We start from the raw sequence: 57,671 nt of genomic DNA, 5'->3' as shown, positions 1-57,671 counted from the left end.
ACCACACGTTCGCCCCGCGAGACCAGTCGCTCGCGGGCACCGACCCCGCCGCCCGGAAACCCACCGTTTGCACCGCCCCGGCCGTCGGCGCGGCGGTCGCGGCGATCGGCACCACGGAGCCGTTCTTGAGCACCGGCGCCGGCACCCGCGGCGTCGTGGGCGCCAACCCGGTCGGCAACGGCAGCGGGTCCGCGGCTCGGGCGAACGACGCGCCCCACACCACCGTTGCCGTGAGCGCCAGTACCGTAAGCCGCTTCATGACCCCGCCTCCGTGCGGACCGCACCCGTCGCGGGGTGCGTGACGAAAACTCGTTTCGGCCGGGCGGCGCCGGTCGGTCCGGCGGAAGCGGTCGGAAGGGTGGGTGTGGGAGCGGAAAGTGGTGGCAGAACGGGACGAGCCCGCACGACCGGTACAACCGTCACACTACCCCGAAGCCCGGAAGCACGGACGCCGCGGGCTTCGGCCGTGTGGGGAAGGGTGCCGCGGGCGGCGCCCCGGGCCGCGCCGCGAGCCGCACCGCAGCGTCCGGCCGGCGGACCAGGTCGATCGACTTCGCCGGTGCGTCCTGCCTCGCCGTCAGCACCACGGCCGACGGGTTCAGGTCGGCGAGCGCGTTGCGTCCGGCCGCCTCGGCGAGGAACGGATGGTTGCAGTCGCGGCTCAGGTGCAACTGCACGAGGTGCGACGGGAAGCCGGGCCCGGACCGGGCCGCGACGGCGCGCGTGAATTCCGCAGCCTGGCGATTCGAGAGGTGCCCCTGGTCGCCGAGCACCCGCTGAACCAGGAACGCCGGCCGCGTGCTCGCCCGCTCCATCCGCTCGCAGTGGTTGTACTCGACCGCCAGCACGTCCACGCCGGCGAACGCGGCCACCAACTCGGCCGAGGCCACGCCGAGGTCCGAGGCGTACCCGACCGACCACGACAAGCCGTCGGCGTCCGCGTAGTCGAAGCGGAACGCAAACGTCGGCTCGGAATCGTGCGAGACCCAGACCGGCGTTGCCGTCAGCCCGGGGGCGATGCCGAACTGCTCGCCGTCGGCGTAAGCGCGGGTATAGCCCGCGGCCTTCAGCGGGCCGAACGACGGGGCGGTGGTCGCCAGGTGGTTCAGGTGCATCGGGTGTGCGTGAAGCGAGATCTTGCGGCTGCGGAAGTCGGCGAGGCACGTGTCCTTCCAGTGGTCGCCGTGGGTGTGCGTGAGGACGGCGGCGTGGACGTGCTCCCAACTGCGACCGACCGCCGCGAGGCGGGCCGAGATGAAACGCGAGTGCAGGCCGCAGTCGATGAGGAGGCCGAAGCCGTCCACTTCGAGCAGGGCCGCGTTGCCGCTGCTGCCGCTGGCGAGGACCGTGAACCGCGCCGTCATCCCGACGGTACTCCGGGGGGAGGTTGGGGAGGGTGTAACCGTTTTACCGGCCCGCCGGCGGCCGCCGCAAGGACGGTTGCGGTCAGGGTAGAGTCACCTCACGCGGCCTGGCGTTTTGTTGCCCCGCGTCGATCACCGTCAGCCGAACCTCGCGCTGCTCCCGGGCGGCGGCGTAGAACGCCGCGGGTGTCGGTGTCACGACTCCGTTTACGTGCGTCACGACCCAGCGTGCGTTCTCCCCGAGCGTCTTGAACCGCGCCGCGGCCGGCGAGTTGGGCACGAGCTCCCGCACGACCACGCCGGGCGGCACCACCAGCGACCCGAGTCCGCCCTGCGTGATGACGCTCGTCCAGTCCACGCGCAGGCCGAACACCGCGGCCGGCCGGTTCGCGGCGATGACCGGGCTCGTGTGGCTGTACTTCGCCAGCGGCACGTCCACCGGCCGTTCCTTGCCGCGCACGGTCAGCCGCGCCTTGCTGCCGGCCAACGATGAACCGATCTGGTACAGCAGGTCCGGGAAGTTCCGCGTCGGCTGGCCGTTGATGTGGGTGATGACGTCGCCGGGGAACAGCCGCCCGTCGGCAGGGCTCCGCGGGCTCACCTGGCTGATGCCGACGCCGACGTTAGTGCGGCCGAACTTTTCGATCACGACCCCCAGGAACCCGTACTCGACCTCTTCGCCGCGGGCCAGCACGTCCACGACTCGGCGGTTGCACTGGTCGAACGGCACGGCCTGCGTCCGCCCGCCGTCGCCGCCGCCGACGGTGGCGACCGCACTCGTCATTGCCAGCAACTCGCCGTCGAGACTCAGCACCGCCGCCCCGCTCGACGACGGCACCGCACGCGACTCGAACTCCACGAGCGGCGCGTAGCGGTAGACGCTGTTCGGCGTGTCGTTCGAGTTCTGGTTCCACGGCGGGAATTTGACATCGCTGACGACCGGCAGCGCGAACCCGGCCCGGTCAGGGACCGCACCGCCAGCCGTTCGGTAGTCGAACACGGCGACGAGTTTGCCGGGGGAGACGTTCTTCTCCCCCGACGGCAGGTCGAACAGCCGTGCGTCGCCGATCTTGAGCGCCTTCAACCCGGCGGGCGGCGTCAGCAGCTTCAGCACGGCGAAGTCGCTGCGGCCGTCGGCGGCGTGGACGTCGGCGTAGCTCCCCTTGCCTCCGGGGATATGGACGTAGATGCGGGTCGCACCCTCGACCGTGTGGAAGTTGGTCAGCACGAGCCCGGCCGCGTCGATGACGACGCCGGTGCCGGAGTCGTGGTCGGTGACGGCGGCGGGATCGGACAGGTCGAGCTTGCGGGCAAGTGCGACGCGGTCGGGGCCGCCCTTTCGGAAGGCGTCGGCGTCGAACGTGCCGAGCCGCCCGGGGTAGTCGGGGAGGGCGGCCGGCGCGGGGTACTTGTCGCTGCGCGACACGACCACGCACACGACCGCTGGGGCGGCCGCGGCGTGGAGCGCCTTCAGTTGCTGTTCGTAGGCGTTGAGCACGTCGCGCGGGGCGGGCTGGGCGAGCGCCGGCACGACGACGGCGAGAACGGCGAGGAGGCCGGACAGGACGCGCATGGGCGGCCCCGGGGGACGGGCGGTTGGGCTCGTTCTACGCCGCCGCCCGCCCGCGGGCATTACTTCAGGACGCCCTTCGATCGCAGTTGCGGGACGAGCATGAGGAACTCGCCGCGCTCCGTGTCGCCGACCTTGTTCCGCTCCAGCGCGCTCCGGAAGTGCAGCGCCAGCCCGTTCACCTCGCCCGAGGTCAGGTTGAGCTCCGCGGCGAACGAGCCGAGTTCCTTCCCGGTACTCTTGAGTGGCCCGCCCGTCACCTGGCTCAGGGCGTCCACGAGCCAGCCTTCGAGGCGGGCGGTGCTGGCGGCGTCCAGCTTGTACTTGCCGCCGCGGGTCAGGTTCAGCTTCGCGTCGGCCGTGGCGACGGCGACGAAGTCCTTGACCGTGGCCCGCGCGACTTTCTCCCCACCCATGCGGTCCCACAGCGACCCCGCCGTCTTGTCCGGCGTGGGCGGGTCCTTGGGCGTGGGGGTCTTCTCAGGGCCGAAGGCCGAGGCCGTCTGTTCGAGGACGGCGTCGATCGCCTTGCGGAGCTCGAACGCGGCGGCGTCCGGCGACATCTTCGCGGACTTGTCGAGTTGCTCCTTCACGAACACTGCCAGCTTCGGCCGGTGGTCGAGCATCGGCTCGACGGCCAGAAGCGTGCCCTGGAGCAACCGGTAACACTCGGCCTTGCCGCCACGGTTGTACAACTCGCTCCCCTGGGTCGCGGCCTCGTGGACGACGCGGGCCGTGCGCCGGTCCAACTCCGCGCGGTCGAGCGGGGCCGGCTGGGCGACGACCGCCCCGCCCGCCATCACGAACAGCCATCCCGCCACTGCCGCCCGCGTTCGCATGGCCGATCCCCGGAGGTCACGAATGCCGCCAGTTTACCCCGCCGCCGCGGCCGGTGCGAGGGCGCCGCCGGCGGACGGAGGTAGAATGAGAACGGCACCCCCGCCCCCACCCGTCAGGTTCGCCATGCCGCCCCCGTACCCCGACGACGACGCCCCCTACAACCCCCCGCGTCGCCGCCCCCGCCCGCGGGAGGACGGCGATGAGGGCGGGTCGTTCAAGCCGCTCGTGTACCTTTTGATGTTGGCGTTCGGCGTCGCCCTCGGGCTCGGGGCGTTCTACGCCGTCTCCCGCGTCGGGGGTCGCGGCGGGGCGCCGGAGCAACCGGCGGCCGCGGCGCCGGCCACGAACCCGGACGCCCAGCAGCGCGAGGCGACGGCCAACGGCCCGCTCGGCGGCGACGAGGGGGATGCCAACCGCGTGTTCGAGGCGGCCAAGGGCTCCGTCGTGAACGTGGACACGGTGATGCTCAAGCGCGAGCGGTACAGCGACCGCCTCCAGGAGCAGCAGACCGGCACCGGCTCCGGCTTCGTGTGGGACGGTGACGGCCGCATCGTCACCAATTTCCACGTCATCCAGGACGTGCTGCGGCGGCCCGGAATGGCGGTCCGCGTCGTGCTCGCCGACCGCTCCGCGCACGAGGCCCGGCTCGTCGGCACCGCCCCAGACGTGGACCTGGCCGTGGTGAAGATCGACCCCGCTGGCGTGAAGGGGAAACTGGTCCCGCTCGGGCTCGCCACGTCGGCCGACCTGAAGGTCGGGCAGCGCGTCTACGCCATCGGCAACCCGTTCGGCCTGAGCCTGACGCTGACCGACGGCATCGTGAGCGCCCTGGACCGCACCATCGAGGCGCCGACGACGGCGCCGATCAGCGGGGCCGTGCAGCACACGGCGCCGATCAACCCCGGCAACAGCGGCGGCCCGCTCCTGAACCGCGCCGGCAAGCTGGTCGGCGTGAACACGTCGATCGCCACGCCGACCGGCAGCAACGTCGGGATCGGATTCGCCATCCCGTCCGACGCCGTGAACCAGGTGGTGACCGACATCATCCGCACGGGAAGGAGCCAGGCACCCGACCTGGGCGTGCGGTTGTACGAGGAGAAAAAGCTCCGCCGCGCCGGCTACGACACCGGCGTGATGATCGCCGAGGTGGTGCCGAACGGCCCCGCCGCCCGCGCCGGCCTTCGCGCCCTGGGACGCACCGTAACCGGCCGCGTCGTGCCCGGCGACGTGATCGTGGCGATCAACGACGATCGCGTGGATGACACCGCCGCCTTTCAGCGGGCCGTGGCGAAGTTGCGGCCCGGCGACCGAGTGCGGGTGCGCTTCTTGCGCGACGACGAGGAGCAGGAGGTGACGGTGGTGCTGCAAGGCGTCTGAACGACGCGAATGGTTCCTGGGTCGGAGCCCCGAAGGGGCGGCAACCAATCGCCCAGGGCGTAAGCCCTGGGCGATTGGCTTGATGGGCTCGCCTGCCTTTCCCAGTTCGCCCAACCGTCGCAATTCTGACCTCGATTCCGATATTTTCCCCGGACCCGCTTGCCGATGTCCGGGCGGTTCCTAAATCACCCGGCGCCGCCAACACCGGCGGCCCCTCTTCCACCCGCTTGTGGCGGGTCCACCCCCGGCCGAGTCGAGTCATGGGCAGCGGCTTTCTCACCGAACCCGACTTCATCGAAGAGATCCGCATGCGGCGCTGGGCGCGGGAGAATTACGTCCCCTCCGGTGAGCGCGACCGCGCCTGGCATCCGATCATCCTGGAAGAGATGCGCCGCAAGGACGGGGAGGTCAGCGAGGCCGTGCTGGTCGGCTAGCCCCTCCCCCGGGAGGGCAGCATGGGCTTCTACAACGGCCGGGTCACGTTCCTCCGCTTCCAGGTGAGCGGCCCGGCCCCGCGCCTTTTCGACGCGGAACACCTCGACCGGCTCGCCGACCGCGCCGCCGGCCGCCAGCGCCTCGCCGCCGCCGACGGCGTCGAGACCGGCTGGACCGCCGGCGACCACGTCCTCGACACCGATTTTCTCCTCGACAAGAACGTCATCAACGACACGCTCCACTTCGAGCTCCGCGTCGACGTGGACAAGCTCCCCGCCGACCTGATGCGGGCCTACACCGCCGTCGAACTCAAGGCGCTGAGCAAGAACAACCCCAGCGGCACCGCCAGCGCCCGCCAGAAGCGGGAGGCGAAGGAGGCGGCGCGCGACCGCCTCGAGGACGAGGCGAAGGACGGCCGGTACCGCAAGCGGAAGTGCTTCCCCGTGCTGTGGGACCGCCTCTCGAACGAGGTGCTGTTCGGGGCCACGTCGCTGACGCAGGTGGACCGCCTGTGCAGCCTCTTCGAGCAAACCTTTCAGCTGAAGCTCGAAGCCGTCACCGCCGGCCGGCGGGCGTACTTGCTGTCCGAGTTGCACAACCGCACCCGTCAGGTGGACGATAGCGCACCCAGCGCCTTCGTGCCGGGCGGCACAGCCGACGTGGCGTGGATCGCCGACGAGAGCAGCCGCGACTTCCTCGGCAACGAGTTCCTGCTGTGGCTCTGGTACTACACCGACATCGAGTCCGACACGCTGAAGCTGGCCGACGACTCCGACGCGACGGTGATGATTGCCCGCAGCCTGACGCTGGAGTGCCCGCGCGGCCAGACCGGGCACGAGACGATCAGCCACGAGGGGCCGACCCGTCTCGCCGAGGCCCGGCGGGCGATCCAGACGGGCAAGCTGCCGCGGAAGTGTGGCCTGACGCTGGTTCGCCACGACCAGCAGTACGAACTGGCGATCCACGCCGAGACGCTGGCCGTGAGCAGCGCCAAAATCCCGCCGCCGCCCGAGGACGTGACCGACGCCCGCGCCAAGCTCGACGAGCGGGCGACGCAACTGCGGGCGCTGGTGGAGACGCTGGACCTGGTCTACGACGTCTTCTGCTCGCGGCGTTTCGGCAAGGCCTGGGAGGAAGACCTGCCCGGGATGCAGCGGTGGCTGAAGCGCGAGGAGCGGCGGGCGGCGTGACCGCTCACTTCGCGTCGAGCGCCTTCGCCATCCCCGCGGCGAAGCGCTCGCCGAGCACGATCTGACTCGCGGCGTCGAAGTGCGTGCCGCCGTCGCTGGACGTCAGCCCCTCGACCGTCACCAGGAACGCCCCCGGCACCTTCGCGGCGGTCGCCTTCTGGGCCGCCCGCACGGTGTCGCGCTTGCCGTTGTCGATCACCTCGCCGACGCCGAACGGCATCGCCGGTACGCCGAGGTCGGTGCGCACGCGGCCGATGAACGCGGTCAGCTGCTTCTCGTACTCCGCGGCCGGCAGCTCGGCGTCGCTCTCGCCCTGGTGCCAGATCATGCCGCGGACCGTGGCCGTGTCGCCGCCGGCGGTCAGTGCCTTCATCGACGTGCGGGTGAAGGCCAGGAACGGCGGGTACAGGCCGGCCTTGTCGGCGGGGTTCCAGTTCTTGGCGAGGCTGGTGCCGCCTTCGGCGAACTTGATGAGGCGGACGGACTTCCCCTTCAACCGGTCGGCGAGTCCGCGGCCGAACGACACCTCGGGGCCAAACGTGCCGCTCGGCAGCGCCGTCGGCCGCGCCTTCCCGGGGGCCACGCTCCACCCCGGCCGCAACGGTTGAAAGCCGTCGCTCGCCAGCGCCGGCCCGCGGAGCGACGAGCAGGAGTACGCGATGCGCACGTCGTCCTGCGGCCGCGCCCACTTCGCCAGCGGGCCGGTCAGCGCCGCGGCGGCCCCGCGGCCGTCGGCGTTCGACTGGCCCGCGACCACGAACACGTCGAAGTGCTCGGCCCGCGCCGCGGTCGCCAGCAGGAGCCCGCACGCCGCCGCCCCGAGTGCCCGCCTCATGGTGTCGCCCCCGCCGGTCGATGATTGGATGCGGGGACATGATATCCGGCCCGGGCCGCGCTTCCGCTTGACCCGCGGGCGCGGCCGGGGGTATGGTCCCCTCACCGACCGCTGCACCGCCGCCCGGGGAGGGGCGACCGGATGAACGAGACGTCGAGCCCCTGGCCCGCCCGCCGGGTGCTGGTCACCGGTTGCACCGGCTTCCTGGGAACGGCGGTGGTCCGCGAACTGCTGGCCCGCGGGGCGGAGGTCGTGGGGCTGGTCCGCGACCGCGCCGCCGCGGCGGAGTTCACCCGGCACCGCCTCACCGGCAAAGTGCACGTCGTTCACGGCCGGGCCGAAGACCTGTTCCGCGTGCATTCCGCTCTCGCCGTCCACGAGGCGCGGGCCGTCTTCCACATGACCGATGACCCCCGCGCCACCGTGACCGTCCTCGACGCGACGCGCCGCTACGACAGCCGCGTGCCCGTCGTGCTGGCCCGGCCGGACGGGGTGGCGTTCACCGCACCTGCCGGACAGCCGGTGGGGGTGGCGCGCTTCGGGGCGCTGTTCGGCCCCGGCGACCGCGACGCGAGCCGCCTCGTGCCTGGCACCGTCGCGGCGCTGCTGAACGGCGACCGCGCCGGGTTCGCGGTCGAAGGGCCGCCGCGCGACTACGTCGCCGTCCGCGACGCCGCCCGCGCCTGCGTGACTCTCGCCGAACTGCTGCTGGCCGAACCCGGAGCGCGTGTGCTGGAACACGCGTTCCGCAGCGAGTGGGCGCGGACCGACCGCGAAATGGCGGACGCCGTCCGCGACGTGTTCGCCGGTCGAGTGGTTCTCGGCACGGCGACGCCGCCGGACGCGCTCGGCTGGGCGCCGGCGTCGGGCCTGGCCGACGCGCTGGCTGAAACGGTGGCATGGTGCCGCGACGACCTGCGGGTCCGGTCGTTCGGCCCGCGGCAGGTTCAACGCATCGCCGCGTAAGGGGAGGCCCGCACGTGTCACCCGCCGACCTGATCCGCGAGCACGGGCTGCGGCCGAACGACCTCGTCGTTCACGCCGGCGCCGGGGGCGTCGAGCTGCTCTCCGAACTGCGGGGGTACGGCTGCCGCGTGCTGCGGCTCGACCCGGACGCGGTCGGGTGGGACGCCGACGTCGACACCCTCCGGGCGGAGCTGTCGCCGGCCGTCGAGCGGCTCGTACGCGAGCGGTACGGGCCGGCGGCACTGGTACTCGTGGCCGGCGTCGTCGTTGATCGCGCCACTCGCCCGACGAGCCGCGCGGCGTGAGTCACCGCCACCGGAACAGCCGGAACGCCAGCGCGTAGCACACCACGCCCCACGCCGCCAGGATCGCCGCCGGGCCGGCCGCCGCCGCCCACCCGGCCCCGTCGTTCATCACCGCCCGTAATCCGTCGTTGAGTGCCGTCAGCGGGAGCAGCCGGATCACCGGCTGCATCGCCTCGGGGAACCGGTCCGACGAGAAGAACACGCCCGAGAACAGGTACATCGGCAGCATCACCGCGTTCATCAGGCCGGACACCGTCTCGACCGTCTCGGCCCGCGACGCCACCAGCAGCCCGACGCCGGCGAAGGCCGCGCCGCCGAGCAGCACCAGCCCCGCGAACGCCGTCAGGTCGCCGCGGACGCGGACGTCGAACACGACGTACGAGAACGTCAGCAGCAGCACGATTTCGATCAGCGTGAAGATCAGCCGGCTGAAAATGAGCGCGAGCAGGAAGTCGGTCCGGCGCATCGGCGTGGCGAGGAACCGCTTCAGCAGCTTGCGGACGCGCATGTCCACGACGACGAACCCGACGCCCCACAGGCCGCCGCCCATCAGGTTGATGCCGAGCAGGCCGGGGATCAGGAAGTCGATGTACCGCCCGCCCGGCTCCGTCAGCTTCGCCTCCGCCGGCGCCTGGTAGCCCGGCACACGCCGAAGCAGCAACTCGCGGTCCACGAGCGTTCGCGCCTGCGCCGCCTCGGGCCGGTTCGGCTCCAGGAAGTATTCGGCCGCGGCCGCCGGGGTCGCGGCCGGGGTCACCACCAGGTCCGTCTTCGCGGTGCGGAGTCGGGCGCGCGTCGCCGCCTCGTCGCCGGTCGTCACGTCGATGTGGTCGGTGCGGAGGACCGCGGCGAGTGCGTCGGCAGCTGTGGCCCCGGCCGGCCCGTCGGTGCGCACGTCGACGCGCACCTTGTCCGGCGGGCGGTCGCGGAACGCGGCCCCGAGGATGAGCGCCATCCCGAGCGGGAAGCCGTACACCCAGAAGACCGCCGCCGGCCGACGGAAGAACTCGCGCAGCCGGGCCAGCGTCAATTGCCAGAGCGGGGACATGAAACTCCTTCCGGTCACGCCGCGTCGCGGAGGTGGCGGCCGGTGAGCGTGACGAACACGTCTTCGAGCGTGGCCGTCCGCGTGGTCAGCCCGGCGAGGCGGACGCCGTTGCCGCGCAGTAAGTCCATCAGAGGCGGGATCGCGGCTGCCGGGTCGCCGACGGTCAGCCGGTAACCGCCGGCCTCGGCACGGACGGCCTGCACGGCCGGCAGCCGGCCGCACTCGGTGTGAACCGTCGCGGGGAGCTCGCCGTCCACGCTGAACTCGACGACGTGCTCGCCGCCCAGGTCGGCGATCAGCGTGCGCGGCGTGCCCAGGGCGATGACCTTGCCGTGGTCGACGACGGCGACGCGGTCGCACAGCCGCTCCGCCTCGTCCATGTAGTGCGTCGTCAGCACGACGGTTCGGCCGCGGCCGCGGAAGTCGCGGATGACGTCCCACAACTGACGCCGCGACTGCGGGTCGAGGCCCGTCGTCGGCTCGTCGAGGAACAGCAACTCGGGGTCGCCGACGAGCGCGGCCGCGACCGCCAGCCGCTGCTTCTGGCCGCCGGAGAGTTTCTCCACCTGTGCGGCCGCCTTCTCCTCCAGCGACACGCGACCGATGGCGTCGTCGACGGCGATCCCGGCGGGGTAGAAGGAGCGGAACAGGGTGACCGTCTCGCGGACGGTGAGCTTGTCGGCGAGCCGCGTTTCCTGGAGCGAGATGCCGATGCGGCGGCGGATGGCGGCCCCGTCGCGGTCCCACGTCAGGCCGAGGACTTCGACCTCGCCGGCGGTCGGTTCGAGGAGCCCTTCAACGATTTCGAGCGTGGTCGTCTTTCCGGCCCCGTTCGGGCCGAGGAGGCCGAAGCACTCGCCGGCCGGCACGTCCAGATCGAGCCCGCGCACGGCTTCGACCGGCGGCTTGCCGGGGTACGTCTTCACGAGGCCGCGGCAGCGGATGGCGGGTGGCATCCGGGGATTGTACAGGGCACCCGTGCCGGCTGATGGCCGATCGGGCTGGCGCTGCACGATTACGCCGGCAACAACAGCGAGAGCTTCCCGGGCAGCCGGATCACCGTCGGCGGCGTGCTGAAGTTCCGGTCACGGACGCCGGTCGCGTTGGGCCACGTCGAACAGGAACGACCGTGGCGACCAACCTCAGTAGTTCGTCTGCCCGTCGGTGCCGAGCCGCGCCGCTGCGCCCAGCGGTATCGTCCCCGGCAACTCCGGCTTGGTGAACGCCAGCCGCCGCCGGTTCGACACGGCCAACGGGGTGCCCAACGTCCTGGTCTCCGGGTCGAGCTCCGGCGACGATGCCGTCGGCGCGCTGAGGTAGGAACTGAAGCCGCCGACCCTCGGCATTACAGACGAGCAGTCGAAGACGATGCTGATTGCCCAGGGCGCCGTCCTCAGGTCACGACTCGGCCGGCGGCTCGGGCTTCTCGCGGAGTTTCGGCTCGATCAGCACCTTGACCACCAGACTCACCAGCGCCAGCATCGTCAGTACCGACGCCAGGGCGAAGGCGTCCGAGATGCCGCTGCGGCCCGGGGTGTCGAACAGCTTCTGGATCTGCAGCGGGATCGTGTCCGTCTCGCCGCCGATGCGGCCGGACACCACGTACACGGCGCCGAACTCGCCCATCGCGCGGGCGTTGCACAGGATCACGCCGTAGAGCAGCCCCCACTTCACGTTCGGCAGCGTCACCCGCCAGAACAGCTGCCACCCGCTCGCGCCGAGGCTACGGCCGGCCAACTCCTCCTCGGGGCCGGCCGCCTCCATCACCGGGATCAGCTCGCGGGCCACGAACGGGAACGTCACGAACGCCGTCGCCAGTACGATCCCCGGCGGGGCGAAGATGACGCGGTAGCCGTGCTCCTGGAGCCACGCCCCGAGCGGCGCCTGCGCCCCAAAGATCATCACGAAGATGAGCCCCGCCACCACCGGCGACACCGAGAACGGCAAGTCGATGAGCGTGGTCAGGACGGTGCGGCCGGGGAAGCGGAAGCGGGCGATCAGCCACGCCGCGGCGACGCCGAACACGACGTTCATCGCCACCGCGACCGGGGCCACGACGAGCGTGAGGAACACGGCGTGCCGGGTGTCGCGGTTCGTCGTCAGGTTCGTCCAGTATTCGCCGATGCCGTTCCGCAGCGCGAAGTGGAACACGGCGACGAGCGGCAGCACGATCAACCCGCCGACGATCAGGTACGTAAGCCCGATTAGCGTGTACCGGACGACCGCGGGGTCTGTCCGCGGGCGCGTGGGGGCGACGGCGGGGGCGTCGAGCAACTCAGCCGGCATGGCGCTGGGCCCACCGTTCGAGCAGGTTTACGACCACGAGCAGCGCGAACGAGATGCCCAGGAGCACGACGGCGATGGCGGCCGCCGCCGGGTAGCTGGCCGGGCCTTCCTCCAGCCGCGCGGCGATGAGCATCGGCGCGACTTCGGTCTGGAACGGCAGGTTGCTGGAGATGAACACGACGGAGCCGTACTCGCCGAGCCCGCGGGCCAGGGCCAGGGCGAAGCCGGTGAGTGCGGGCGGGATCAGCGTCGGGAGCAGCACGCGGCGGAAGGTTTCCCAGCGCGTCGCGCCGAGCACCGCCGCGGCTTCCTCCGCCTCGGCGTCGAGGTCGGCGAGGACCGGCTGCACGGTGCGGACGACGAACGGGAACCCGGTGAAGACCAGCACCACGACGATGCCGAGGCGGGTGTAGGCCACCTCGACGCCGAGCGGCACGAGGTACTGCCCGATCCAGCCGTTTTCGGCGTACAGCGTGGCGTACACCAGCCCCGCGACCGCCGTCGGCAGCGCGAGCGGCACGTCCACGAGGGCGTCCACGATCCGCTTGAGCGGGAACTCGTAGCGGACGAGCGACCACGCGACGACCAGGCCGAGGACGACGTTCACCAGCGCCGCGGCGCCGGCGGTGCCGAACGTGAGGAGGTACGCCGCGCGGGCGCGCGGCGTCCACGCGGCGTCGAGGAACTCGGCCGGCCCGAGCGACCCCGCCCGCGCCACGACCGCGGCGAGCGGGATGAGCACGAGGAGGCTCAGGTACGTGACGGTGTACCCGAGCGACAGCCCGAAGCCCGGCAGCGCCCGCCGGCTGACGCGGCTCATGCCGCTCCCCCGCGACACCCGGCCGGCCGCTCCATCACCACGTCCCGCAGCTCGCGCCACAGCGCCAGCTCCAGGTCGGCGAACGGGCCGGTGATCCCGTGCCGCAGCGCCACGTCGTAGGCCGCACGGGCCAGGTCGGCCACGAACGCCTCGGCGGCGGGGGACAGGACAAGCTCGGAACTCGGGGCGCGTCTGGCGGCCACCACGGATCGGTCCTTTCTGGGCACGGGTGAGACTACTTCGAGCGGCGGGAGTACATCTGGTCGAATTCGGCGCCGTCGGCGAAGTACGTCCGCAGCACCTCGTCCCACGTACCGGAGGGCACGAGGCCCGTCGCGGTTCGCAGGTCCAGGTCCGGGAAGTGATCGCGGTGGCGGTCGGCCACCCGCTTCAACGTCGGCCGGTGGTGGTGCCGGGCGATCAACTCCTGCGCCGGCTCGGTGTAAAGGAAGTTCAAGTAGGCCTCGGCCGCGACGCGGGTGCCGCGGCGGTCGGCCACCTTGTCCACGAGCGCTACGTGCGGCTCGGCGAGCACGCTCATGGCCTTCCCGGCGCGGCTCAGCGGGTAGACGATCTCCAGCTCGCCGTGCCCCTCGTCCACCTCCAGGTGGGCCTCGTTCTCCCACGTCAGGTGAACGTCGCCGATCTTCTTCGACGCGAACGTCATGGTCGCGCCGCGGGCGGCGGCGTCGAGTACGGGCGTCCGGCTGTACACGCCGCGGACGTACTCCCGGGCCTCGGCCTCGGTGCCACCGCTCCAGATCACGGAGCCCCAGAGCGCCAGGAAGCTCCACTTTCCGTTGCCCGACGTCTTGGGGTTCGGCGTGATGGCCGACACGTCGTCGCGGGCCAGGTCGGCCCAGCCGCGGACGTTCTTCGGGTTCCCCTTCCGCACCACGAACACGATGGTGGACACGTACGGCAGCGACCGGTTCGGCAGCTTCTTCTCCCAACCCGCTTCCAGGAGTCCGGCCTTCCGCACCATGTCGGTGTCGGGGAACATCGCCAGCGTGACGACATCCGCTTCGAGCCCGTTGGCAACGGCCTGTGCCTGACTCGCGGAGCCGCCGTGCGACATGCGGACGGTCACCGTCGTCCCCTTCTTCTCCGCATAGTCGCGGATGAAGGCGGCGTTGATGTCGCGCCACAGCTCGCGCGTCGGGTCGCAGGCGACGTTCAGCAGGTCGGTTCCGCCACCATCCCGGACGACACCGGCGGACACGATCCAGGCCGCTGCCGCGACGAGGTACACGCCACCGACGGCGAACAGGAACTTCGTCCACACGAGGAGTTCAGCCTCCGATAGTTTACCATCCGCGTCGCGGAAGTAGTGTATGCTGTCGGCTTGGAACAACAAGTGAATGAAGTGAAAAAGCCCACCCGGGGTAACGGGTGGGCTTTCGGAGCGTTGCCAACGTGGAATTACACCAACTCGGGCATCGGCACGCCGTCGGCGAGGTGCTGTGGCCGGCCGGTCGGGTCGTTCACCATGTTCGTCATGGGGTTCAGCCCGAGGTTGTGGTACAGCGTGGCGAACACCTCACCAAACGTCGTCGGCCGGGAGGTCGCGAACTCGCCGAGGCGGTTCGTCGCGCCGATCACCTGACCCGTCTTCATGCCGCCGCCGGCGAGGATGGCGCAGCTGACCTGCGGCCAGTGGTCGCGGCCGGCGCCGCCGTTGATCTTCGGCGTCCGCCCGAACTCGCCCCACGCGATCACCGTCACGTCGTCGAGCATCCCGCGGACGCTCAGGTCCTCCACGAGCGCCGTCAGACACTGGTCGAGCTTGGGGCCGTGGTCGCGGACGAGGTCGAAGTTCTTGCCGTGGCTGTCCCACCGGCCGTAGCTCAGCGTGACGACGCGGACGCCGGCCTCGACGAGCCGGCGGGCCATCAGCAGCTGCTCGTTCACGGTCGGGGCGCCGTCGAACTGGAACTGGAAGGGCTTGCCGTCGCCGTAGCGGTCCCGCGTCTTCTGGCTCTCCTTCGACACGTCGAGGGCGTCCACGAGCTTGCTCGACAGCAGCACGTCCATCGCGCGAGCGGTGTGCAGGTCGGCCGTCTTCAGCGCCCCGTCGCGCTCCAGACCACTGCGGAGCTGGTCGAAGCTAGTCAGCAGCTCCTTGCGGCTGGGCAGCTGGTCGCGGTTGCTGCTGTTCAGCACCATGTTCGCCAGGTCCGGACCGCGCGGCTTGAACGCCCCGAAGGCGGCGCCGAGGAAGCCGCTGCGGCCCGGGTCGCTCCACGGCCCGTGCTGCGTCGTCTCGGCGAGGCCGACGAACGGCGGCACCGACGCGTCCACGTTCCCCTGCAGGCGTGCGGCGACGCTCCCGAGGCTGGGGCGGCCGCCCATCGGGGCCAGTGACTCCTGCCGCCAGCCGGTGGTGGCCTGGAAGGCGTCGTGGCCGCCGCTGGCGCCGACGATGCTGCGGATGAAGGCGAACTTGTCGGCCATCGCTGCGATGCGCGGGAAGGTCTCGCCGATCTGGATGCCGGCCACCTTCGTGCTGATCGGGCGGAACTCGCCGCGGACTTCGGCGGGGGCGTCGGGCTTCAGGTCCCACATGTCCTGGTGGGGCGGGCCGCCGCCGAGGAAGATGTTGATGACGGCCTTGTGCCCCGTCCGCGGCAGCCCGCCCTGGGCGGCTTCGGCGCGGAGGAGGTCGGCTTGCGTCAGCGCCGTCGCGCCGAAGGCGAACGTGCCCGCGCGGAGGAAGCTACGGCGGCTGACGCCGTCGCAGAAGCGGGTGCGGCCGAGTGGGATGTTGAGCATCGCGGGCGGCCCCGTGCGGGGAAGGCGGGAGGTTGGCAGTTTGCCGGCGGGCGGGCGGAGTGTGTTGCTCCGACCGTGATGATAGCTTACATCGGCAGAACCGGCCCAGCAATACAAAACTGGATGAAACCAGTCCAGGCCGGTCAGCCGCGGGGCGCGGGAGTCGAGGCTGCGGCGCGGTCGTGTGTCATCCGGTTGCGGCTGGCCTGATCGCGACACATTTCGCTGGGGCAATTCGCTGGCAGCGCACCCGTCGCAGGGGTACGCTGAAGCCTTCCATTCGAGCCGGAGGCGGGAATGGCCCGGGTCGTCCTCGTCGCACTCGTCGCGCTCGCCGGTGTCGCCGGGGCTCAGCCCCACGCGCCGACGGCCCGCATGGTGGCGTTCAACGGCAAAGACCTGTCCGGCTTCACCACCTGGCTGAAGGACACGAAAGCCGCCGACCCGCGCCGCGTGTTCCGCGTCACCGACGGCCTGCTCCACGTCACCGGCGACGGCTTCGGCTACCTCGCCACCGACAAGCCGGTCCGCGACTACCGCGTCCGGCTCGATTACAAGTGGGGCACGCGCACCGACGGCGGTAAGTACGTCCGCAACTCCGGGCTGCTCCTCCACGCCACCGGACCGGACGGCGGCGCCGGCGGAACGTGGATGGCGAGCGTCGAGGTACAGCTGGCCCAGGGCTGTGCTGGCGACCTGATCCCGATCCGCACCAAGGACGTGCCCGTCGCCTTCGCCAGCGACGTGAAGCTCGGCCCCGACAAGCGGCCGCGCTGGTCGCCCGGCGGCACGAAGACCGTATTCACCGGCCGGCAGCTGTGGTGGAACGACCACGACCCGGACTTCAAGGAACTGCTCGACACCCGCGGCCGCAGGGACCGCGAGAGCCCGCGCGACGGGTGGACGACCGTGGAGTGCGTCTGCGACCGCGACACCATCACGGTGTCGATCAACGGCACCGTCGTGAACCGCGCCTACGACGTGACGCCGGCCGGCGGGAAGATACTCCTCCAGTGCGAGGGCTTCGAACTGTTCGTGCGCAACTTCGAGCTGCTGCCCCTGGTCAAATCTCCCTCCACCCCCGCGAGCCCGCCATGACCGCCTCCCGTCGTCACTTCCTCGCCGCCGGCGCGGCCGTTTCCGCGTCCGCCCTCCACGCCGCCGGCGACGACACGCTCCGCGTCGGCCTGATCGGCTGCGGCGACCGCGGCACCGGCGCGGCCACGCAGGCGCTGCTCGCCGACCGCAACGTGAAGCTGGTGGCGATGGGCGACGCCTTCGACGACCGCCTCCGCTCCAGCCTGACGCTCCTCCGCAACCGCAAGGATTTAGCCGGCAAGGTGGACGTGGCCGCGGACGCCTGTTTCGTCGGCTTCGACGCCTACCGCGAGGTGATCCGCCGCTCCGACGTGGTGCTGCTGTGCACGCCCCCGCACTTCCGGCCGATACACTTCCGCGCCGCGGTCGAGGCGGGGAAGCACGTTTTCGCCGAGAAGCCGGTGGCGGTGGACGCCCCCGGCGTGCGGCACGTGCTCCAGACGGTGGAGATGGCGAAGCAAAAGAACCTGTCCGTGGTGTCGGGCCTGTGCCTCCGCTACGACTTCGGCTTCCGCGAGACGGTGAAGCGCATCCACGGCGGCGCGATCGGCGACATCACCACGATGTTCGCCAACGACTACCGCGGCGGTCGCTGGCGAAAGCCGCGCACGGAAGGCCAGACGGACATGCAGTACCACATGCGCAACTGGTACAACTTCACCTGGCTCAGCGGCGACTTCAACGTCGAGCAGCACGTCCACTTCCTCGACGTGTGCGCCTGGCTGATGAAGGACGAGTACCCGGTCCGGGCGATCGGCATGGGCGGCCGCGCCGTGCTGAACAGCCCCGACTACGGCAACATCTACGACCACTTCGCCGTGACGTACGAGTACCGCGGCGGCGCCCGGCTCGTGAGCAACTGCCGGCAGAACCCCGGTTGCAAGAACGACCTGAGCGCTCACGCCGTCGGCAGCCGCGGCCGCGCCGTGCTGTCGGAGCGGACGAACGGCCTGTCGCTCCACCCGGCCGGCGGGAAGGACTGGTTCTACGACGGCCCGGCCAACCAGATGTACCAGACGGAGCACGACGAACTGTTCGCCAGCATCCGCGCCGGCCGGCCGATCAACAACGGCGACTACATGACGAAGAGCACGCTGCTGGCGATCATGGGCCGGATGGCGGCGTACACCGGCCAGCAGATCACCTGGGAGCAGGCACTGGCGTCGCGCGAGGACCTGAGCCCGCCCCGCTACACCTGGGATCAGGCAGTGGCCGACCCGCCGGTCGCGGTGCCGGGGCTGACGCGATTCGTGTAACTCTGCCGAATCCATCGGACCGGGCGTGATCGATTGTGGGTTCAGAAGCCCCCAGCCCCATGTCTACGTCCCCGCACAAGCCGTCGCCCGTGAGGCGGTCGCGCTTGCCCGGACGACGACGCAAGGCGCAGCCTTCCAGCTCCGTTGGACCCCGGAGCGGAAGCGACGGGCCTGCTGGTTCACTTGTCCGGATTGATGCAGGAGCCCCGGGCGCGAGTTACGGGGGCGAATGCCCCGCCGCCCACGCCGCGGGCTCCGGCGGAGATCACCACGCCTTCACGATCGCGATCTGCGTCTGGTAGTTGAACGGCTTTTCACCGGACACCTGCGCCTCCCAGTAATTCAGGAAGTACCAGTCGCCGGTGATTTGGAAGCGCATGCCGGGGCCGGCCCCGACGTACGTCGGCCCACCACTGTTGTCGATGGGGGTAATGATGTTGCAGTTGGCGTAAAACACGAGGTCGCCGAACAGCACGTCGTGCGGTCGGAAGTAGCGGCCGACCGCGATGTCGCCGTTAAACGTCGAACTGGCGGCCGACTCGTTCACCGGGATGTTGACGCCCGTTCCGCCGCGGACCACCCACGCACCGCCCGGGTTGGTCCAGAACGAGTACCGGGGGAAGATCGTCGTGAGGCCGCCGCCCGTCTCGGCTTGCCCGGTCGGCAGAGTGACACCGAGGGTGAACAACTGGGTGGTCGCTTCCGTTTCCGAGAGCAGGAACGACGCGGCGACCTGCACGTCGCCGAATTCCGTCCGGCGTTCGCTCGTCGCACCCAGGGACCCGTTGGGGCTGGCGAGCGGTGCGTTGATGTACAGCTCCAATCGGCGGCTGAGCGGGAGGAAGGCGGCGATGCCGCCCGAGTACCCGCTCCCGTCCCCCCCGTTCGTGCTGGGGACGCCGTTCATGTAGCTCCCGTTCACCAGCCAGAGCCGGTAGAACACCCCTTCGAACGCCCCCAGCCACCCGTGGCGCGGCGTCAATCCGGACTGCCCGGCGGGCCCACCGGCCCAAGGCTCGCGCCACCCCTCGGTGAAGAAGGTGTCGAGCGACAGCGGCCGCCACGGATTATCGTCGCCGGTGAGCGACGCACGGATCGTCTCGCCGAGACGCATTTCGGCCCGACACGGTGTCGGGCCGCAGTCGGGCGCGGGTCCGGCACTCGGCTGCTGCGGGGAGACGGCATCGACCAGCCTCGCATACCCCATGGCCGGCGCACCAGTCGGTGGCGTCGGTTGCTGAGCCGACGAGCGGCCATCGAGCGAGAGAACGGCGAGTGCGAGTACGGCCGCGTACCGGCCTACTCCTGGGTACGAGAAGGGATTCCCTTCCATGGATCACCCCGAGTCAGCAACTGGTGGGTGCCCGATCGCGTGCTCCGAAGCACAGAATGATGCGATCGCCCGGCCTCCGAGGCGCGAGGGCGTAGTTTGGCAAAGCATCGCCAGATAAAGAATCGGGAGAACCTGCGTAGGCGGTGCAGGAAATCCTGGAACGCGTACAACTTTCCCCGGGTTCCGCGAGATGCTATGTCAGCGGTCGAATCGGTCCCGCGGGAACCCCTCGGCGGTCGATGCGGAGCCGCCTGAGGTATTACCAGACCAGCCGGCTCCCTGCCTTGTGCGGTTGAATCTGTCGGACAGGGCGTGATTGCGCATGGGTTCAGAAGCCCCCAGCCCCATGCTTGAGTCCCCGCGCCAGCCGTCGCCCGTGAGGCGGTCGCGATTGCCCGGAAATCCTGCCGATGGGTACGTCGGCGCGTAGCCGCACGGACGTCACCCCCACGAGCCGAACTGGCAGGTCGAGTCGGCCTGCCCCCGGCACGAGCGTCCGCTGGGGAGTGCGATCGGTGGGCGGTCGGATGCCTCCCGCGAGCACCGGAGGCAGTTTCGAGTGCTGACCCACAACCGCACGCGTGAAGCGGCACATGGGTAGCTGGATTCAACACAGCAGCAGTTCTTGTGAGCGTCAACACACGACTGACCCCCCGCTCTGCGCCGCGGGTGGGCCTCGCAACCCCTCTCGCAGCTGATTGCAAGAAAAATCTTCGCGGCCGGTGGCCGCCCTCTTCACCGCCCCATAACTTGTGTGAACCGAGTTGGCGGTGACGCCGATTCGGGAACCGGCCGCGGGAGCGGCCGACGGTCTTTGGCAACGTGGTGATGTGAGGCGAGCCCGGTCCGGGTTCGCGGCCGCACGGCTTTTCACCCGCGAGGGTGTGGGGCGGTGTTGCTGCGGGCGGTGGGCCGGGCGGTGAAGTGTGTGCGACGACTACAGTGTTTGGTGACCGAGGCCTTGGAGTTGGTGCAAACTCATCCGCCATGGCTGTGTTGTGGCGAGAGGATACGCCGCCCCGATTCGACCCGAGACGGCTCGGGGGGTTGGGGCGGTGCGGCCAAGCTAGTAAGGGCGTGTGGGGGATGTCTTGGCGCCGGGAGGCTCAAGGGCGCGACAGGCGGCGAAACGCCCGGGGGAGCCGTCAAGTGGGCTCTGATCCCGGGGTACCCGAGCCAACGGGGGGAACTGAAACATCTCATTACCCCCAGGAAGAGAAAGAAACCTCGATTCCGTCAGTAGCGGCGAGCGAACGCGGACGAGCCCAAACCGTGGGGGTAACCCCACGGGGTTGTAGGACCACCAGTAGGACCTGGACGGGGAGCGGAACGGCGTGGAACCGCCGGCGACACAGGGTGAAAGCCCCGTACGCGAATCCTGAACAGGCCGGGTGGGATCCTGAGTACGACCCAACACGTGGAAGTGGGTCCGAATCCGCGGGGACCATCCCGCAAGGCTAAATACTCCCCGGCGACCGATAGCGTAGAGTAGCGCGAGCGAACGATGGGAAGAACCCCGAGAGGGGAGGACAGTGAACCTGAAACCACACGCCTACAAGCGGTAGGAGGGCTACGCGGGCAACCGCATGCCTGACTGCGTGCCTTTTGCATAATGATCCGGCGACTTGCCGTCGGCGGCATGGTTAAGGGCCTTTGGCCCGCAGCCGCAGGGAAACCGAGTCCCAACGGGGCGTTGGGTCGTCGGCGGCAGACGCGAAACCACGTGACCGACGCCCGGCCAGGACGAAGGTGGGGTAACACCCACTGGACGACCGAACTCACGAGTGTTGAAAAACTCGGGGATGAGCCGGGCGGGGGAGTGAAAGTCTAATCAAACGTGGAGATAGCTCGTTCTCTCCGAAATAACTTTAGGGTTAGCGTCGGGCTAGTTGGTAGTGGGGGTAGAGCGACTGATTCCGAACGGGGGCCTACCCGGCTACCCGTCGGAGCCAAACTCCGAATACCACTATACAAGGCCCGGCAGCTAGGCTCTGGGGGACAATCTCCAGGGCCGAGAGGGGAACAGCCCGGACCGCCCGCTAAGGCCCCCGAATGACGCTCAGTGCGAAAGGAGGTCGAACCCCGAGGACAGCCGGGATGTTGGCTTAGAAGCAGCCACCATTTAAAAAGTGCGTAATAGCTTACCGGTCGAGGGGTTCCGCGCCGATAATGAACGGGACTCAAGCGTCATGCCGAAGCGGCGGGTGTGTAGTTTACTACACGCGGTAGGAGAGCGTTGCACGTGCGGCGAAGCGATACGGACAACGGGTCGTGGAGCGCGTGCAAGTGATTATGCCGGAACGAGTAGACGATAAGACGGGTGAGAATCCCGTCCGCCGTAAACCTAAGGTTTCCTGGGGAAGGTAAATCCGCCCAGGGTCAGCCGGTGCCTAACCCGAGGCCGAGAGGCGTAGGGGACGGGGAGCAGGTTAATATTCCTGCGCTCCCGTGCGGTTTAACCCGGTGGGGAAAGGGTGCAGGCTTATCAGATTGCCTCAGGGCGATTAAGACCCCGATATCCCGGACCCCGCCGGCAAGAAGTGCCGCGCGGAAACCGTACCAAAACCGACACAGGTGGGTGGGATGAGTATTCCAAGGCGCTCGAGAGAACTCTCGTGAAGGAACTCTGCAAATTGGCCCCGTAACTTCGGGATAAGGGGCGCTCACCTCCGGGTGAGCCGCAGCGAAAAGGGTCTAGCGACTGTTTACTAAAAACACAGGTCTGTGCGAAGGCGTGAGCCGCGGTATACAGACTGACGCCTGCCCGGTGCCGGTAAGTTAAGGGAGGCGGTTAGCCCGCAAGGGCGAAGCTGGCGACCGAAGCTCCGGTAAACGGCGGCCGTAACTATGACGGTCCTAAGGTAGCGAAGTTCCTTGTCGGGTAAGTTCCGACCTGCATGAATGGCGTAACGACTGGACCACTGTCTCCACGAGAGACTCGGTGAAACTGTAGTTGTCGTGAAGATGCGACATACCCGCAGCTAGACGGAAAGACCCCGTGAACCTTAACTGCAGCTTGGTATTGGGTTTAGGCCCGGCATGCGTAGCGTAGGTGGGAGGCCGTGAACCCCGCTTCTCGGAGCGGGGGGAGCCGTCGATGAAACACCACCCTTGCCGTGCTTGAATTCTAACCCGGTCCGGTGAACCCCGGCCGGGGACCGTGCTAAGTGGGCAGTTTGATTGGGGCGATCTCCTCCCAAACGGTAACGGAGGAGCCCAACGGTCCCCTCAGCCCGGTCGGCAATCGGGCCTCGAGCGCAAACGCAGAAGGGGGCTTGACTGCGAGCCCGATGGGGCGAGCAGGTGCGAAAGCAGGGGTTAGTGATCCGGCGGTCCCGGATGGAAGGGCCGTCGCTCAACAGATAAAAGGTACTCCGGGGATAACAGGCTTATCTCCTCTGAGCGTTCATAGCGGCGAGGAGGTTTGGCACCTCGATGTCGGCTCATCACGTCCTGGGGGTGGAGAAGCTCCCAAGGGTTCGGCTGTTCGCCGATGAAAGTGGTACGTGAGCTGGGTTTAGACCGTCGTGAGACAGGTCGGTCCCTATCTGCTGCGGGCGGACGAGACTCGCGGGGCTTCCTCCCTAGTACGAGAGGACTGGGAGGGACGCACCCCTGGTGTGCCGGTTATCGCGCTAGCGGTACCGCCGGGTAGCCACGTGCGGAACGGATAAACGCTGAAGGCATATAAGCGTGAAACTCCCCCCAAGATCAGGTCTCGGTTCGTAAGATGAAGGCTCCCGGGAGACGACCGGGTCGATAGGCCGGACGTGCAAGCGTGGCGACACGCTCAGCCGACCGGTACTAACAGCCGACCGTTTGGCCGCACCGCCCCTCCCCCCGGGACAGCCCGGAGGTAGAGGCCTCGGCCGCCGGTGCACGGTAGTTGAAGCACACACGCCACACCGCCCCGCATCACCACGATGCCTCCCGTACACGCGGGCGGCGCCCCACCCCCTACCCGGGGGCGGGCGCCGGTCGCACCCGAACTGCCGGTGACCATGCCCGGGTGGAAACTCCCGTTCCCATCCCGAACACGGCCGATAAGCACCCGGGGCCGATGGTAGTGCGTCCAGCGCGAGAGTAGGTCATCGCCGGCATAACTTTGAGCCTCCCGCAACTCCGGTTGCGGGGGGCTTTTTCTTTTCTCCCGATTGCTTGCAATCCTGCGGTCGATCCCGGATGCTATCTCCACCAACCGACCCGTGACCGGAGTGCGGCGCGATGTTCCGTCGGTACCTTCTCCTGACCGTCCTGGCGATTGTCCTCCCCACGGCCTCACACGCCGACGGCCCGAGCCCTGCCGACGCCGCGAAGCGGATGAAGCTCCCCGACGGCTTCTCGGTCACCTGCGTTGCGTCCGAGCCGATGATCCGTCAGCCGGTCAGCATCAGCTTCGACGACCGCGGCCGGATGTGGGTGCTGCAATACCTCCAGTACCCGAACTACGCCGGACTCAAGCCCGTCCGCCAGGACCAGTACCTTCGTACGATCTGGGACCGCGTCCCGGAGCCGCCGCCGCACGGGCCGAAGGGCGCCGACTGTATCACCATCCTCAGCGACCCCGACGAGACTGGCGTCTACCGCAAGTCGAAGGACTTCGTCACCGGGCTCAACATCGCCAGCGGCTTCTGCCTGGGGCACGGCGGCGTCTACGTCGCACAGACGCCGTACCTCCTCTACTACCCCGACCGCAACGCCGACGACGTGCCCGACGGCAACCCCGAAGTGCTGCTCACCGGCTTCGGCATGGACGACACGCACTCGCTGGCGAACTCGCTCCAGTGGGGGCCGGACGGCTGGCTCTACGGCGCCGCCGGAAGCACCAGCACCTGCCGCGTCAAGAACCCCGCCCACCCTGCGGAACCGGTCGTCGAGTTTCAGCAGGGGTTGTGGCGCTACCACCCGCTCACCAAGCGGTTTGAGCTGTTCAGCGAAGGCGGCGGCAACACTTATGGCCTCGATTTCGACCGCCACGGCCAGGCCATCGCTGGCACCAACTGGGGCGGGTTCGCGTGCCTCCACCAGTTCCCGCTGGCGTACTACATCAAGGGCTTCTCGAAGCACGGCCCGCTGCACAACCCGCACACCTACGGCTACTTCGACCACGTGCCGTACACGGGCTTCCGCGGCGGCCACGTCACGTGCGGCGGCGTCGTCTACCAGGCTGACCGATACCCCGAACGCTACCGCAACCAGTACGTCGCCGCAAACCTGCTGTCGAACGCCGTCTACTGGCACAAACTCGACCCGGTCGGGGCGTCGTTCAGGGCGAGCCACGGCGGCGAGCTGATCGAGACGGACGACAACCACTTCCGCCCCGTGGACTGCCTCCAGGGGCCGGACGGCTGCGTCTACGTCGTGGACTTCACCGACAAGCGGGCGGCGCACCTCGACCCGGTGGACAGCTGGGACCGCACGAACGGCCGCATCTACCGGCTCGACTACGGCGGCACCCCGAAGCCGGTGACGAAGAACCTCCGCACGCTCCCGACGGCCGATCTGATCGCCGAACTCGGCAACCCGAACAAGTGGTGGCGGAACGAGGCCCGGCTGGTCCTGGCCGAGCGCCGCGACCCGATGTCGTACCGACCGCTCCGTGACCGGGTGTTTGGCCACCCGGATGTCGTCGCGCTCGAGCACCTGTGGGCGGTGTTCGGGGCAGGCGGGTTCAACGGCCCGCTCGGCCAATCGCTGCTCCGCCACCAGGACGAACACGTCCGGGCGTGGGCGGTGCGCCTGCTCGGCGAGACACCCGGCGGCACCGACTTCGCCGCCGACGAGTTGAAGTCGCTCGCGGCGACCGACCCCAGCCCGGTGGTCGTCGCCCAGCTCGCCTGCACCGCCCGAACGTTGAAGGCGGTCCCGGCGGCGCTTCTCGTCGGCGATTTGAGGGCGAACCCGCTCGTCGCCCGCGACGCCTCGCTTCAGATGCTCCTCTGGTGGGCCGTCGAGTCGAACATCAGCCAGCACCCGAGCGTGGGCGGGCACGCCGGGCTCCCCGCCGACAACGGCACGGCCGGCCCGGTGTACCAACAGCTCGCCGAGAAGACCGCCCGCCGGCTTATGGCCGCCGACCACAAGGACAGTCTCAAGGTGCTCGGTGCCCTGTTCGCCGGCTGGGAGAAGCACGGCCCTGACCCGCTGCTGAAGGGTATGGCCACCGCCCTTCAGGGGCGGACGCTCCCGGCCGTGCCGGCCGAGTTGCGTGCCGACCTGACCGACCTCCGTGAGAAACGGCCGGCCGACGACACGCTGCTCGAAGTGCTGGCCCGCATGAACGACCCGGCTGCCCGGCGGGCCGTTCTGGCGCGGGTGACGGACGAGTCACTCCCGGAAGCGGCACGGCTGAAGGCCGTGGCCCTCGCCGGGCAAGTGAAGCCCGACGGCGCCCTCGCCGCGTTCCGCGACCAGCTCGGCAAGGTGAAGTCGGACGCTCTCCGCGTCGGCTTCCTCGGCGGGCTCGAAACGTTCGACGACGCCGCGCTCGCGCCGGTCGTGCTCGACGCCTACGCCGGCTGGTCACCGAAGGTGAAGCAGCGCGGCGTGCAGCTGCTCCTGAGCCGCCCGACCTGGGGCAAGGAACTGTTCCGCCGCGTCGAGGCGGGCACGTTCCCGAAGGCCGACCTGACCGTCGAGCACGCCAAGGCCGCGGTCGGCCTGAACGACGCCGCACTCACCGCGCTGGTCGAGAAGCAGTTTGGCAAGCTCCAGGCCGCGACCGCCGGCGAGAAACAGGCCCGCATTTCGTGGCTCAACGTCGCCGTCGGCCGCGAGAAGGGGGCCGACGCCGGCCGCGGTAAGGCGCTGTACACGAAGCACTGCGCGGCCTGCCACACGCTCCACGGCGAGGGCGGCAAGGTGGGGCCGGACCTCACGACCGCCGACCGCAAGAACCGCGGCTACCTTCTGGCCCAGATCGTGGACCCGTCCGGCTACATCCGGCCCGAGTTCGTCGTGCAAACCGTCGGCACCCTCGACGGCCGGCGGCTAAGCGGCATCGTCGAGCCGTCGGCCGGTGACTCGGTCACGCTGGTGAACGTCGTCAACGACCAACCGGTGCGGACCGTTCTGAACAAGGCGGACGTCGACACGCTGACGCCGTCGGCGGTGTCGCTGATGCCCGAGAAGCTGCTCGACACGCTGACCGACGCCCAGGTCGCCGACCTGCTCGCGTACGTGGCGGCGGACGCGCCGAAAAAGGCCGACCCGCCCGCGCCGGCGGCGAGAGGAAAGTTGCGGGTTGTGCTCGTGTCCGGGTCGTTCGAGTACAAGTCGGACGAGTCGCTGGCCGCGTTCCGGAAGCAGCTCGAATCGGCGAACCCGGTCGAGTGCGTCACCGTGGCCGCGAAGGCCGAGAAGGACGCCAATTTGCCGGGGCTGGAGGCGCTGGAGAAGGCCGACGTGGCGGTGTTCTTCACCCGCCGGCTCCAGATCAAGGGCGACGACCTGGAGCGGGTCAAGAAGTACGTGGCGTCGGGGAAGCCGGTCGTCGGCGTGCGGACGGCGAGCCACGGGTTCCAGAACTGGCTGCCGATGGACGCCGAGGTGTTCGGCGGCGACTACAAGGGGCACTTCGGCGCGGGCGTCGTCGCCGACGTTACGCCCGAGAAGGCGGCGCGAAACCACCCGGTCCTGAAGGGCGTGGCGGCGTTCAAGTCGAACGGCAGCCTGTACAAGAACCCGGCGGTGGCGTCGGACGTGACGGTGCTACTCCGCGGGGCCATCCCGAAGCAGGACGAGCCGGTGGCGTGGCTGCGCGAGCGCGGGAACCAGCGCGTGTTCTACACGTCGCTGGGCCACCCCGACGACTTCCGCGACGCGAACTTCCTCCGCCTGCTCGTCAACGCCATCGCCTGGACGAGCCGCACGGAACTGAGCCCGGGGAAGTGATGCCGCGCGCCGTAGCGTTCGCCGTGCTGGTCGCCCTCGCCGCGCTGCCGGCGGCGGGGCAGCCGCCGCCCGCAGCCGTGCCGAACCCACCCCGCTTGCTGACGCCCGGCGACGACGCTCGACATCCCCGGGCGGCGCGCTCCGCGGCGCCCACCCCGGCCGGGCCGCAGAGGTTTGACCGCAACGGCGACCCGCTCCCGGCGGGGGCGCTGGTGAGGTTCGGCTCCGTCCGGCTGCGGCACGGTAGCGCCCTCACCGGCCTCGGCTTCTTCCCGGACGCCAAACACCTGTTGAGCACGTCGGCCACCGAGGACGGTTTCCGCGTGTGGGATGCGGCCACGGGTAAGGAAGTTGCCCGGCTTGCTGCCCCCTTCGCCGCCGCGGCCGTGGCTCCGGACCGGTCGGTGCTATTTACCTTCGACGGGCGCGTTCGCGTGTGGGAACCGTTCGCCGGCGGCCGCGTCCGCGACCTGGCGCCAGGTACGCTGCCGGGCGAAGGGGCGTCGGCCATCGCCGTGCACCCAGAAGGTAAGCTCTTTGCCGCGGCCGTGCCGAACGGGATCGTCCTGATCGACCTCGCCAGCGGCGACCGGGCTGGCGAACTGCGGGTCCCGGGCGACCAGCCGCCGCTGCGGGTCGGCTTCTCGCCGGACGGTCGGTGGCTGGCGGCGGCCGGGCCGCGCACCGGCGTGTGGCTGTGGAACCTCGCCACCCGCCGCCGGGTGCGGACGTACCCCGCGTCGCAGAACGATGTCGTGGACTTCGCCTTCTCCCCGGACGGCACCCGCCTCGCCATCGCCGGCACGCCGCCGGTGCTGTACCCCACCGACTCCGAGGAGCCCGTCGAGGGTTTCCACGCGCCCGAGGTGGCCGCCCAGGTCGTCCGATTCGCCGCCGACGGCAAGTCGATCCTGACGGTGCAGGAGGACGGCAGCCTGTCGCGGCTCGACGCCGCGACCGGGCAAGAGAAGGACGCGTGGGCCGCGCCGGCCGGCGTGACCGCGCAGGCTCCGCTGACCGTCGCCCCGGGCGGGGTGTGGGTGGCGGCGATGGACGACACCGGCGGCATTCGCGTGTGGAACCCGAGGGACGGCAGCGGCCCCGGCGTCGAGCGGCTGCCGCCGATGAGCGACCCGGGCTTCTCGGCCGACGGCAAGCTGGCGTCCGCGCTCGCCGCCGACGGCAGGGTGATGACGTTCGACCCGGCTACGGGGAAGGCGGGCGAGTCGTTCGCAACCGAGTTCGTGGACGAAGGCGGCGTGTTCTGGGACGCCCGCTCCGGCCTCGCCGCGGGCCTCGGCAAGGTGGGCGACGTGACCGAGTTGCACGTCCGCGACGTGATGAAACGGAAACTGGTCGCCACGGTGCCGTTGCCGGCGGGCGAGTCGCCGTTCGTGGCCTTCCCGCCGACCGACGCGACGCGGTTCGGCGTGTTCGGCGGCACCGTCACCGGGGTGTACAGCACCCAGACGGGGGCGCAGTTGCGGAGCCTGGCCGTAGGACCGGCGGAGGGGCGCTCGGTCGGGGCGGTTTCGGCCGACGGCCGGCTCGTGGCGGTGAGCGCGAACCCGGTCGCGGTGTACGAGGTGGCGACGGGCCGGAAGCGGTTCGAGATCCCCGGCCCGGCCGACCCGCAGGAACTGACGTTCTCACCCGACGGCCGCTGGCTCGCCGTCGTGGACGCAGTCGAGGTGACGCTGTTCGACCTGCGGACCGGCACCCCGGGCCGCCGGCTCTCCCTGGGCGTTGGCGAGGCGACGTTCGGCTGTGCCGCGTTCACGCCCGACGGCGCGCGGGTGGCCACCGGCAGCTCCGGCGGCGTCATAACCCTTTGGGACGTGACGACGGGGGACGCCCTGGTGTCGTTCGACCGGCACGAGGGGATGGTGACCGGCCTCCGCTTCTCGGCCGACGGCACCCGGCTGCTGTCGTCGTCGGTGGACGGCACGGCGCTGGTGTGGGACGCGACCGCCCGGCCGGCGCCGGCGGCGGCGGTCGCCGGCGCGGTGGAGGCGTACGAGCTGCTCGCGACGCCCGACGCGGCCGCGGCCCACCGCGGCATCGCGTACCTGCTCCGGACGCCCGACGCGGCGGTGAAGCTGCTCGGCGAACGTATTCCCGTGCCGACCGCGGTGCCGGCCGAGCGCGTGGCCCGGCTCGTGGCCGACCTGGGACACGCCGAGTTCCCGACGCGCCAGGCCGCGGCCCGCGAGCTGGGCGAGATCGGCGCCGAAGCCGGGCCGGCGCTGCGGGCCGTCGCCGCGGCGCCCCCCTCCGCCGAGGTGCGGCGGCTGGCCGGCGACCTGCTGACGCGCCTCGCCGCGCCCCCGACGCGGCCCGACGACCTGCGCGCGATCCGCGCCGCCGAGGTGCTGGAGACGATCGGCACGCCGGCCGCGCGCGCCGTACTGACGCGCTGGGCCGCCGGCCCGGCGCACCACCGGCTGACGACCGAAGCCGCGGCCGCGCTGGCCCGGCTGTCGCCCCGACGCTGACCCCGACGGAGCCCCCCGCGTGTACCGCCTCGTCTGGTCCGTGCTCGCCGTCGCCGCCGCCGCCCCGCCGCTCCGCGCGGCCGGCCCCGCGGTCGCCGACCTGTTCCCGGCCGACACCCTCGCCTACGTCGAGGTCCGCGACGCGGGCAAACTCGCGCCGCAGGTCACGGCCGCGCTCGCCGGCAGCCCGCTGGCCGACGTGGCGAAGTTCGTCGACGCCCGCCGCGACGCGGGCAAGACGGCGCACGACATCCTCGGCAAGCCGCAGCTGGCCGTGCTCGGGCTGCTGGCGTCGCCCGAACTCGCGTCCGAAGTCGGCCGGCTCGGCGGCGTCGCGGCCGGCGTCACCGGGTTCACCGACACCGGCGACCCCGAGGCGGTCGTGGCCGTGCTCACCGGCGACAGCGCCGCCGCCGGCCTCGCCGCCCGCGGCTTCCTGGCCCTGGCCCACGTCCGCCGCGTCGCCGCCGTGGACGGCGTGCCGGTGTACCAGTTCCGCGTCCCGCAGCCGTCGTTCGACCCGAACACCGGCCAGCAGAAGCTCGACAACACGAAGCCGCCCGCGGAGGGCACCCACGAGGCGACCGCCGCGTACACGCCGGGGCTGTTCGTGTACGGCACCAGCAAGGCGGCCGTGGCCGCGGTGCTGACGCGCTACCGGGGGAAGGGGGCCGGCCTCGGCGGCGTCGCCGCGTTCAAGGCGTCGCGCGACGCCAGCGCCGGCCCCGGCCTGTTCGTCTACGCCGACGCCGCGGCCCTCCTCGCCAAGCTCGACGCCGCCCGCCGCGCGGCCGAGGACGGCCCCGAGCCCGACGCCCTCGGCTGGGTCCGGATGCTCGGCGGCGACCGGGCGGTGACGCACGTCGCCGGCACCGTCCGCTTCCGCGACGGCGGCCTCGCCGCCGACCTGACCGCGGCGTTCGCCCCCGGCACGACGAGCCCGCTGCTGACCGTTCTCTCCGGCCCCGGGGCGAAGGCCGAATTCCTCGGCCACGCCGGCGGCGCGGGAGCGTTCGCCGCCACCGTGTCGTTCCCCGAGAAGGGCCGCGCCGCCGCCGTGCTCGGCTTCCTCGACGCCGCCGCGAAGGCGACCGGCACCCTCGGCCGCACGCCCGCCGAGGCGGTGAAGGAGATCGAAGCCCGCACCAAGACGCCGGTCACGGACGGGCTCGTCGGCCGGACGCGAGCCGTCACCGTGTTCGCACCGAAGCAGCAGCAACTGGCGAAGGGGGTGCCCGCGCTGCCCACGGTGGTGCTTCACGCCGAGACCGCCGAGGTCGCCGCAGCGTGGGAGGAGTTCCTGCCGAAGCTGCACGCCGACGTGACCGGCGCCGAGGCCGTGCAGCCGGCGTCGGAGTCGGTCGACGGTGTCAAGGTGCTGTCACTGCCGGGGGCGGGCCTGCCGTGGAACTCGGCCGTCCACTACGCCCGCAAGGACGCCGCGGTCGCCGTCGGGCTCGACCGCGCGGCCGTCGCCGCGGCGGTGACCGCCGGCCCGCCGCCGGTCGCACTCCCCGCGGACAATCCCGCCGCGCTCGCCGGGTTCCTCCGGCTCGGCGGCGCCGCGCGGGCGCTACTCGTGGCCGGGGCGCCGGCCGCGGGGCCGGTCGTTCGCGTGCCGACGCCGCCGCGACCCGTCGGCCCCCGGTTCAGCCCGGACGGCAACGAATTCCCGCCGCCCGAGGCGCAGTCGAAGGCGGAGGAGAAGGCGATCGACGGCGTGTGGGCGGCGCTCGACGCGCTGCCGCCGCTGGCCGTGACCGCCCGCCGCGACGGCGACCGGCTGCGCGTCGAGCTGGCGCAACCCGTCGGGAAAGCCGGCTTCGCCCCGGCCGTCGCCGCCGGGGTCGCGTGGTTCGACGTGTTCCTCAACCGCGCGGCGAACCCGAACGCCGGCGCGTACCCGACGTACCGCCGCGTCCGCTGAATCCCGTTGCCCCGCCCGGGGCGGCCGTGTACACTGCCGGTGGAAACACACTCGGACGCCGATGGCCCGCACCACGCGACTTGCCGACGACCTCCTGTGCCTGCTTACGCAGGCCGGGGCTCGCTCGTCCCGTCGCGTCGGCTGACCGCCCGACCCGACCGACCTTCGCGGCCCCGGACCTCTGGTTCCGGGGCCGTTCGCGTTTACACCACCACGATCTCCGTGAGGACAGCCGATGCCGCCGACCGACCCCAACCGCGTCGTCATCTTCGACACCACGCTGCGCGACGGCGAGCAGAGCCCGGGCTGCAGCATGAACCCCGGCGAGAAGATGGAACTGGCCCTCGCCCTCGCGGACTTGGGCGTGGACGTGATCGAGGCCGGCTTCCCCATCGCCTCGCCCGGCGACTTCGAGAGCGTCCGCGCCATCGCCCAGAAGGTGCAGGGGCCGGTCATCTGCGGCCTGGCCCGGTGTAACCCGGCCGACATCGACCGCGCCGGCGAGGCCGTCAAGGACGCCGCCCGCGGCCGCATCCACGTCTTCCTCGCCACCAGCGCCATCCACCGCGAGTTCAAGCTGAAGATGACGCGCGAGCAGATCGTCGCCCGCGCCGTCGATGGCGTGAAGCGCGCCCGCGACCTGTGCGCCGACATCGAGTTCTCGCCCGAGGACGCCGCCCGCACCGAGCTCGACTTCCTCACCGAGGTCGTGGAGAAGGCCATCGAGGCCGGCGCCACCACGCTCAACATCCCGGACACCGTCGGCTACGCCACCCCGCAGCACTACGCCTCCGTCATCCGCCATCTCAAGCAGACCGTCCGCGGCGTGGACAACGTCGTGCTAAGCGTCCACTGCCACGACGACCTGGGGCTGGCCGTGGCCAACAGCCTGTCCGCGCTGATGGAGGGCGCCCGGCAGGTGGAGTGCACCATCAACGGCATCGGCGAGCGGGCCGGGAACACGGCGCTCGAGGAGGTGGTGATGGCGCTGAAGACGCGGCAGGACTTCTACGGCCTGACGACGGGCGTGAACACGCGGCTCCTGTACCCGCTGAGCCGCAAGCTGAGCCACGTCACCGGCATGGCGGTGCAGCGGAACAAGGCCATCGTGGGGCAGAACGCCTTCGCCCACGAGGCCGGCATCCACCAGGACGGGATGCTGAAGGAGCGGAGCACCTACGAGATCATGCGGCCCGAGGACGTGGGCATCGCCCGCACCGAACTGGTACTCGGCAAGCACAGCGGCCGCCACGCCCTGAAGCAGCGCGTCACCGACCTCGGCTACCACCTGACCGACGAGCAGCTGAACCGGCTGTTCGACGAGTTCAAGAAGCTGGCCGACAAGAAGAAGGAGGTGTACGACGCCGACATCGAGGCGCTGGCGGAGAACCAGCTCCAGTTCGACGCCGGCAACACGTGGACGCTGATCGGCTTCACCAGCACCGCCGGCACCGGCTCGCAGACGTCGGCGGCGGTGTCGCTCCGCCACGCCGACGGCACCGTCCACCGCGACGCCTCCGTCGGCAACGGCCCGATCGACGCGCTGTTCAAGGCGATCGACCGGGTGACGGGCCTGCCGGTGAAGGTGGTGGACTACCGCGTTCGATCGGTGACGCAGGACATGGACGCGCTCGGCGAGGCGCAGGTGGAGATCGAGCACCGCGGCCGGCGGTCGAAGGCCCGGGCGGTGAGCGTGGACGTGGTGGAGGCGAGCGCCCTGGCGTACCTGGAGGTGATCAACCGCGTCGCCAGCCGCCAGGTCCGCGACCGGCTGAAGCCGACCGACGCCGTGCCGCCGGAGGTCGTGCCGGCGGCGACGTGAGGCACCGCCGACGGATCGTGTTCATCCTTATCGACGAGGCATACCGAATGGCGAAACAACCTCCCCCCGTGCCGCCCCCGGAGGCCCACCCGGACGGCGAAACGAACCCCTACCTGGCGAAGTTCAAGGCGGGGCTCGTCAAGCGCTGGTCGGTGACGAAGTCGGCGGTACTGTTCGAGATGGCCGAGCTTGTCGCGTTCCTCTGGGCGCTGGAGCGGCCCCGCGAGGCGGCGGCGGTCGCGGCGGCGGTCGCGGCGGCGGTGCCCGAGCCGCCGCCACTCCCGAGAGACCGCGTGAACTACAGCCTGTGGTGCCCGGCCACGTTCACCCACGCCCTCCTCGTGCGGCTCGGCGGCGCCACGCAACCGGACGGCGTCGCGGCGTCGCGGGCGGCTCTTCTCGCCGACCCCGGAATCGCACGCGACAACCCCGCGTACCTCACGCAGCAGGTGGCCGAGGCCCGCGAGGCACTCGCCGCCCCGAGCGTACCCCGGGCCATGAAGCTGGAGTGCCAGCGCCTCGCCCGGGAGATCGGCCAGATGACCCTGTACGCCGAACTCGGCGCGACCGGCGACCCGTTGTTCGCCGACATCGGACCCGAGGCCGACGGCCTCATCCAGCAATTGCTCCCGAAATTGGCGGCGCGCCTCCGGTCGAAGTAGGGCGACGAAGGCCCAGGAATTGCAGCGTGCGGCCCGTGTCGTCACCCCGGAGGGTGTCAGTTGATCGAGGAACCGGACGTGTTGATCGTCGGCGCCGGGCTAGCCGGGCTGTGCTGCGGGAAGCGGCTCGCCGAGTGCGGCGTTTCGTTCCGCATCCTCGAAGCGTCCGACGGAGTCGGGGGCCGCGTCCGCACCGACACCGCGGACGGCTTCCGCCTCGACCGCGGGTTCCAGCTCTACCTCACCGCCTACCCCGAGGGGCGGCGGGTGCTCGACCTCGCCGCCCTCGACCTCAAGCCGTTCACGCGCGGCGCCCTCGTGTGGGTGGGCGGCCGCTTCCGCCGCGTCGCCGACCCGCGGACCGAACCATCCGCGGCGCTGTCGCTGTTCAACCCCGTCGGCTCGGCCGCCGACAAGCTCCGGCTCGTCAAGCTGTACTGGAACCTCAGCCGCGGCCGGCTCGACGCCCAGACCACGAAGGACGAGCGGCTCACGCTCGACCTCCTCCGCGACACGGCCGGGTTCAGCCCGAAGATGATCGACCGACTGTTCCGCCCGTTCTTCGGCGGCGTCGCGCTGGACGCGGGACTGACCACGTCCAGCCGCTTCTTCCGCTTCGTGTTCCGCACCTTCGCCGAAGGCCCGGGCGCGGTGCCGGCCGCGGGGATGCAGGCCATCCCCGACCAACTCGCGGCCGGGCTACCGGTCGGGTTGGTACGGCTCGGGGCTGCGGTGCGGCAACTCGGCCACCGCGAGGTGACACTGGCCGACGGCGAGACGCTGCGGGGCCGGGCCGTCGTGGTTGCCACGGAGGGTCCGGCCGCGGCCCGGCTGCTCGGTGACGAGGTGCCCGACCCCGGCTCGAACGGCAGCACGACGCTGTGGTACGCCGCCGACCGGCCGCCGGTGTCCGAGCCGATTCTGATGCTCGACGGGGAAGGGCGGGGGCCGGTGAACAGCGTGGTGGTGATGTCGAACGCGGCCCCGGGGTACGCGCCGCTGGGCGAGGCGCTGATGGCCGCCGCGGTGGTCGGCGTTCCCGCGGACGACGATGCGGCGCTCGACCGGCGGGCGCGGGAGCAGCTTCGGGCGTGGTACGGGTCGGCGGTCGACGGCTGGCGGCTGCTGCGGGTGGACCGCATCGCGCACGCGCTGCCGGACCAGACGGCGGGGAAGCTCGACCCGTGGCAGCGGCCGGTGCGGCTCCGGCCGGGGCTGTACGTGTGTGGCGACCACCGCGACAACGGCTCGATCGACGGGGCGATGACCAGCGGCTTCCGCGCCGCCCAGGCCGCGATGGAAGACTTGCACGCTGAGTTGACGTGAATGCCCGGCGAGCCCGGGGGCGTCAGCCCCCGGATTCTCGTTCCCCTCGCCCCGAGAACTCAGGGGCCGACGCCCCCGGCTCGCCGGTCAATTCGCGGAGCCGCCCGACTCGCCGCATGATAGGCTCCTGATCGCGGGAAGTTAGCAGCACCGGCACGAGACCAGCCGCTTCGGCGCCGGCGTAGTCGTTCTCCACGTCGTCGCCGACGAACACGATCTCACCGGGCTCGCACCCGGCGGCCCGTACCACCTCGGCGAAGAACCGCCCCGACGGCTTGCGGTGGCCGACGGCCGCGCTCACGATCACACGCCCTGCGACTGGCCCGAGTTCGGGGTGACCCGCGACCACCCGCGTCAGCCGGTCGTCGAGGTTCGATCCGATCCCGGCGACGATGACACGCCGGGTGAGTTCGGCGAACACGGCCGCGGCGTCGGGGTGAACTTCCCAGGCCTCGGGGCGGGCGAAGTGCTCGAACAACTCGGCGAAGCCGCGAGCCGCGTCCGGCAACTCGGGGAGGGACGCGGCGACGATTCGCCGCCAGCGCTCGCGTTCACGCGTCTCGTCCGTCACCCAGCCGGCGGCGCGGTCGGCGGCTTCCTCGGCCCGGAAGGCGGCGACGAACCGCGTCGAAATGACGGCGGGGTCAACGGTCACACCCTGGCGGCGGGCGGCGGACGCGTACGTGTCGGCCGGCGGTATTGCCGGAAACAACAGGGTGCCGACGGCGTCGAAGAACACCGCCCGCGCGCCGGGGTGGATCATCGCGTGCGTGTCCCCGGGAGCGAACCCGTTGGCCGGTCAGTACCTGGAGCGGAAGCCTGCGCCGTGGCTAGATCGAACAGGCTTTTTTATGAGTCGTTGACATGTTTCCGGAGATCGACCCCCCTCGGCCGGAAACAATGAATACGGGCTGAATGTCGGGGTCAGGCGCGGCCGCCGGTGCCGAGCGGGTCGCGGCGGCGGGCGGGGTTCTGCGGGCCGGGCACGACCGCCTTGTTCGCCGTCGGGCCGACTTGCTTGGTCGGCGTACGCGGCCGGCGACGGGCTTCGGCGACGGCCAGCGGCAGCTTGCGGGCGGCCTGCGCCGCCACCGCCACCTTCAGGATGTGGATGCCGCCGCGGAAGATGACGAAGCCGATCACGACCGTCGGCCCGGCCTCGAACACCCGCTTGCGCAGCAGGAAGTCGAAGGCCTGGGCGAAGAAGTACAGCCCGAGCAGCACCAGCAGCCACCCGCCGATCTCGCGCAGCCAGTACGTCATCGCTTCCCCCTCTTGCCGAACCCGGCCCGCACCCGGTCGGCGACGCGCTTCACGCCCCACATCCGCCACGACTCCACCCGCACCCGCTCGCGCTTGGTCTCGTTCCAGCCGGCGTCGGTGAGGAGCATCGCCCCCTCGGCCGGGGTCATCGTCCGCAGCCGCCAGTAGCCGAACACCAGCCGGGCGAGCAGCGTGCCGAAAAAGATCAGGCCGACGACCACGGTCAGCCGCGTCCGCCAGGGGCTCATGTCGCCGCCGTCGCGGCGCCACACCGGCCCCTCGGCGGTCCGCAGCGGGAAGTCGGCAAGGATGTCCACTTCCAGGTTGATGACGACGGCCCACACGATCTGCCCCACCACGACCACGGCCGCGGTCAGGTAGAACAGCCGTGGCAGCTCGCCCTTGCGGATCAGGTCGGCGGGCCGCCTCCGCTGCGCGAGCTTGCGGCCGAAGCCGGCGGGCTCGGGCGGCATGGCCAGGGAGGTGAGGCCGAGCAGCCGGTAGTGTGCCGACAGGTACACGACGAGCGCCGCGGCGAGCATCAGGTCGGCGACGCGGAAGGTGCCCTCTTGCAGCTCGAACGGGTCTTCCTCCGGCGGGGGCAGCCCGTAGGGGAAGGCCAGGAAGTAAAGCAGGATCAGCAGCACGAACGCCGGAGAGCCGCGCCAGCCGAAGGCGAGCCCGGCGGCGCCGATGACGCCGATCATGAGTCCGCCGATGTCGGCGCCGCGCTCGAACAGCACGACGAACAGCATGGCCAGCCCGCCGAGCCCGGCGAACAGCAGCGTGCGGACGCGCCCGTCGGCGAACCGCTCGACCAGGGCGTCGAACCGGCCGGGCGGCTTGTCGTCGGTGGCGACGGCGGTACTCATCGGCGGGTGCGGAGCCCCCGGAGGCGGTCGAGCCGGTCGAGTACGACCCGGACGGGGTCGGTCTCGTTCACGCGGATGACGGTGGCGCCACTCCGCCCGAGCGCCCGGCGGACGCGGCGGAATTGCTCGTGATAGTGCTTCGCCATCGCGTCGAGGACGGTCGCGGCCTTCATCGTCGGGTTCCGGCCGGGGAGCTTCGGCGTGGGCTTATCGTCCGGCCCCGGCAGGTCGGCCGGCCACGGCAGGATGACCATGACGTGGTGCTTCCGGGCGCGGGCGACGCGCGCCGCCTTCTCCAGCGGCCCCAGGTCCGGCCCCAACTCGGCCAGGTCGGCGAGGATGACGTACAACTCGTTGTCGCGCGCCCGGCTCACGGCCCTTACCAGCTCGGCAGCCAGGACCTGCACCTTTCCTGGCGAGCGGAAGCGGAAGCGGCCGAGGTCGTCGTACAGCGGCACCGGCACGCGGATCTGCCGGTCGGCGAGGAACTTCCCGACCCGGACGGCGTAGGCGGCGTCGTCGTGAACGAGCCGCTCGACCGCGTCCACGCCGGTGCCGTCGAGTTGGGCCATTACGGCGCACAGCCGCTTCCGCTGCACCAGTTCTACCTTCTTGGCGCCGAACCAGCCGCGGACGCCGTAGATGAGCCAGATGAGGCCGCCGATCAAGGACGGGAGCAGGAACGTCACCAGCAGGCAGCCGAACCGGAGAAACAGGCCGAAAATGCCGTCGGTCCGCCGGACGAAGGAGTTCCGGATGAGGCTCAGGCCCATCTTGGCGGTGGTGTCGATCCACCACGACGCGATCTTGTTCGGCCCGAAGTACGCGATGGACGAAGCGGTCAGTACCGGCGACAGGATGAGGAGCAGCACGATCCAGCCCCACCACCGTTCCAGCATCGGCAGCCACAGACGGCTGAGGGGTACGGTGTTGAGCTTTCGGTCGGTCAGCTCGGGGTACAGCTCCTCGGCCAGCGGGTACGCGCGGCGGGTCAGCTGCTCGGGCGGGGCGCCGCGCGGCGTCGGCTGCAGCGCCGCTGCCTCGGCGAGGCGGCGCATCATGTCGAGCATGTGGATCCGGGTCCGGGCTGGCTTCAATGCGAGGGCCGCCTCCTCGTCGAACGTGGTGAGGCCGACCAGGTCGCGGTTGGCGGCCGCGGCCTGGGCCACGCCGGACGCCAGTGCCGCCATGCGGGCCAGCGGCGTCGTGCCGGGCGGGCCGAGCCGCACGCCCTCGGACGTGTCCAGGAACAGCACGGCGCGCACGGGCACGTCGCTCTCGTACTCCTTCGTGATGAGCCGGTCGCGGCGGGCGCTTGCCTTCCAGGCGATCATCTTCGGCGGGTCGCCGGGGATGTAGTCGCGCAGGTCGAGGAGCTCGCTGCCGGAACCGGGCCGACGCAACCGGTGGCCGCCCGGCGGCGGGAGCGTGTTCATCCGCTTGTCGGCACGCTGGCGGCCCTCCTCGTCGGTGAACGGCGGCAGGATCAGCGTCTCGACCTCGTCGCGGAGGAAGCGGCGGACGTGGAAGAAGCCGTGGACGTCGGCGACGCGGACGCGCACGCCCTCGAACCGCAGCACACCAGGGCCGGGCGCCTTCAGCGTGAAAGTGAGGTTCGCGGGCTCTTCGGCGGAGATGAGGTAGGCCCCGCTGTTCGACCCGGCGTCCAGGTCGGCGGCCTGCGGCAGGCGGTCTTCGAGGAACACGAACGGGAGGCGGGCGAAGCCGTCGTGCGCGACGCAGAGGCGGACCTCGAACGGCAGCCCGGCCCACACCATCGGCACCTCGCGGCCGCCCTGTACGAGCCGCCGCTCGGCCCGCATCCGGGGGACGCACGCCAGGACGCGGGTGCGGAACATCACCCACTCCCACGCGAACCACGCGAACAGTGTCAGGCCGAGGATGGCCGGGACGACGGTGTAATCTGGGAGAACGACGACGCCCAGCGCCAGCAGGAAGGCGACCAGGACGAGGAACCAGTAGCCGCGGGCGGTCAGCATCCGCGGCTACTCCTTCTCGAGAACGGGCACGGCGGCCATGATGTCTCGGACGACGTCGGCGACGGCGGTCCCCTCGATCTCGGCTTCGGGGCGGAGGATGAGGCGGTGGCCGAGCACGCCGTAGGCAACGGCCTGCACGTCCTCGTGGGTGAAATAGTGGCGGCCCTCCAACACGGCCCGCGCGCGGGCGCAGCGGAGGAGGTTAAGCGCCGCCCGCGGGCTGGCGCCGAGCGACACGTCCGGGTGCTTGCGGCTTTCCTCGGCCAGCTGCACGATGTACGGGTACAGCGTCTCGTTGCCGTACACGTGCGGGAGCTTCGACTGCAAACTCAGGATCAGGTCGGGGTCGAACAGCTGCTGCACGTCCACGCTCGGCTTGCTGTGGAGCTTCAGTAGGTTCACCTCGTGGTGGAAGCCGGGGTAGCCCATCTCCACGCGAAGCAGGAAGCGGTCGAGCTGGGCCTCGGGGAGGCGGTACACGCCCTCCTGCTCTACGGGGTTCTGTGTCGCCATCACCAGGAACGGCCGCGGTAGTGGGATCGTCTGCCCGTCCACCGTCACCTGATACTCCTGCATCGCCTCAAGCAGCGCCGCCTGCGTCTTGGCCGGGGCGCGGTTGATCTCGTCGGCCAGTAGCACCTGGGTGAAGATCGGCCCGTGGCGCAGCACGAAGTCGTTCTTGTTACGGTCGTAAATGCTTGTGCCGGTCACGTCCGACGGGAGCAAGTCGGGCGTGAATTGGACGCGGTTGAACTGGCAGCCGAGGAGCCGGGCGAAGACTTTGGAGAGCGTCGTTTTGGCGACGCCGGGTACGCCTTCGAGGAGGACGTGGCCGCCGGCCATGAGGGCGATGAGGAGTTGCCGCGTCACGTCCTCCGCGCCGACCACGACGCGGGCGACCTCGGCGGTGACCTTGCGGGATATCTCGCTCGCCTGCTGGGCAAGCTCGCGGGCCGGAAGCGACGCCGAGTGCGCCTCGGTGTTCACGGACGGGACCGCGCTCATGCCTCGCCCCTCGATCGCGTCGAAACGTCCGGCCACGCCTCGGCCTCAACGAACCGCCACTTCTTCTCGCGGTGGGCCGCCAGGGCCCGCGCCAGCAGCGGCTCCAGCGCCGCCCACCGCACGGCCGTCACCGGTGCCGGCCGGCCGAAGGCCACGGCCCACAGGTCGCGGAGCGCCTGCCGCAGCGTCTCCGGCTTCCTCACCACGTCGGTAATGACGACCTTCGGCAGGCGCGGCCCCGGCTCGGGCGGGCGGCCGACGGTGTCGAAGAAGTCGCGGCACGCGGCGCGGGCCGGCTCCAGCAGGTTGTCGCGGGTTGCCAGCTCCTTGCTACGGCGGCCGAACACGCCCGCGGCCCCGCCGGGCGGCGGCGGCGGGCGGCCGCCCGGCGGGGCGGCGTTCAGGTCGGTCGGCTCTCGCGCCCCCAACACTCTACGCACCAGCGACATCGCTGCCCAGAGACACGCCGCGGTCAGCAAGAGCCCCAGTAGCGTGCGGAGCTGGCTGCGCGGCTCGTCCGGGTTCTTGCCGACGACCGCGCGGTTGAGGAAGTCGTTCTCCTGGAACTTGTCGATGAGTTGGTTGCCCAGGTCCACGAGCTTTGGCTGCAGCTTCTCCCAGTCGGGCTTGGGTAGCGGGGGGGGCGGCGGGCGGAGGAGTTGGTTCAACTCGCCGTAGTCGCGGACGACTACCCCGTCGACGACCAGTAGGCACTTCGTCCGCTTCTCGTCCCCGTTCCCACCGGTCAGGAACTTCACCGTCCGATCGGCGAATTCCAGGTTGTCGGTGGCGACGCCGCCCTCCGCGGCCAACAGCTGGCCGTTGAGGTACACGGCGTGGTCGGCGACTGCGATGAGTCGACACGGCCGACCGGTCTGGGGGTGTCGACTGGCGCCGGCGATGAACGCGTCGGACGTACCGGACACGAGCGCGCGGGTGTTGCGGAACTGGGCGTTCCACGGGAACCCGGCGAGCGGCGTGAGGCCGCTACCTTTGAGGTTCGACAACGTACCAGGGAGTTCGGTTACGACGCGTGGGAGCGGCCGGTCGCCGCCTAGGAGCTCCCACTCCGGGCCGGCCGCGCCGGGTGGCCGCACGGCTGGCACCGCGAACTGCTCAATCTCGTTGCGGTTCAACACGAGCCACTCGCCGACACCGGGTTGGGGGGTGATGACGCGCTGGCCGCTGAACTGTACAGGTTGCCGACCGCCGAATGAAACACTTTGGAACGTGTCGTTCGCCACCAAAACCGCGCCGCCGAACTGGCTCGCGTTCGAGACCCACGTCGAGATCGGCTGGCCTCCCGGCTGCGGCTGCCAACCGGCGTTGGAGTTCCACGACCCGAATACGATCACGACGGTGTCGGAATACTGCTGCTGCCTGGTTACTAAAACCAACTCGCTGTCTGTCATCGGCTTCAACCCGCCGCGGTCGACCAGCCAGCGGAACACGTGAGTACCCAAGCGGCTGATGGTCCGCGCGGGGTGCGGCGCGCCAAAGCCTGGGGGGAGTGGCTGCCCCCACGCAGTCGCTGGGGCGAGCGCAACGGCGAGCGTTAGCAAGAGGCGGGGCGTCGTCATGCGGCGGTCGTCACTCGGTGCGAGGACATTGTGTCCACGGGAGAGGGGGAGGGGTTCCGTGGATGCGTTGAGTCCGCTGGACGAAGGACCATAGCAGTGTCGTCAGTCGTCCGTGAACCCCGCCAGGCGACACACCAGCCTACGGGCCTCGGCCAACTCCGCGGTCGTCAGCGGCTCGTCGATCGGTGTGTAGCGGGCGAGCTCGTAGAGCCGCGCCAGCATCATCGCCCGCGCCGGCTCGGCCATGGCCATCTCCGACAGTGCACCGGCGATTGTGGTGTGCGTCCAGGTCTTGGCTACCTCGCCGCACAGGAGCACGCTCAGGTGCTCGAACGCCACCACCACGTCGGCCCGGCTGCGGAGGTGGTGTGGGTCCACCGGCCACGGGCCGAGGGCGTACGGGTCGATTTCGTTCACGTCCGGCCGCCGGTACTTCGCGATCAACCGCCACAAGAAGACGCCGCCCACGAGCGCCAGTATCAGGAAAAGGACCGGCCACCACGTCCCGTTCAACGCCGGGATGCCGATGTTCCAGCGTGGCGCCTTCCACCCGCTGAACCACGACGACCCGGGCGATGAACTCGACGACGAGGACGACGAACTCTTCCGCCAGCGCGAGAACCAACTCTCCCGCGCGGGGCCGGCGGAACCGATGTCCGGCGGGCGGCTGCTCCCCCAGTTGAAGTTCCAGTTCATCTTCGGGAACGACCAGTCGGCGCCGCCGCCCAGGTCCCAGTCGCCGCCGCCGTCGAGGCCGTTGAACAGGTCGCCGAATCCCTTCCCGTCGCCGAGGTCCTTCGAGAGGGAGTCCCACAGGCCGTTGCCGTCGGGGTCCTTCAGGTCACCGGTTCCGTCGACGATGTCGAACAGCGCCTTCTTGACGGCGGGCGTTTCGTCGAGCGGCCCGATGCCCTTCTCCCACATTGCCGCGGCGGCCTGCCGGGCCTTGTCCTGGGGACTCGCCGGCTGGTCCCACGGCGGTATCTCGACGCCCGGGTCTTTCAGACCGGGGCGCGGCTCGGGCGGAAACACTTGGGGTGGCGGCACGAGGCGTTCGCCGTTCTTGTCCAGCGTGGGCGGTACCAGCTTGGGCGGGGGTACCGGCCGTGGGTCGCCCCTGTCGGGGACTGCTTTCCCCGTCCCATCGCCCTTGTCGAACTCGAACGGGTCACCCTTCCCCTCGATGCGGGTGGGCGGGCGTGTGCCCTTCTCGGGATTGAACCCGAACGGCGGCGCCCCGCCGTTCTGCTTCATCTCGTTGAACCGCGGGTCGTTCTTCAGCCTCTCGCCGAGTTGCTTCATCTGATCCGGAGTCAGCTTCCCGTTGCCGCCGGGGTTCAAGCCAAGTTGCTTGGCAAGTTCCGCGATCCGCTGCATTTGCTCCGGCGTGACGGCGTTCGGGAACGGTTGGACCCCGGCGCCGCCCGCGCGGTCGCGGTTGAGGAACGCTTCAAGTCGCCGCTTCACCTCGTCGGTGGACGGGTCGCGGGGGTCACGCTGACCCGGAAAGGGTTGAGGCTGGGCCTGGGCAGACGAGACGAGCATGACGGCGACGAAAAAGGCAGCGGAGCAGCCGAACACCCTGCGGCGGTTGGTCACGGCGGGCCCCTGCGCGGAACAACAAACAACCGTATTGTTGCCGAACCAAGTGGCAGAGGCAAGCGCTCGTGACGAAGCCCCGCTCGCGGGTCAACTCGCGTGTGCCGGGTGAACCACCCACCCCTCGGCCACCGGCTCGGCTTCTGCCTCCGACACGCCTTCAGCCAGATATGCCGCGACGCGACGTGCGGCACAGTGGCGGGCGATGATGAGGAAGCCGCCGAACCACAGCCAGGTGAAGCGGAACAGGTTGTGTCCCACCGCCCCCATGAGCAGAAGCAGGAATAGCGCTACTCCCACCGCCCGCGGCAGCGTGAAGATCAGGTCGTTGTGCTGCTCCGGCGGCAGCGAAGCCTTCATCCGCTTCACCGCCCGCAGGTTCAACCAGAAACATACAACGACAGCCACGAAGCCGATCAGCCCCGCGGTGCCGGTCTCGCCGACGAGTTGGCCGTACAGGTTGTGTGATTCGATCTTGCTCCCCGTCGCCGCCCGCCACACGCCAGGGCCGACGCCGCTGAGGGGGCTGTTCGCCCACAGATTCAGACCGGTGAAGAACCCTTCGATGCGCCCCTGGCCGGACTCGCGGGCGTTGGCCGGGCCGACCTCCGGGTTGATGATCGTCTCGAAGCGGTTCTGCAACGAGTCCGGCAGCGCCACGAACGCCAGCGGGGCCGCGACGACGAGCGCGAGCGCCGCCCGCGCCCGGTAGCGGGTGCCCCACACAATGACGGCGAACCACACGCACAGCCCCAGCAGCGAGCCGCGCGAGCCGGTGAGCAGGATGCACATGCTCGACAGGCCGACATAACCCGCGATCGTGAATTTGCCGAGCCGGCCGCCGAGGTTCGACTGCCACGCCGCCGCCACGATCGGCAACGCGTAGATGATGCTGGCGCCGAAGCTGTTCGGGTCGCCGAGCGTGGTGTCCACGCCGACCATGCGGGCGATACCCATGCGGTACGTGTGCCGGCCGCCGAGGTACTCGCGGAAGGAGTGCAACAGGTACAGCCCCATCACCATCAGGAAGCCGACGGCAATGTGCTTCAGACCCTTCTCGTCGTGGACGGTGGTGACCAGCAGGACGTAGAAGACGACGATCTTGAACCAGTCCTCGACGGTGGGTAGCCCCTTGTCGGCCCACGGGCTGAGCGCCCAGGCGGTGACGACGCCGCTGGCGAACAGGGCGTAGGCCGCATGCTGCGCGTTCGGGAGCCAGCGCTTGCCGGGGTACGCGGCCCAGACGGCGAGGGTAAACAGCATGTACACCCGCTCGACGTGCAGGTCGCCGAGCCACGGCCAGACCTCGAACGGCCGGTCGATGAACAGGAACATGTAGCCGATCAGGAGCCACCGCATCGGGGCGCGTCCGGCAGGGGTGGGGCGCAGGGTCGGGGATGGTAAGCGGATTCGATCGGTCGGGGGAAGGGCACTTTGTTTCCGCTGCCGCTTGCGGCTTTACGCTGGCGTGCGCGATGCCGCAAGCGGATCATCAGAAGTGTTCCGATTTTTCCGGTGACGCAAACCGTACCGCCCGACTCATACGCTGGTCCCTTTCCCCGCCCCCTAGACTGCGCCCCTCAGACCGTCGCACCCGGTAAACTGGGAGGACCGAGGCGGGGCCGCACCATGACGCGCGATTTGACCGGCAAGCGGGTGATCCTGACGGGGGCGTCCGGTGGCATCGGCCGCGCCACCGCCGCAGCGTTGGCTGTGGCCGGCTGCCGTGTCGCACTGGCCTCCCGGAGTCGCGACACCCTCGACGCGCTTGTTCGGGAACTACCCGCGGCCGAGTACGTCGTCGTCCCCACCGACATCACGAACGCAGACGACCGCCGCCGGCTCGTAGAAACCGCCGTGACCGCGTTCGGCGGGCTCGACATCCTGGTGAACAACGCCGGCATCGGCAGCTGGGGTCACTTCGCCACCTCGACGGAGGACATCGCCCGCCGCGTGATGGAAACGAACTTCTTCGGCCCCGTCGAACTCACGCGGGTGGCGCTGCCGCACCTGGAGAACGGCGTGCAGCCGTGCGTGGTGAACGTCACGTCGATGTGCGGGCGGAAGGGGATGCCGGCGTGGCCGGAGTATTCGGCGAGTAAGTTCGCACTAGTCGGCATGTCCGAGGCCTGGCGCGGCGAGTTCGCCCGGTTCGGGGTGGACACGCTGACCGTGGTGCCCGGGATGACGGACAGCGGCTTCGACAAGAACTGGATTCGTGTGGACGGGAAGGCCGACCTGCGCTTCACCGACGGGTTGAAGCCGGAGGAAGTGGCCGCGGGCATCGTCGCTGCGATCCGCGCGAACAAGACGGAGACGGTGCTCGGCTCCGAGGCGCGGCGATTGCTGCGGTTCAACCGCTACTTTCCACGCCTGACGAACTGGTTGATCGCCCGCAAGGTCAAGAAGCTGTACGCCGCCGGGACCCCCTCATGAGCCTCGCCGACGCGCCGCCGAAGTCCCTGAACGACACGGCCCTCAAGGCCGCGCTCCAGGACTTGCGGCGGACCGACAACCTGACCAACTGGTTCTACCTCGCGCGCAGTTACTTCTACCTCGCGGTGGTGCTCGGTGGCGCCGTGTGGTTCTTCGAGAGCCGCGAGGCGCTCGGGCTCCACTGGCTGCTCAACGTCCCCGTCGCGCTGCTGGCGATCGTGCTGGTCGGCGCCGGGCAGCACCAATTGACCGGGCTGGCGCACGAGGGCTCGCACCACATCCTGTTCCGCGGCCGCTATCTGAACGACCTGGCGACCGACCTGCTGACGATGTTCCCGCTGTTCAGCAGCATCTACCACTACCGGTTGCAGCACCTCGCGCACCACCAGTTCGTCAACGACCCCGAGCGCGACCCGGACGTGTCGCAGCTGAAGACCAGCGGCCACTGGCTCGACTTCCCGGTGGAGCGGCCAGAGGCCATCCGCGCCCTGCTCCGGCAATTGTGGCCGTTCCGGCTGATCCGCTTCATGCGGGTACGGGCACGCTACAACGCCACCGGCGCCGACTCGAACCCGTACCTGTTCAAGGGAAAGAAGCCGAGCAAGGGGGCCGTCCGCGTCGGCGTGGTGTACCTGCTGGCTCTGGTGGGAACGCTCGCCGGCCTGTTCTTCCTGGCGGACGAGCCGTGGCTGCTGCTCGCCGTGCCCTCCGCGATGTGGGCCGTGGTGAGCGTGGTGTTCCTGAAGCTGCCGAACGACAAGTACCACCAGAGCCGGCTCCACCCGGTCATTCACGCCCGCTACACGTCGATCCTGCGGGTGGGGTTCATCACCGCTGTGTTCGCCGGGCTGACGTTCGCCCAGAAGGTGACCGGCTCGCCCTACGTCGGCTACTACGCGCTGCTGTGGCTGGTGCCTCTCTTCACGTCGTTCGCGTTCTTCATGATCCTCCGCCAGATCGTGCAGCACGGCAACGGCGGCCGCGGCTGGCTGACGAACACGCGGACGTTCCTGGTCGCCCCGGCGATCCGCTTTGCCGTCTTCCCGATGGGCCAGGATTACCACCTGCCACACCACCTGTACGCGACCATCCCGCACTACCGACTCCGGAAGCTGCACGACCTGCTGATGGGGTACCCGGAGTACCGCGACGAGGCGGTCGTGGTGGAGGGCTACTTCCGCCCGCCGCACACGCCGCAGACCCGGCCGACAGTGCTCGATGTGCTCGGGCCGGGGTACAACGGGGCGGGGAAGGCGGTGTACATCGACAACACGGTGATGGACGGCGACACGTTCGAGGAGCAGGAACAACTTCGGGCGGAGGCAGAAGGGCTACGGGACGCAGCGGACTCGACAGCCGAGCGATTCGGCGGGTAGAGGCGCAGGCGCCGCGAAGTGGCACCTGGTTTGCAGAGATAGGTGCAGGGGCGGAGTTGCTGCCCCGGGACAAACCTACCCGGCCTGGAGTTCCCCATGCGCGCCTTGTCAATAATCGGCATCCTGCTGATCGTCATGGGTGTCGTCGCCCTCGCGGTGGGCGGCTTCACCTTCTTCACCACCGAGCGTGTCGTCGACGCCGGCCCGCTTCAGATCGACGTGCAGAAGCCACACACCATCATTCTGAACCCGATCGTCGGCGTCGTCGCGGCCGTCGCCGGGGTTGCACTCGTGCTCGCCGACCGACGCGCGACCGCCTGAGCCGGCCAGTCACGTAAATCCGGCCGGGGGGAATCCCTCCGGCCGGTTTCGTTTCAAGACACGATCTGCTTGCGCCGCTGGATGTAGTCCCAGATAACGTAGCGGTCCAAATCCTTCCCCGCGGTGAAGATCACGCGGCCCTTCGTCGTCTCGGCGAGCCGGTAGGCGAACTGCAAGTCCTCGCGGCTCTGGTTCCACACCTGCAGCAGAAAGATGTTGATCGTGATCCCTTCGCGCTGGCACAGCAGCGCCTCACGCATCGTAGCTTCTTCTGTCCGCGGGTCCGGGGGGTACAGTAGGAACAGCGTGCTCCCCTCGAAGTGCGCCGTCGGTAGGCCGTCGGTGATGAGCACGACCTGCCGGTTCGGAGTGTCCTGTGCGGCGAGGAAGCGGCGGGCCGTCTGCAGAGAGTGCTGGATGTTCGTGAAGTGGTGCGGGATCCGCATCTCGCTCACGTCTGGGTTGCTCATGTCGGCCTTGAGCCGGACCACCGGGTTGAAGATGGTCACCGGCTTCGGCATCAGGTGCGCCACCTCCGACACGTGCCGCGGCTTGGCGAACGAGTACATCTCGACGAACTGCAGGAAGTCGCCGGGGTACTCGCTGCGGATAAGGCCGTCGAGGGCGAGGCCCATCCGCTTCACGTTCACGTACTGGCCGTCGTAGCGCATCGACCCGCTCATGTCGAGCAGCACGCACGTCGCGGCCTTCGGGTTCACCTTCGTGCGGTGGATCACGATGTCGTCTGGCCGCATCCGCACCGGCGTCCCCGGTCCGTCGCGGAGAAGGGCGTTCACCATGCTGGCGGGGATGTCCATCTGCGCGACCGAGTCGCCGAACTCGTACGGCTTCGTCTTCGGGCTCTCGACCGCCCCCTCGCCGCTAACCGCGTCGGGGTGCCGGCCGGTGCGGCTCGCCTGCATCTGGCTGAAGATGCGCGTCAGCACCTTGCTCTGGAACAGCCTCATCGCCTTCGGGGTGAGGCGGTACTTGCCGTTGCCGTCGCCCTCGAGCCCCTGCCGCTCGGCCTGCTCCTTGATGTAGTCTTCGAGCTGCTGCTGCAGGGCGCGGAGCTGGTCCATCTGCCCGGGGTCGGCGAAGTTCTCCAACTCGTCCATGTCGATGATGGCGAGCTGGGCCGTCTTCTTCGCGTCTTCGAGCTGCTTCAGCAGCTTGTCGATCGTCTCCAACTCCTCCTTCACCTCGAGCGCCTTCGGCACGTCCATCTTCGTGCGGCCGGTGAACTCGTACTTCCCCGCGAGCTCGTCCACCTGGTACTTCTCGCCGAGCCGCGCCGACGCCAGCACGATGCCCATGGCGAACGGGTCGCGGTCGTTGCCGACGCGGAAGAACAGCTGCTCGAGCTCGTAGAGCTGTTCGTTGCGGACGGCCTTGTGGAACTTTTCGGCGAGCTTCGACGGCGGCTTCAGCCCCTGGGCCGCGTCGCGGAACGCCCCCGCGGCGAGCTTCTGGGCGTGCTGCGTCTCGTAGGTCGCCAGAATCTTCCGCTTCCGCTCCAGGAGCATTTCCTTGAGCGCGTTCAGGCTCGGCCCGAGCCCCGCGAGCTGCGACGGGTCGAGGCGGATGGCGTTGGCGAGTTGCTCCTCGGTGAACTCGTCGGAGTCGCCGAATTCGAGGAGGTGTTCGAACGCCGGCGATACGAGGTCCGGCGGCGGGGCGGTCGGACTGGGGAAGTGGACCGGGTCGTACTTCTGGTAGGTGTGGACGATCCCGCCGGGGGTCTGCGTCGGCTGCGTCTCCATCGCGGCTCCTGGTGCGGCGGGCGAGTCGCACCATTGTAGGCGAGTCGCGGAGCAGAAAGGCGAGCGGCCCGCGTGAGCGGGCTGTTCCTGAACGCATCTCTGCGCTCAGGAACAGCCCGCTCACGCGGGCCGCTCGCCGTGTCCCTCGTTCTCAGTACACCGCGTTCGGGTCCACGGCCTTCGCCGGGCCGCCGGCCTTGCCGCCGCCGTAGCGGGCGTGCCAGCCCTCGGCCGCCCGGATGCCGTGCAGGTCGGCCGTGCTCAGCCCGTACTTGGCGAACCACGGGGTGCCGGTCTCCACGATCGCGTCCGTCTCGGTCACCCGGCGGACGCACTCGGTCTCGGCGAACTTCTGCCGCTCGGCCGGGCTCGTGTACGTGAAGAACTCCTTCCAGAACGCCCGCCCGCCGAGGATGCCGCTGGCCCCGGCCTTCATGGCCATGTCCACCTGCTTCTTGTACTTGTCGTAGTCCACGCCGGCGCTCAGCAGCACCCAGGGCTTCACACAGGCGTCGTTCAGCCGCTTCAGGTTGTCCACCAGCTGCGCGTCCGATTCGTGGCCGAACGTGCCGGGGAACTCGGACTTGTAGACGTCGCAGTACCGGCTCAGGAACTTGGCCGACTCGATGACCGTCGTCGCCTTGCGGGCGATCTTGCTCGGGCTGTCGTCTTTCTCGCCGTTGTAAGCGAAGTGGATCGGTTCCAGCAGGAACAGGATGTCGTGCTCGATGCACTGTTCGTACATCTGGCGGGTGAACTCGAAGTTGTGTTCGGCGCTGTCCGGCTCGTTCGGCTCAAACTGCGCCAGGAGCTTCACCGCGTCGGCCCCGCACCGCTTGATCTTGGCGACGCCCCAGCCCGGCTCGACCTCGCCCATCGGGGCGCCGGCCTTGTTCTTGTCCGCCCCCGACTTCTCGACGCGGATGAGGATGCCGGTGCCGGCCGGCACGGCGTCCGCGGCCACGGTGCTCCAGTAGCCGTAGTAGCCGTCCACGAGCAGACCCGAGCAGTGCGGGGCGAGCGCCCGGGAGAGCATGACCTTGGCGTCGGCGATCTCGGCGTAGGTCGGCTCCTGGCCGGTGGCCTTCTTCATCATCGAGATCATCGAGCTGTTCTGGTCGGTGGCGACCATGGTCAGCGTGCCATTCGGGTTGCTGATCCGCTGGAGGCCGCGGAGCTTCCCGGGGGTGAGGCCGAGGCCGAGCAGGCGCGTCACCGAGAGGGGGATGGACATCGAGGCAACGTCTCCGAGAGAGGAGGTGCGGGGTCGGCGGTATCTTACGCGCGAGCATTCGGACGGGTAGCCCGCTGATACGATACCCCGGTCGCCCGGCGTTCATCAGGAGCTCGTGTTGCGCGTCGCACACTTCGATTGCTTCAGCGGCATCAGCGGCGACATGGTCCTCGGCGCCCTCCTCGACGCCGGCGTAGACGCCGCCCCCATTCGCGCCGCACTCGACTCGCTCGGCCTGCCGATCACGCTGGAAGCCGAGAAGGTGAAGCGCTGCGGCTTCGAGGCGACGAAGGCGACGGTCCACGCCGCGGACCAGGAGGACTACCGGTTCCTGCCAGACGTGGAAGCAATTCTAGCTCGCGGGGCGCTGACGCCGCGGCAGCGCGAGCTGGCGACAGTCATCTTCCGCAAGGTCGCGGTGGCCGAGTCGGTGGCCCACGGGATGCCGCTGGAGCGCGTCCACTTCCACGAGGTAGGGGCGCTCGACAGCATCGCCGACATCGTCGGCGCGGCCGTCGGGCTGGACTTGCTCGGCGTCGAGCAGTTTACCAGTTCTCCCGTGCCGACCGGCAGCGGCACCGTGAAGTGCGCCCACGGCATCATGCCCGTTCCGACGCCGGGCACGGCCGAGTTGTTGAAGGGTGTGCCGCTCGCCGCCAGCGCCGTGAAGGGCGAGCTCACAACGCCGACCGGCGCGGCTATCCTCACGACCGTGGCGACAGAGTTCACCGCGGCCCCGGCCATGACCATCGAGCGAATCGGCCACGGGGCCGGGACCAAGGACTTTTTCGAGCAGCCGAACATCCTCCGCCTGTGGGTCGGCACCTCGAATGCCGAACGACGAATGACGAAGGACGAAGCCGACACCGTGACCGTCCTCGAAACGAACCTCGACGACTGCCCCGCGGAGGTGGTCGGCTACTGCTTCGAGCGGTTGCTGGCGGCCGGGGCGTTGGACGTGTACGCGGTGCCGATCCACATGAAGAAGAACCGCCCCGGCGTGCTGCTGAGCGTCATCGCCGAGCCGGGCCGCGTGGCCGAGTTAGAAGCGATCCTGTTCCGCGAGACGGGCACGTTCGGCGTCCGCCGCACGACGACGGTGCGGTCGAAGCTGGCGCGCGAGGCGGTGACGGTGGAGACGCCGTGGGGGCCGGTGCGGGCGAAGCGCGGCCGGCGCGACGGGTTTGAGATCGTGACGCCGGAATACGAGGACTGCGCTCGCGTGGCCCGGGAACACGGCATACCGTTGCGGGAAGTATACGCCGTGGTCGGGGCTACAAATCGTGCGGGGCGAGGAGCGTGAACGGGTACCACGGGAGGTTCCGCAGCAGCATGAACACGATCAGCGCCACCGCCAGCGCCATGATCCAGCGGCCGCTCACGATGATGCGCGTCCGCGTCGGCCGACCGCGCGCCCACTGCACGGTCTGAACCAACGCCACGACGACGACGACGGGGAGGAGTAAGACCGCGACGGGGTTGTACGCGAACGCCTGGGCCACGCGGCCGTTCAGAGCGGCGTGCGCCGCCCGGCCCGCGCCGCAACCGGGGCAGTGAAGGCCCGTGGCCTGGTACAGCGTACACTTCGGGTAGAAGCTGTCGGGCGTCGGCGGGGTAGTGGCGATCAGGGACACCACCCCGCCGAGGGCCAGAACGGCGATCCCGACCAGCGCGCCGCGGACCGCGGTGCGCGTGCGCCGGTCGGGCGGGGGCGCGGTCATCGCCCGCCGCCGGCCTGCATCGCCATCACCTGCACCGCGACGGAGATGAGGTTCACGACGAGGCCGACGCCGACCGAGATCATGCACCACATCTTGGCCTGCTCCGACGCCTTCTTCGCCCCGGCGTAGTCGCCGGCCGCCCACTTCGAGTTCACCTGGCTGGCGTTGACGATGGCGATGATGCCGCCGATGAGGCAGCAGCACAGGGTGACGAGGATCGACTGCACCATGTAGTTCGGCGGCGGGGTGCCGCGGGGGGCGTCGTCGTAGTCGTCGTCGTCCCGGCGCCGCCGGGCCGGGGGGCGGTCGTCGTAGTCGTCGTCCTCGTAGTCGTCGTCGCGGCTGCGGGCCATTGCGGCACCAGGGCTCGGGGTTACAGTGGTACGAACGGTTACTTGGGGTTGAACGATACGGTCCATCTGGCCGCCGGTCAAACACCGTTTCCACGAAATTGCAGGTTCACGCGACTGCCCGCCGCCACGCCCGAACCCCTTGAACTTTTGCCCCGAATCCGTGTCCTGAATCGCGTCCCGCACCCACCCCGAGGGGCCGATGCTCTCGTCGTCCGACATCCGTAAGCAGTTCGTCGACTTCTTCTGCAAGAAGCACGGGCACACGAACGTGCCGTCCAGCCCGGTGGTGCCGCTCGCCGACCCCACGCTGCTGTTCGCCAACGCCGGCATGAACCAGTTCAAGCCGTACTTCCTCGGCACCGAGAAGCCGGCAAGCACCCGCGTCGCCAACACCCAGAAGTGCATCCGCGCCGGCGGCAAACACAACGACCTCGACGACGTGGGGAAGGACACGTACCACCACACCTTCTTCGAGATGCTCGGGAACTGGAGCTTCGGCGACTACTTCAAGCGCGAGGCCATCGCCTGGGCGTGGGAGCTGCTCGTCGAGGTGTGGATGCTCGACCCGACGCGGCTCCACGTCACCGTGTTCGAGGGCGACCCCGCCAACGGCATCCCGCGCGACGACGAGGCGGCGGGCTTCTGGAAGGCCGTCGGCGTGCCGCCCGATCGCGTCCACCTCGGCAACAAGAAGGACAACTTCTGGGAGATGGGCGCGACCGGCCCGTGCGGCCCGTGTACCGAGGTGCATTACGACGCCACGCCCGACCGCAGCGGCGGTCCGCTCGTGAACGCCGGCTCGGACAAGGTCGTCGAGATCTGGAACCTCGTGTTCATCCAGTTCAACCGCAACGAGGACCAGACCCTCACCCCGCTGCCGGCGATGCACGTCGATACCGGCATGGGCTTCGAGCGGATCACCAAGGTGATCCAGGGCGTGAACAGCAACTACGACACGGACGTGTTCCAGCCGATCTTCGCCGCGATCCAGAAGGTGACCGGCGCGGCCCCCTATGGCGGCGTGCTCGACGACCTGAAAGACACGGCGTACCGCGTCATCGCCGACCACATCCGAACGCTGACGTTCGCGCTCACCGACGGCGCCGCGATCGGCAACGACGGCCGGAACTACGTGCTAAAGCGCATCCTCCGCCGCGCCGAGCGCTACGGGGCGCAGGTGCTCGGCACGAAGGAGCCGTTCCTGCACGCACTCGTGCCGACGGTGGTCGAGCTGATGGGCAGTGCGTTCCCCGAGCTGAAGGCGAACCCGGCGAAGGTCCGCAGTGCGATCTACGCCGAGGAGGAAGGGTTCCTTCGCACCCTGAAACGCGGCATCAAGCTGTTCGACGACGTGGCCGCGAAAATGCGGGCCGAGGGGCGCACGCAGGTGAGCGGGGCCGAGGCCTTCAAGCTGCACGACACCTACGGCGTGCTCATCGACATCACGCAGCAGATGGCCCAGGAGGAGGGGCTGACCGTCGACGCGGACGGCTTCCAGAAGCTCATCGACATGCAGGGCGGCCCCGGGCGGAAGAACGCCGTCGTCGCCGCGATCCAGGGCGAGCTGCCGCCGACCGACGACGCCGCGAAGTACAGCTACGTCCAGGTCGAGGCGACCGTCCTCGGCTGGGTGAAGGACAACGCAGTCGTCCGCACCGGCGCGCTGGCCGCCGGCGACTCCGTCGCCCTGCTGCTCGACCGCACCAACTTCTACGGCGAGCAGGGCGGACAGGTCGGCGACCAGGGTATCATCACCACCGCGGCCGGGGCGTCGTTCGAGGTCGAGGACACGCAGCGGCTCGGCGAGACGGTGCTGCACGTCGGCACGCTCGACCATGGCACGCTGACCGTCGGCGACCGGGTGCTGTTGAACCAGTCCGTTGGCCACCGCGTCGACGTGATGCGGAACCACACCGCCACGCACCTGATGAACCTGGCGCTCCGGCAGGTACTCGGCGGCGACGTGGACCAGCGCGGCAGCCTCGTCGACGAGAACAAGACGCGCTTCGACTTCACCCACGACAGGCCGCTGACCGCCGACCAGCTGCGCGAGGTTGAGGACCGCGTAAACCGCGGCGTCATTCGCGACCAGGTCGTGCAGGCGGCGGTGATGCCGCTCGAGGAGGCGAAGCAGCTGCCGGGCGTGCGGGCCGTCTTTGGCGAGAAGTACCCCGACCCGGTGCGCGTGGTGATGGTCGGCACCGACAACCCGGCGCACCTCACGGCCGACATGTCGGTCGAGTTCTGCGGCGGCACGCACGTCCCGCGGACGGGCACGATCGGGCTGTTCAAGCTGGTGTCGCAGGAGGGCGTGGCGAAGGGCGTCCGCCGCGTCACCGCCGTGACCGGCCGCGCCGCCTACGCCGACGCCCAGGCCCGCGGCGCGGTGTTGGACGAACTCACGGGCCGCTTCCACTGCAAGCCGGACGAACTGCCCGGCCGCATCGACGCGCTCCAGGAGCAGCTGAAGAAGCTCCAGGAGCAGCTGAAGAAGGGCGCTGCCGCGGACCTCGGCGGAGTCATCGACAAGCTGCTGGAGGCGGCCCCGACGCTCGGCGGTGCCACGGTCGTGATCGGGCAGTTGCCGGAGGGCACAACCACGGATGCGGCCCGCGCGCAGGTGGACCGCGTGCGGCAGAAGGTCGGGTCGTCGTTCGTCGTGTTCGGCTGGACGGAGGAGGGCGGCAAGGTGCCGTTCCTCGCGGCGATGACGCCGGAGCTGGTCAAGAAGGGCGTGAAGGCGGGCGACGTGGTGAAGCAGGTGGCGGCGGTCGCCGGCGGCAGCGGCGGCGGCAAGCCCGACCTGGCTCAAGCCGGCGGTAAGGACGCGACGAAGCTCTCGGAGGCGCTCGCCAAGGCGCGGGAACTCGCCGGGCAGTTGCTCAAGTGAGCCACGGAAACGCTTGCGGCTTGGCGTTGGGCAACGCTCAGCCGCAAGCGGCAAGACTATTCCATTTTCCACCGCGCCGCGTTCTGGAACAGCACCGCCGGGTTGAGCCGGTCCGCCGTCACCGGGTCGGCGCCGTCGTCGATCACCACCTTTAGCTTGCCCGACACGAGCGTGTGCCGGTCGAGCTGCCACAGCGGCACGAACGGCATCCGCTCGATGAACTGCGTGTGAACCCGCTGCGCCCGCGGCATCAGGTCGCCGGCGAAGTCGCGGTGCTCGCGGAACGCCGCCAACTCGCCGCCCAGTTCGCGGTCCTTCTCGTCCGGGTTCGTGCCCGCCGACAGGAATCCCGTCACGTTCCGCCCGTCGCGGCCGGCGGCGTCCGGGTCCAGGAACGCCGCCAGACCGAACGGGTGCCAGTCGTCGGGGTAGTCGAACGGCAGGTACGCCAGGTCGTAGCGCTGCTCCGACTCGACGTGGCGCAGGAAGTCGCGCGGCTCGCGCGGGTCCAGCTCCAGTGTCAGCCGGCTGCCCACGGCCACGTCCTTGAACAGACTCTCGATCTGTGCCTTGATCTTCTCGCACGCGGTCTGTGCCACCGGGTCGCCGGTCGGGTAGGACAGCTTCAGCGACCGCGGGGCCGACGGCGTCGTCATGTACCGGGCGAAGTGGACGATGGCCTGCGTCCGGTCCATCAAGGGCGTCGGCAGACCGCCGGTCCCCTTCGCCCCGGCCCACGAGCCCGGCGGGAACGGGCCGGTCATCGGCCCCGTTGTCCGGCGGTACTGGGCCGGGACCGTGCCGTACACCTGCTGCAGAATCTCGTCGCGGTCGATCGCCAGCCCGAGCCCGCGGCGGAGGTCGCGGCTCTGGAACGGCGGCCGGCGGATGTTGAGTGCCAGCACGAACACGCGGCGGTTCGTCCCCGCGGTGAACACCTGCCCGTGCCCGCCGAGTTCGGCCGCGTTCTGCGCCAGAGCCTTGCTCAACTCTGTAGGAGTTAGGTCCGGGATGATGTTGAGCCGACCGCCGCGGAACTCGGCGAACGGGTCGGCGATCTTGCTCAGTTCGACGAAGCGAACCTCACGAAGGTGCGGCAGCCCGGCCCGGTCGCGGGTGCGGCCAAAGTTCGGGTTGTCCACCAGCGTCAGCGTCTTGCCGCCGGTCTTCGGGTCCACGGACGAGGTGCCGAAGCGGAACGGCCCGGTGCCGGTCGGGCGGGCGGAAAAGTCGGCGTCGTCCACGCGGCGGGCATTGCGGGACAGCCACGTCGCCGGAAGCAGCTTGAACGTCAGCAGCGCCCGCGGGTCGGGGTGGCCGTGCTGGAAGGCGATGCGGACGCCGGCCGGGCCGGTCGGGATCGGCAGGTCGCTGATCCACGGCAGCGAGTACCCGGCCCACAGTTCGGGCCGGGTGCGGTAGAGCTTGATCGTCTCGGCTACGTCGCTCGAGTCGAACCCGGGTTCCTGGTCGCCGCGCGGCGGGAACGAACGCACGCCGAGCTCGCGGCCGCCGGGCACGACAGCCGGCATCCCGAGTGCAACAGATGGCCGGTAGCGCGCCCCCCCGGCCGGGTCGGGGATTTCGTCCAGGAGTGACTCGAACAGCAGTTCCACGGCCTGCCGCTCGCTGTCGAAC

At 70.0% G+C, this 57,671-nt stretch carries 45 protein-coding genes and 2 rRNA genes (2 of these 47 running past the window's edge); 20 read left to right on the top strand and 27 right to left on the bottom strand.

The features are described 5' to 3' along the window. The 4 genes from ETAA1_RS17320 to ETAA1_RS32060 all read right to left on the bottom strand — a co-directional run. Positions 1-259: the 5' portion of a hypothetical protein gene (locus ETAA1_RS17320; RefSeq protein WP_145240611.1), read on the bottom strand. Its footprint begins 470 nt before the window's first position; the window shows 259 of its 729 coding nt (coding positions 1-259); its start codon is at positions 257-259; its stop codon lies off the left edge, out of view. Between the two features lie 160 nt (positions 260-419). Continuing rightward, on the bottom strand, positions 420-1,364 hold the full coding sequence (locus ETAA1_RS17315; RefSeq protein ID WP_145240610.1) for an MBL fold metallo-hydrolase: 945 nt from the start codon (positions 1,362-1,364) through the stop codon (positions 420-422). 82 nt (positions 1,365-1,446) lie between these two features. Beyond that, positions 1,447-2,937, bottom strand: coding sequence for a S1C family serine protease (locus tag ETAA1_RS17310; protein WP_145240609.1), 1,491 nt, complete (start codon positions 2,935-2,937; stop codon positions 1,447-1,449). 59 nt (positions 2,938-2,996) lie between these two features. Continuing rightward, positions 2,997-3,773 carry a globin family protein gene (locus ETAA1_RS32060; RefSeq protein ID WP_202920188.1) on the bottom strand — a complete coding sequence of 259 codons (777 nt, stop codon included), beginning with the start codon at positions 3,771-3,773 and terminating at the stop codon, positions 2,997-2,999. 85 nt (positions 3,774-3,858) lie between these two features. On the opposite strand from ETAA1_RS32060, the gene ETAA1_RS17300 reads away from it, so the two are divergent. From ETAA1_RS17300 to ETAA1_RS17295, 3 genes are all read left to right on the top strand, one after another. Next, on the top strand, positions 3,859-5,151 hold the full coding sequence (locus ETAA1_RS17300) for a S1C family serine protease (protein ID WP_145240608.1): 1,293 nt from the start codon (positions 3,859-3,861) through the stop codon (positions 5,149-5,151). Between the two features lie 260 nt (positions 5,152-5,411). Next, positions 5,412-5,585 carry a hypothetical protein gene (locus tag ETAA1_RS32055; RefSeq protein WP_202920187.1) on the top strand — a complete coding sequence of 58 codons (174 nt, stop codon included), beginning with the start codon at positions 5,412-5,414 and terminating at the stop codon, positions 5,583-5,585. A gap of 21 nt (positions 5,586-5,606) precedes the next feature. Next, complete coding sequence (locus ETAA1_RS17295) at positions 5,607-6,776, top strand: hypothetical protein (RefSeq protein ID WP_145240607.1); 1,170 nt, start codon at positions 5,607-5,609, stop codon at positions 6,774-6,776. 4 nt (positions 6,777-6,780) lie between these two features. Here the strand turns inward: ETAA1_RS17295 and ETAA1_RS17290 are convergent, their stop codons facing one another. Next, entirely contained in the window at positions 6,781-7,611 is an 831-nt protein-coding gene (locus ETAA1_RS17290; RefSeq protein ID WP_145240605.1) for a sialate O-acetylesterase, read from the bottom strand. Positions 7,612-7,752: 141 nt separating this feature from the next. On the opposite strand from ETAA1_RS17290, the gene ETAA1_RS17285 reads away from it, so the two are divergent. Then, entirely contained in the window at positions 7,753-8,577 is an 825-nt protein-coding gene (locus tag ETAA1_RS17285; protein WP_145240603.1) for an NAD-dependent epimerase/dehydratase family protein, read from the top strand. A 14-nt stretch (positions 8,578-8,591) separates the two neighbouring features. After that, positions 8,592-8,882 carry a hypothetical protein gene (locus ETAA1_RS17280; protein ID WP_145240601.1) on the top strand — a complete coding sequence of 97 codons (291 nt, stop codon included), beginning with the start codon at positions 8,592-8,594 and terminating at the stop codon, positions 8,880-8,882. 1 nt (position 8,883) lies between these two features. Here ETAA1_RS17280 and ETAA1_RS17275 read toward each other — a convergent pair whose 3' ends face one another. The 8 genes from ETAA1_RS17275 to ETAA1_RS17245 all read right to left on the bottom strand — a co-directional run bounded on the left by ETAA1_RS17275 (position 8,884) and on the right by ETAA1_RS17245 (position 15,808). Continuing rightward, the gene (locus ETAA1_RS17275; protein ID WP_145240599.1) at positions 8,884-9,930 is read right to left on the bottom strand and encodes an ABC transporter permease; all 1,047 of its coding nucleotides are present in this window, start codon (positions 9,928-9,930) and stop codon (positions 8,884-8,886) included. Between the two features lie 14 nt (positions 9,931-9,944). Continuing rightward, a complete protein-coding gene (locus tag ETAA1_RS17270) occupies positions 9,945-10,886 on the bottom strand; it encodes an ABC transporter ATP-binding protein (RefSeq protein ID WP_145240597.1) in 942 nt (313 codons plus the stop codon). Between the two features lie 186 nt (positions 10,887-11,072). Beyond that, positions 11,073-11,195, bottom strand: a complete 123-nt coding sequence (locus ETAA1_RS33480) for a hypothetical protein (RefSeq protein WP_261341988.1) — start codon at positions 11,193-11,195, stop codon at positions 11,073-11,075. Between the two features lie 133 nt (positions 11,196-11,328). Beyond that, positions 11,329-12,216: a sulfate ABC transporter permease subunit CysW gene (gene cysW / locus ETAA1_RS17265; RefSeq protein ID WP_145240595.1), complete on the bottom strand. Its 888-nt coding sequence runs from the start codon at positions 12,214-12,216 to the stop codon at positions 11,329-11,331. Beyond that, positions 12,206-13,036 carry a sulfate ABC transporter permease subunit CysT gene (cysT, locus tag ETAA1_RS17260; RefSeq protein WP_145240593.1) on the bottom strand — a complete coding sequence of 277 codons (831 nt, stop codon included), beginning with the start codon at positions 13,034-13,036 and terminating at the stop codon, positions 12,206-12,208. The genes cysW and cysT overlap by 11 nt, the downstream gene beginning before the upstream one ends. Further along, a complete protein-coding gene (locus ETAA1_RS17255) occupies positions 13,033-13,239 on the bottom strand; it encodes a hypothetical protein (RefSeq protein WP_145240591.1) in 207 nt (68 codons plus the stop codon). The genes cysT and ETAA1_RS17255 overlap by 4 nt, the downstream gene beginning before the upstream one ends. A 32-nt stretch (positions 13,240-13,271) precedes the next feature. Continuing rightward, positions 13,272-14,321 carry a sulfate ABC transporter substrate-binding protein gene (locus ETAA1_RS17250; RefSeq protein ID WP_145240589.1) on the bottom strand — a complete coding sequence of 350 codons (1,050 nt, stop codon included), beginning with the start codon at positions 14,319-14,321 and terminating at the stop codon, positions 13,272-13,274. A gap of 137 nt (positions 14,322-14,458) precedes the next feature. Beyond that, the gene (locus ETAA1_RS17245) at positions 14,459-15,808 is read right to left on the bottom strand and encodes a DUF1501 domain-containing protein (RefSeq protein WP_145240587.1); all 1,350 of its coding nucleotides are present in this window, start codon (positions 15,806-15,808) and stop codon (positions 14,459-14,461) included. 297 nt (positions 15,809-16,105) lie between these two features. Here ETAA1_RS17245 and ETAA1_RS17240 point away from each other — a divergent pair, with 297 nt between their 5' ends. Together ETAA1_RS17240 and ETAA1_RS17235 are read left to right on the top strand one after the other, a co-directional pair. Further along, positions 16,106-16,906, top strand: a complete 801-nt coding sequence (locus tag ETAA1_RS17240; RefSeq protein ID WP_145240585.1) for a 3-keto-disaccharide hydrolase — start codon at positions 16,106-16,108, stop codon at positions 16,904-16,906. Next, on the top strand, positions 16,903-18,162 hold the full coding sequence (locus ETAA1_RS17235; RefSeq protein WP_145240583.1) for a Gfo/Idh/MocA family protein: 1,260 nt from the start codon (positions 16,903-16,905) through the stop codon (positions 18,160-18,162). Before ETAA1_RS17240 ends, ETAA1_RS17235 begins: the two co-directional genes overlap by 4 nt. 265 nt (positions 18,163-18,427) lie before the next feature. Here the strand turns inward: ETAA1_RS17235 and ETAA1_RS17230 are convergent, their stop codons facing one another. After that, complete coding sequence (locus tag ETAA1_RS17230; protein WP_145240581.1) at positions 18,428-19,276, bottom strand: transporter family protein; 849 nt, start codon at positions 19,274-19,276, stop codon at positions 18,428-18,430. A gap of 1,278 nt (positions 19,277-20,554) precedes the next feature. Here ETAA1_RS17230 and ETAA1_RS17225 point away from each other — a divergent pair. From ETAA1_RS17225 to ETAA1_RS17190, 8 genes are all read left to right on the top strand, one after another. Next, a 23S ribosomal RNA gene (locus ETAA1_RS17225) occupies positions 20,555-23,322 on the top strand. Positions 23,323-23,486: 164 nt separating this feature from the next. Next, positions 23,487-23,595 (top strand): 5S ribosomal RNA (rrf, locus tag ETAA1_RS17220). A gap of 124 nt (positions 23,596-23,719) precedes the next feature. Next, a complete protein-coding gene (locus ETAA1_RS17215) occupies positions 23,720-27,388 on the top strand; it encodes a PVC-type heme-binding CxxCH protein (protein WP_145240579.1) in 3,669 nt (1,222 codons plus the stop codon). Beyond that, complete coding sequence (locus tag ETAA1_RS17210) at positions 27,388-29,883, top strand: outer membrane protein assembly factor BamB family protein (protein ID WP_145240577.1); 2,496 nt, start codon at positions 27,388-27,390, stop codon at positions 29,881-29,883. Before ETAA1_RS17215 ends, ETAA1_RS17210 begins: the two co-directional genes overlap by 1 nt. 19 nt (positions 29,884-29,902) lie before the next feature. After that, entirely contained in the window at positions 29,903-31,810 is a 1,908-nt protein-coding gene (locus ETAA1_RS17205; protein ID WP_145240575.1) for a hypothetical protein, read from the top strand. A gap of 235 nt (positions 31,811-32,045) precedes the next feature. After that, positions 32,046-33,632, top strand: a complete 1,587-nt coding sequence (locus tag ETAA1_RS17200) for a 2-isopropylmalate synthase (protein WP_145240573.1) — start codon at positions 32,046-32,048, stop codon at positions 33,630-33,632. A gap of 47 nt (positions 33,633-33,679) precedes the next feature. Next, complete coding sequence (locus ETAA1_RS17195; RefSeq protein ID WP_145240571.1) at positions 33,680-34,294, top strand: hypothetical protein; 615 nt, start codon at positions 33,680-33,682, stop codon at positions 34,292-34,294. 60 nt (positions 34,295-34,354) lie between these two features. Then, positions 34,355-35,620, top strand: a complete 1,266-nt coding sequence (locus ETAA1_RS17190; RefSeq protein ID WP_202920186.1) for a protoporphyrinogen/coproporphyrinogen oxidase — start codon at positions 34,355-34,357, stop codon at positions 35,618-35,620. Positions 35,621-35,642: 22 nt separating this feature from the next. Here the strand turns inward: ETAA1_RS17190 and ETAA1_RS17185 are convergent, their stop codons facing one another. From ETAA1_RS17185 to ETAA1_RS17150, 8 genes are all read right to left on the bottom strand, one after another. Next, complete coding sequence (locus ETAA1_RS17185; RefSeq protein ID WP_145240569.1) at positions 35,643-36,383, bottom strand: HAD-IA family hydrolase; 741 nt, start codon at positions 36,381-36,383, stop codon at positions 35,643-35,645. Positions 36,384-36,544: 161 nt separating this feature from the next. Further along, positions 36,545-36,883: a hypothetical protein gene (locus ETAA1_RS17180; RefSeq protein ID WP_145240568.1), complete on the bottom strand. Its 339-nt coding sequence runs from the start codon at positions 36,881-36,883 to the stop codon at positions 36,545-36,547. Further along, positions 36,880-37,755 (bottom strand): hypothetical protein, encoded by an 876-nt coding sequence (locus tag ETAA1_RS17175; protein WP_145240566.1) that lies wholly within the window; start codon positions 37,753-37,755, stop codon positions 36,880-36,882. The genes ETAA1_RS17180 and ETAA1_RS17175 overlap by 4 nt, the downstream gene beginning before the upstream one ends. After that, entirely contained in the window at positions 37,752-39,755 is a 2,004-nt protein-coding gene (locus ETAA1_RS17170; protein ID WP_145240564.1) for a DUF58 domain-containing protein, read from the bottom strand. Before ETAA1_RS17170 ends, ETAA1_RS17175 begins: the two co-directional genes overlap by 4 nt. Before the next feature lie 6 nt (positions 39,756-39,761). After that, positions 39,762-40,760, bottom strand: coding sequence for an AAA family ATPase (locus tag ETAA1_RS17165; protein ID WP_145240562.1), 999 nt, complete (start codon positions 40,758-40,760; stop codon positions 39,762-39,764). Further along, entirely contained in the window at positions 40,757-42,211 is a 1,455-nt protein-coding gene (locus tag ETAA1_RS17160; protein WP_145240560.1) for a hypothetical protein, read from the bottom strand. Before ETAA1_RS17160 ends, ETAA1_RS17165 begins: the two co-directional genes overlap by 4 nt. Positions 42,212-42,442: 231 nt before the next feature. Then, complete coding sequence (locus ETAA1_RS17155; protein ID WP_145240559.1) at positions 42,443-43,939, bottom strand: hypothetical protein; 1,497 nt, start codon at positions 43,937-43,939, stop codon at positions 42,443-42,445. Between the two features lie 90 nt (positions 43,940-44,029). Then, a complete protein-coding gene (locus tag ETAA1_RS17150) occupies positions 44,030-45,298 on the bottom strand; it encodes an O-antigen ligase family protein (protein WP_145240557.1) in 1,269 nt (422 codons plus the stop codon). 270 nt (positions 45,299-45,568) lie between these two features. On the opposite strand from ETAA1_RS17150, the gene ETAA1_RS17145 reads away from it, so the two are divergent. The 3 genes from ETAA1_RS17145 (at position 45,569) to ETAA1_RS17135 (ending at position 48,072) form a co-directional block, all read left to right on the top strand. Beyond that, positions 45,569-46,375, top strand: coding sequence for an SDR family NAD(P)-dependent oxidoreductase (locus ETAA1_RS17145; protein ID WP_145240555.1), 807 nt, complete (start codon positions 45,569-45,571; stop codon positions 46,373-46,375). Next, positions 46,372-47,751 carry a fatty acid desaturase family protein gene (locus tag ETAA1_RS17140; RefSeq protein WP_145240553.1) on the top strand — a complete coding sequence of 460 codons (1,380 nt, stop codon included), beginning with the start codon at positions 46,372-46,374 and terminating at the stop codon, positions 47,749-47,751. Before ETAA1_RS17145 ends, ETAA1_RS17140 begins: the two co-directional genes overlap by 4 nt. A gap of 96 nt (positions 47,752-47,847) precedes the next feature. Continuing rightward, positions 47,848-48,072: a DUF3185 domain-containing protein gene (locus tag ETAA1_RS17135; protein ID WP_145240551.1), complete on the top strand. Its 225-nt coding sequence runs from the start codon at positions 47,848-47,850 to the stop codon at positions 48,070-48,072. A 53-nt stretch (positions 48,073-48,125) separates the two neighbouring features. Here the strand turns inward: ETAA1_RS17135 and ETAA1_RS17130 are convergent, their stop codons facing one another. Both ETAA1_RS17130 and ETAA1_RS17125 read right to left on the bottom strand, forming a co-directional pair. Further along, positions 48,126-49,835, bottom strand: a complete 1,710-nt coding sequence (locus ETAA1_RS17130; protein ID WP_145240549.1) for a vWA domain-containing protein — start codon at positions 49,833-49,835, stop codon at positions 48,126-48,128. Between the two features lie 151 nt (positions 49,836-49,986). Then, positions 49,987-51,069, bottom strand: coding sequence for a tagatose 1,6-diphosphate aldolase (locus ETAA1_RS17125; RefSeq protein ID WP_238389240.1), 1,083 nt, complete (start codon positions 51,067-51,069; stop codon positions 49,987-49,989). A 118-nt stretch (positions 51,070-51,187) separates the two neighbouring features. On the opposite strand from ETAA1_RS17125, the gene larC reads away from it, so the two are divergent. Further along, entirely contained in the window at positions 51,188-52,372 is a 1,185-nt protein-coding gene (gene larC / locus ETAA1_RS17120) for a nickel pincer cofactor biosynthesis protein LarC (protein WP_145240547.1), read from the top strand. Here the strand turns inward: larC and ETAA1_RS17115 are convergent. Continuing rightward, entirely contained in the window at positions 52,344-52,790 is a 447-nt protein-coding gene (locus ETAA1_RS17115) for a DUF2752 domain-containing protein (protein ID WP_145240544.1), read from the bottom strand. The two genes, larC and ETAA1_RS17115, sit on opposite strands and share 29 nt — an antisense overlap. Beyond that, on the bottom strand, positions 52,787-53,143 hold the full coding sequence (locus ETAA1_RS17110; RefSeq protein ID WP_145240542.1) for a CD225/dispanin family protein: 357 nt from the start codon (positions 53,141-53,143) through the stop codon (positions 52,787-52,789). The genes ETAA1_RS17115 and ETAA1_RS17110 overlap by 4 nt, the downstream gene beginning before the upstream one ends. Before the next feature lie 199 nt (positions 53,144-53,342). Here ETAA1_RS17110 and alaS point away from each other — a divergent pair, with 199 nt between their 5' ends. Then, the gene (alaS, locus tag ETAA1_RS17105) at positions 53,343-56,033 is read left to right on the top strand and encodes an alanine--tRNA ligase (protein WP_145240540.1); all 2,691 of its coding nucleotides are present in this window, start codon (positions 53,343-53,345) and stop codon (positions 56,031-56,033) included. Positions 56,034-56,089: 56 nt separating this feature from the next. Here the strand turns inward: alaS and ETAA1_RS17100 are convergent, their stop codons facing one another. Then, positions 56,090-57,671: the 3' portion of an ABC transporter substrate-binding protein gene (locus tag ETAA1_RS17100; protein WP_202920185.1), read on the bottom strand. It continues 1,118 nt past the right edge of the window; only the last 1,582 of its 2,700 coding nucleotides appear in the window; its start codon lies beyond the right edge, outside the window; it ends in the stop codon at positions 56,090-56,092.

Origin of the sequence: Urbifossiella limnaea, from assembly GCF_007747215.1 — a bacterium.
GTDB classification, from domain to species: domain Bacteria; phylum Planctomycetota; class Planctomycetia; order Gemmatales; family Gemmataceae; genus Urbifossiella; species Urbifossiella limnaea.
The sequence above is the reverse complement of the archived record's forward strand: the minus strand, read 5'-3'. Positions and strand labels throughout refer to the sequence as shown.

What these genes read in the sequence shown, in the direction of transcription:
- ETAA1_RS17315 (WP_145240610.1), bottom strand. Translation starts at nt 1,364, where the DNA reads ATGACGGCGCGGTTCACGGTCCTCGCCAGCGGCAGCAGCGGCAACGCG.
- ETAA1_RS17310 (WP_145240609.1), bottom strand. Translation starts at nt 2,937, where the DNA reads ATGCGCGTCCTGTCCGGCCTCCTCGCCGTTCTCGCCGTCGTCGTGCCG.
- ETAA1_RS32060 (WP_202920188.1), bottom strand. Translation starts at nt 3,773, where the DNA reads ATGCGAACGCGGGCGGCAGTGGCGGGATGGCTGTTCGTGATGGCGGGC.
- ETAA1_RS17300 (WP_145240608.1), top strand. Translation starts at nt 3,859, where the DNA reads ATGAGAACGGCACCCCCGCCCCCACCCGTCAGGTTCGCCATGCCGCCC.
- ETAA1_RS32055 (WP_202920187.1), top strand. Translation starts at nt 5,412, where the DNA reads ATGGGCAGCGGCTTTCTCACCGAACCCGACTTCATCGAAGAGATCCGC.
- ETAA1_RS17295 (WP_145240607.1), top strand. Translation starts at nt 5,607, where the DNA reads ATGGGCTTCTACAACGGCCGGGTCACGTTCCTCCGCTTCCAGGTGAGC.
- ETAA1_RS17290 (WP_145240605.1), bottom strand. Translation starts at nt 7,611, where the DNA reads ATGAGGCGGGCACTCGGGGCGGCGGCGTGCGGGCTCCTGCTGGCGACC.
- ETAA1_RS17285 (WP_145240603.1), top strand. Translation starts at nt 7,753, where the DNA reads ATGAACGAGACGTCGAGCCCCTGGCCCGCCCGCCGGGTGCTGGTCACC.
- ETAA1_RS17275 (WP_145240599.1), bottom strand. Translation starts at nt 9,930, where the DNA reads ATGTCCCCGCTCTGGCAATTGACGCTGGCCCGGCTGCGCGAGTTCTTC.
- ETAA1_RS17270 (WP_145240597.1), bottom strand. Translation starts at nt 10,886, where the DNA reads ATGCCACCCGCCATCCGCTGCCGCGGCCTCGTGAAGACGTACCCCGGC.
- cysW (WP_145240595.1), bottom strand. Translation starts at nt 12,216, where the DNA reads ATGCCGGCTGAGTTGCTCGACGCCCCCGCCGTCGCCCCCACGCGCCCG.
- cysT (WP_145240593.1), bottom strand. Translation starts at nt 13,036, where the DNA reads ATGAGCCGCGTCAGCCGGCGGGCGCTGCCGGGCTTCGGGCTGTCGCTC.
- ETAA1_RS17245 (WP_145240587.1), bottom strand. Translation starts at nt 15,808, where the DNA reads ATGCTCAACATCCCACTCGGCCGCACCCGCTTCTGCGACGGCGTCAGC.
- ETAA1_RS17240 (WP_145240585.1), top strand. Translation starts at nt 16,106, where the DNA reads ATGGCCCGGGTCGTCCTCGTCGCACTCGTCGCGCTCGCCGGTGTCGCC.
- ETAA1_RS17235 (WP_145240583.1), top strand. Translation starts at nt 16,903, where the DNA reads ATGACCGCCTCCCGTCGTCACTTCCTCGCCGCCGGCGCGGCCGTTTCC.
- ETAA1_RS17230 (WP_145240581.1), bottom strand. Translation starts at nt 19,276, where the DNA reads ATGCGTCTCGGCGAGACGATCCGTGCGTCGCTCACCGGCGACGATAAT.
- ETAA1_RS17215 (WP_145240579.1), top strand. Translation starts at nt 23,720, where the DNA reads ATGTTCCGTCGGTACCTTCTCCTGACCGTCCTGGCGATTGTCCTCCCC.
- ETAA1_RS17210 (WP_145240577.1), top strand. Translation starts at nt 27,388, where the DNA reads ATGCCGCGCGCCGTAGCGTTCGCCGTGCTGGTCGCCCTCGCCGCGCTG.
- ETAA1_RS17200 (WP_145240573.1), top strand. Translation starts at nt 32,046, where the DNA reads ATGCCGCCGACCGACCCCAACCGCGTCGTCATCTTCGACACCACGCTG.
- ETAA1_RS17195 (WP_145240571.1), top strand. Translation starts at nt 33,680, where the DNA reads ATGGCGAAACAACCTCCCCCCGTGCCGCCCCCGGAGGCCCACCCGGAC.
- ETAA1_RS17185 (WP_145240569.1), bottom strand. Translation starts at nt 36,383, where the DNA reads ATGATCCACCCCGGCGCGCGGGCGGTGTTCTTCGACGCCGTCGGCACC.
- ETAA1_RS17180 (WP_145240568.1), bottom strand. Translation starts at nt 36,883, where the DNA reads ATGACGTACTGGCTGCGCGAGATCGGCGGGTGGCTGCTGGTGCTGCTC.
- ETAA1_RS17175 (WP_145240566.1), bottom strand. Translation starts at nt 37,755, where the DNA reads ATGAGTACCGCCGTCGCCACCGACGACAAGCCGCCCGGCCGGTTCGAC.
- ETAA1_RS17170 (WP_145240564.1), bottom strand. Translation starts at nt 39,755, where the DNA reads ATGCTGACCGCCCGCGGCTACTGGTTCCTCGTCCTGGTCGCCTTCCTG.
- ETAA1_RS17165 (WP_145240562.1), bottom strand. Translation starts at nt 40,760, where the DNA reads ATGAGCGCGGTCCCGTCCGTGAACACCGAGGCGCACTCGGCGTCGCTT.
- ETAA1_RS17150 (WP_145240557.1), bottom strand. Translation starts at nt 45,298, where the DNA reads ATGCGGTGGCTCCTGATCGGCTACATGTTCCTGTTCATCGACCGGCCG.
- ETAA1_RS17145 (WP_145240555.1), top strand. Translation starts at nt 45,569, where the DNA reads ATGACGCGCGATTTGACCGGCAAGCGGGTGATCCTGACGGGGGCGTCC.
- ETAA1_RS17140 (WP_145240553.1), top strand. Translation starts at nt 46,372, where the DNA reads ATGAGCCTCGCCGACGCGCCGCCGAAGTCCCTGAACGACACGGCCCTC.
- ETAA1_RS17135 (WP_145240551.1), top strand. Translation starts at nt 47,848, where the DNA reads ATGCGCGCCTTGTCAATAATCGGCATCCTGCTGATCGTCATGGGTGTC.
- ETAA1_RS17130 (WP_145240549.1), bottom strand. Translation starts at nt 49,835, where the DNA reads ATGGAGACGCAGCCGACGCAGACCCCCGGCGGGATCGTCCACACCTAC.
- ETAA1_RS17125 (WP_238389240.1), bottom strand. Translation starts at nt 51,069, where the DNA reads ATGTCCATCCCCCTCTCGGTGACGCGCCTGCTCGGCCTCGGCCTCACC.
- ETAA1_RS17115 (WP_145240544.1), bottom strand. Translation starts at nt 52,790, where the DNA reads ATGACCGCGCCCCCGCCCGACCGGCGCACGCGCACCGCGGTCCGCGGC.
- ETAA1_RS17110 (WP_145240542.1), bottom strand. Translation starts at nt 53,143, where the DNA reads ATGGCCCGCAGCCGCGACGACGACTACGAGGACGACGACTACGACGAC.
- alaS (WP_145240540.1), top strand. Translation starts at nt 53,343, where the DNA reads ATGCTCTCGTCGTCCGACATCCGTAAGCAGTTCGTCGACTTCTTCTGC.